Here is a 57,671-nt window from a genome sequence, read left to right as displayed (position 1 = left end):
CTTCGGCGATCGCACTCTTGGCTGCATACCACGCATCAGTTGTTGCTGTCACTTCTTGAATGTAAAGAAGTCCTTTTTCATCCAAACTTGGTAATCTCAAAAAACTACCAGGAGGTAATAATTTATCTGCGGCAGTTCCCCCATAATAAATTGGTAAACACCAAGCAAGCAAAGCATCCCATAGCTTCTCACTCACATACCAATTATTGTCAGCATAATTTTCAATTGCCAAGTTATAATAGTATGGAGCCATACCATACCATTTGTTGCTCAATTCTCCGCCTCCTTGTGCCCATTCTGGTAAGCCACGACCATATAAATCAAACTTCAATTCGCTGTTTCGCAGCAGTTTTAAAAATTCCAAGCGCTGGCGATGATTAACTGTACGACTAATACCAGATGTCACCCAACTACATGGTTTAGTTTTTTCTGGCGGTGGCATATCATTCAACTCACGAAATGAGTTAGAATAATACCAAATAGCAGGCATATAATTCGGCGTGGGGGCAAAATCATCTGGTCCAGAAATATAACCGCAGTGCGCTTGAGCCTGTTGATAAAATTTTTTATTCAATTCAATAACTTCGTCTAAAGGTGGTTCTCGCAACAGATAAATGACTCGCTCTTTAGGAATGTTTATAAGTTTATTTTGTAGCGTTTGCTGTGCCTTTTCGTATTCAAGTTGTGCCTTTGCATTCTTCCAAAACCACAACTGCTTTTGCGGTGGTTCAGGAAAAGACGTGTAGTTATACATTAATAAGAAATCTGATTTGGGGGCTGTAGAATGGATTTGAATATCACCCCAAACACCAAAGGGATGAGGAGTTTGTTGCCATAGCCAATCTGGTTTTTGATCTAAACCAGGATAGCTGCTGATCATGCCGACTGTTTTGATGCTCATTTTTCATTAATTTGTGGTTCAAGAGAATAAGGAGACGCACAGGGGAAACGTATCAATTTGATTCAGCCACTCGTAGCAGAACGGAAAAATGATGCCAATACTTACTAAGTGTACTCCACACTCTCTAATTCAGCATTCAAACAGTGTTCAATCAAGGCTTTGCTTTTATAGACATGACTTACGCAAAATAATGAAAAAATAAACCACATAGACGCGGAGCGGTGAGACAGCGCGAATGACGCTTTCCCGACCTAGGCGACTGCGTAAGCGCAAAGCCCACACGGCTTGGGCGTAAGCGCAAGCGCACGCTAAGAGCGAACGCGCAGCGTCTCCGTAGGAGATACGCGTAGCGTCTGGTGCAGGAGATACCCGAAGGGCTTCCCGCAGGGTAGGACACAAAGAACACAAAAGTAAGAGGGTTTAAAAGGGTTTTTGCGTAAGTCCTAATAGAGTAGTTATGGGAGGGTGTAAGGGGGTAAGGGTGTAGGGGTATAAGGGTTTGAACCCCTATACCCTTGCCCAAACCTTTGATCTCTGGTTTTCATGCGTAAGTCCTAATGAAATCAGGCGATAAGCCGGAGGCTTGACGCTCCGCGTATCGCATCGAAGTTCAAGATGCGGAATGTGGGTTACAACTGGATACTTATTGTAAACACCAGTTTGTATAGCTCGTTCAACCTCAAAGCTTGCAATTTCCTCAATAATCTCGCGGACTGCGACATCGAGCCATATTCCATCTGCTGATTTTGGCGCGTATGCTAAAACATGACCAATGTTTATTCCACAGAACAATTGCAGCGATCGCTAAATTCAAGTTATTGGCTCGGAAAATTTGTATTTAAGTATACTTTAAAACTTAATATTGATCAATTCTTTAGCTAGAAGTTAGATGCAACAGTAGTGGTTATTTTAGTGGAAGCAGCGAGATAAATTCTGCTAGTGGTACTACAGAGTCAGTTTCTTTGCAAATGAGGAAAACAGTGCTTGCTCCAAAGTGCCTCTTTAAATTGCGCAAATCCAGCGACAAAGATACTTGAGTGGATTTTTACCGGATTCATGGAGCTTTCATTCAGTCCCAGTAATGGGATGGGTATTCCGGTACTATTCGCGCTTCCGATACTATTGTATAAGGAAAAATAAATGCTCGGTCACGACATTATTGTTATTGGAGCTTCAGCAGGCGGCGTGGAAGCGCTGAAGACGCTGGTCGCCCCTTTGCCAAAAGATCTAAGCGCTGCAATCTTCATCGTCGTTCACGTTTCACCGCAATTTAAAAGCTTGTTGCCGGATCTCTTGAGCCGTTGTGGTTCCTTGAGCGCGACTCATGCAAAAGACGGTGAGGCTATAGAGCATGGACGGATCTACGTAGCACCGCCGGACTACCACTTGCTAGTTAAACGCGGCTACATCCGCGTGGTGCAGGGTCCTAATGAAAATCACTGTCGTCCGGCGGTCGATCCCCTGTTTCGCACAGCAGCAAAGGCGTACAAAAGCCGAGTGGTTGGTGTGGTGTTGTCGGGCACGCTTGACGACGGGACAGCGGGGCTTATAGACGTGAAAAAACTTGGCGGTGTGGCAGTCGTTCAGAACCCCGATGATGCCCTGTTTTCCGGGATGCCCAACAGCGCCATCGAACACGTAGACGTTGACTATATCCTGCCAGTGGTGTCAATCGCTCCCCTTTTAGTACAGCTAACTTATGAACCAATAGCAACACAAGGAGCTTTGAATATGTCTAACGAGGGCGAACTGGAAATGGAACCCGACATTGTGGAACTCGATGGGGTGGCTTTACGGAACAACGGACCGCTTGGGATAAGTGCGGGCTTTCGCTGTCCAGACTGCGGCGGTAGCCTGTTCCAATTGCAGGAAAGAAATTTTCTCCAGTTCCGGTGTCGCGTGGGCCACGCCTTCTCACAGGCTAGTTTGCAGGCGGCTCAGGCTCAGGTCCAAGAGGAGGCGTTGTGGGCGGCAATTGGTTCTTTAGAAGAGCGAGCGGAGCTGATGTTTAAGATGGCTACTAATGCACGCTCTAGGACGCGCATCAAGTCAGCAAAGCTTTTTGAAGCGCAGGCTATTGAGGCGCAACAACGCTCTGACGTCATCCGGCAAGCACTGTTCATGAACCAATTGCCTGCTACAGCTACTGGAACCGCAAATAACGAAGTACCGAATAACGAGACACAACAAGAACTAACTGCTGACAAAGTGGTGGTGCTGGCAGTAGGTGACGGTGGGATAAGCGCCTTAAGCCAGATCCTAGTTGCCTTACCACTGAACTTTCCGGCAGCCATCATCGTGGTACAGCACTTGGACACCCAATCCAACTCCAGCTCAATGGCATCCGCCCTGAGCGGTTCTATGACTTTGCCTCTCAAGCTTGCACAAGAAGGAGAGCCATTACGACCGTCCATTATCTACTTTGCTCCCCAAAACGAACACCTGCTAGTTACTACAAACGGTACTATTTGCCTTTCGCAAGCCGTATTCGTGGATTTTGCCCGCCCTTCTGCCGACTTGCTGTTGGAGTCAGTGGCAGCTAGTTTCAAACAGCGGGCAATAGCCGTAATCCTCAGTGGTACAGGTAATGATGGCGCTTTGGGAGTGCAGGCGATTCATCAGATGGGCGGTAAGGTTATTACCTCTGATGATAGTACTAGCGAGTTTTTCGATATGCCCGACGCTGCCATTTCCACCGGGACTGTAGATTTCGTCCTCCCAGTCAACGAGATTGCTTCAAGGCTTATAAACCTAGTGACGTCTGAAGCAACCGAATGAGCAAAGCGTGAAGAATCGGTAGCAAAAGTTGTCTGAAATTTACTGCATCTTCCAGACAAAACGGTCTTTGGAAAGTTCTTGGTAAAGAAGTTTAAGTTGTCGCTCGGAATGAATTAGTAGCGGAACATACATCCATTCCAGGATGGCAAGTTTGTTGTCTTCAATGTCGTCTGCCCTCTCCAAAACATCAAAAATCTTTTTGATGCGGTAGTTAGTAAGTATGATTTTCTAGCTAGCTAAAGGAAAGGCAGCAGCTAGTATCCAGCCAAACAATAAAGCACTGCCAAGGGCATAACTCCAAATTTCTTTATACAAGCTGCTGGCATAGGAAAAAATCCCTATAATCAAAGGAAATAATGGTAGCAAAAGAGAAATAAAACTAAGTTCAGGCAATAAGTAAAGCACCAAAATAAAGCCCCCTATCAAAATCACACTTTGCCCTAGCCACCACAAAATTCGTTTTCCAACTCCAACGTCTTGTTGTGCGACTCCAGATGCCAAAAACCAAGGAAAACAAGCGAGTGATATCAGGGGAAATAACTTTAAACGCGCCGGAATAAGCCACCACTGTAGCCACACCACCTGTGCCATTGCACCAAAGGCAATCCACAAGACTACAAATAGTGCTATGCCTAAACCAATAGTTCGTAGTGTAGGACGTGGTAAGCGAAACATGACAGCCAACCAAACCAAACCCGCTACGCCGAACCAAATACTTACTGCACCGCCTACCAGCAAGCCACCCAAACTGTTAATATCGCCACTACGACTCAGTAACACCAGTACACCACTTGCTACAAACGGTGCTATTAGTAAACCTCCCCAGCTTCTCAAACCAGAGAAAAAACGTAGTGACGTTTTAGAAGATGCGGAGAATTTGCCCGTATCCTCTTTCATAGAAGCAACTGCGCCAAGTAAAGCCAGCCACGCTAACAAGTGCAAGAAATACCAAATCATCCGACGATCAACGTAGTCACTATTACGTTGCACTCCAAAAGTGGCATCAAGCCAGTTTTTGGCAGCTTGGTGGCTAGCATTCCTAAACAAAATAGTGATGTGTTCAGCGTTGGGAATGACGACAAGTTCGCGTCCTCTTCCAGCAGCCAAATTTTCATTTTCTCCTCCCGCCGCCTTCAATAACCGCTGTGCATTCCCAACAAAACCTCCTTCCCAAGAACCTGCTTGCAACTGGAGATTACGCGGCGCTTTGGGCGTTACCGCCGCACCCGTGGGCGAAACGGCAACAGTAGCAGCAAAACGGTTTACATTCTGAATACCGGCTGACATGACTGCACCACTCCCCATAGAATGACCGAGCATTGCTAAACGCGACGAATCAACCTCTGGCTGTTCCAAGATTGCTGCATAAGCAACATCTAGATTTTGCTGAAGTGAACCACGTTCCAGTGGTTTGGCGTTAGCCCCATGACTGTTGAAATCCCACAGCATCACGGCGTAACCTGCGTGTGCTAAAACGTGGCCGTAACCCAACATCAACTGCTTAGAACCTGCATAACCGTGCGCTACAAGGACACCTGGTATCTTCTCGGCGTTACGTGGTGCAACGTATAGCATAGGCACTCCTTCACGGTTAAGGTGACGCACCAGTAACCCAGTTTGCGCTGTAATGACACCCCACCAAGAAAAGGCAATCAGCAATAGTGCGGCGACAGCCAATAATACAGCATTGCGATTCATCTAAGTCGTGATTTTCCTGACACTATATAGGATGATAATCAACAGATACAGCATCAAAATTCTACCCAGCAAAGGAGATTTAGCTATGTAGCTTGTAGAAATCAATTGTTTGGCGATACGCATGATTGCGTCTGCCCTGAGTCCTTACGGACACACTGCTTTGTATGCCTACGGCACGCCTTACGGAAGAGCGCATGATTGCGTGCGCTTTGCGCTTACGGGCGATCGCCAAAGCTTGTTTGAAAATAGAAATTGTTAACCCAAAAATCCAACTTTCTGTGATATTGAAATGAGTATCAAATTGAAAAAGCTAATCATCATTCTCTTACTGACATTCATTGTCTTAAATCTGAACTTCATTCCTACAGCATTAGCTACAGATACAGTGAACGCCGAAAAAATATTTAGTGTTCAATGTGCTGGTTGTCATATTAACGGTAGCAACATTGTTAGACGAGGCAAGAATTTAAAATTAAAAGCACTAAAAAAATATCATATGGATTCCATTGAGGCAATTTCCTCCATTGTTACTAATGGTAAAAATAATATGCCAGCCTACGAAGATCGCCTTAGCAAACAAGAAATACAAGATTTATCCGCTTATGTGTTAAAGCAAGCTGAAAAAGGCTGGCGTTAGTTATACCAATTCTCTATGAAGATGCACTTAATGTTTATTAAACTAACCGCCAAGACGCCAAGAACGCCAAGAATAAAAGAGTAAATATTAAGTGCAAGTTTACAGAGAATTGGTATTATAATCAGGACTTACGCAACGAGATCCTTCGTTATGGGAGGGTATAAGGGGGTAAAAGTGTAGGGCGGTGTGCGAGGAAATGTACGCGAGATGGTGCATTTGCCAACATGAAACAGCCAGGGCACTCAGCTATCGATTATACTCTCAAGCAAGACCAAAATTTTTGTTGTTCAATTGTCGTTCAATAGTTGGAGGACGGCACCTTTCCCTGCCATGCTTAATGTATGAAAGGAATTCTGCCGTAATTTGTGATGAATCTACCCACCTCAAGTCGTTTACAATTTACACCTGATTTAAACATTTGTCGGGTTTTAAATGGAATGTGGCAAGTCTCTGGTGCGCATGGACGCATTGATCCAAAAGCCGCTATTCAAAGTATGTTCAAATATGTGGATGCAGGCTTTACAACATGGGATTTAGCAGACCATTATGGACCAGCAGAAGATTTTATTGGTGAGTTTCGCCGTCAATTGATTGCAACTCGTGGTAAAGAAGCTTTATCCAATATTCAAGCCTTTACGAAATGGGTACCTCGTCCTACCAAGATGACCAGAGAATTGGTTGAAGAAAACATCAATGTTTCATTGAGAAGGATGGACGTTGAATCTTTAGATTTGATGCAATTTCACTGGTGGGAATACCGGGATAAAAATTATCTAGATGCCCTCAAATATATGGCAGAACTGCAAACAGAGGGAAAAATTAAACATTTAGCTTTGACTAATTTTGATACGGAACATTTGCAAATTATTACAGATGCTGGCATCAAAATAGTATCTAATCAAGTGCAATTTTCTCTGGTTGATCGTCGTCCAGAAGTGAATATGATTCCGTTTTGTCAACAGCACGACATAAAACTTTTCACATATGGCACAGTTTGCGGTGGTTTGTTATCTGAAAAGTACTTAGGTAAACCGGAACCACGAGGGTTTGACTTAACCACTGCCAGCTTGAGAAAATACAAAAATATGATAGATGGTTGGGGTGGTTGGAGACTTTTTCAAGAATTACTTTCTACCCTAAAAGAAATAGCTGACAAATACAATGTCAGTATCTCCAATGTGGCAGTGCGTTATATTTTGGAGCAGCCAACTGTTGCAGGTGTGATTGTGGGTGCAAGGCTTGGCGCATCTGAACATATACAAGACAATACCAGAGTTTTTAACTTCACACTGGATGCTGAGGATTTCAATCAAATAAATGCTGTATCTAGCAAATCACGGGATTTGTATAAGTTAATTGGTGACTGCGGGGATGAATATCGGCGCTGAGGATTTTCTTGTAAGGCTTCGACAGCTTGACTGAGACTTCGCCGAACGTCCGAACAGTATAGCAGTGTACATGAGGAGAAAAGTAACCGTGAATTACTGTCTTTCCCCTACACCCCTATCCCCCTACACCCCTAATTTGTTGACTCGTTCCCAAGGTGGGGAAACCTCTACCACCTTGATCCCGACTGCGACTTCCATTGATTTGTTAGACTGAACACACAAAGGACTGTTCAGTTAATTCTCTGGTAACGCCAGCTTTTTGAGGCTACTGATGCTTACAAGTACTCTACTTCTGTCCAAACAACTCCCAACCTTACAATACTCCTTCACACCAGAGCGATTTGATGAATCTTGGGAAGCACCCCTGTCTACGCTTTTGGGACTGGGACGTGCTGCTGGTGCTGATTTTATTGAATTCTTTTTAGAACGTGTCAACTATATTAGCTGCTTAGCAGAGGAAGACGCCATCACCAGCATTACACCGCGTCTTTCTACGGGTGCAGGAGTCAGAGTATTTCGTGGCAAAGCTGACTGCTACGTTAGCACGAACGACCTTTCCTTTTCTGGTTTGAAAGCAGCTTTGGAAAAAGGTCTTTCTATTCTAGGATTGCAACTTCCTGCTCCTAATGCTTTCATCCCAGAAATAAATCTGGAACTATTGCGAGATTATGCTAGCAAAAGAGGTAAAGATAGCTGGCTACCTCTGTGCACTTCCATGCGGGACATGGGAGATGTTCTCCTTGAAAGTACTACCCAACTACAGCAAAAAGCAAGTCATGTACAATCGCGCCGCGCCACCTATTTCCGTGATTGGCAAGAAGTGCTAGTCGCCGCTAGTGATGGTACCTTTGCTCGCGATATTCGCCTCACTCAGTCGGTCGCACTTATGCTGTTATGTGCTGACGGTGCTAATCGCGCTTCCCTCGCCGAACGTGGTGGTAACACTAGTGATCCCAATTTCCTGAAAGCTTGGGATCATAAACAAGCGGCAGAGCAAATCGCAGAATCAGCAGGCAAAATGCTCTACGCTGATTATGTAGAATCAGGCACTTACCCCATCATCATGGCAAATCACTTCGGTGGGGTTATCTTCCACGAAGCCTGCGGACACCTGTTGGAAACCACTCAAATTGAACGCAAAACCACTCCCTTTGCTGACAAAAAAGGTGAAAAAATTGCCCACGAAGCTTTGACAGCTTGGGATGAAGGACGAACCGAAAACGCCTTCGGCACAATTGATATGGACGACGAAGGTATGCCAGTTCAAAGAACGCTATTAATTGAAAAAGGCGTTTTAAAGAACTTCTTGGCAGATAGAACAGGTTCAGTACGCACTGGACACCCCAGAACAGGTAGTGGACGCCGCCAGAGTTTTGGTTATGCTGCTGCTAGCCGGATGCGTAACACCTACATTGCTCCTGGCGAATATAGCACTGATGATTTATTTGCTTCTATAGATAAAGGTATTTACTGTAAGAAGATGGGCGGTGGTAGCGTTGGTGCTACAGGGCAATTTAACTTTGGTGTAGATGAAGCTTATTTGATTGAAAATGGCAAAATCACCAAGCCACTCAAAGGAGCTATCTTGATTGGTGAAGCGAAGGAAATTATGAATAAAATTTCCATGTGTTCTCAAGATTTATCCCTTGCTCCTGGTTTTTGTGGTTCTGTTAGTGGCAGTATTTACACAACAGTAGGACAACCACACATCAAGGTTGATTCGATTACCGTAGGTGGACGCTAATTCGTTCCCACCCCCTTAACTCGTTTAACTCGTTCCCAGGTTCTACCTGGGAATGCCCTTGTATGTGGCTCCGCCACACGATACCAGGAGGCAGAGCCTCCTGTAATACACTCCCAGGTAGAACCTGGAAGCGAGAGAGCGAGAGAGTGAGAAAACACGTGAATTTAAAATTGACGAACTATGCCAAACATCAGTGAAATTGCAAATTATGCCAAGGAAAGTGCTGGTAAACTTGGCATCAAAAAATTCGATATCTATGGCTCAACAGCAGATGGAACAAGTGTGCAAGTGGATCAAGGTGAGCCGAAACAAGTAAAAGCTTCTAATCTTTCTGGTGTCACCGTTCGTGTTTGGAATGAAGACAACACGATGGGTGTCACAAGCACAACCGATGTAGATCCCAAAGGACTTGAATTAGCTTTAAAAACAGCTTACGAAGCAAGTTTTTTTGGTGTAAAAGAAAACGTCCCTGATTTTAGCCCAGAGTCTACGGTTCCCCTGGATAATTCATCACACGACAAAGCACCCCAAGCACCTGTTTCTGATCTGATAGAAAGTTTGTTAGCTGCTGAAAAAGAAGTCCTCGCCGCTCATTCTGCGATCATTGGAGTCCCTTATAATAGTTTGTCGCAAAGAGATTTTGACAGATTTTATCTCAACAGCGATGGTGCGATGAGAACTGAATCTGGCTCAACATCGTCGATTTTTCTTTATAGCAAAACTGAGGAAGATGGAAAGAAACCTCGCAGTGGTGGCGCTTTTAGAATTAGCAAAGGTTTAGATCATCTAGATATCAATGGTTGCATCAAAGAAACTGCAGAGAAAACTATCAGCCACTTGAATTATGAAAAAATCAAGACTGGGAAATATCGAGTTGTTTTCTCTCCAGATGCTTTCTTGAGTTTATTGGGTGCTTTTTCTAACTTGTTTAATGCTCAAAGTATTCTGGACAAGCAAAGTTTATCTACCCCTGATGATTTAGGAAAGGAAATTGCTGTTCCGCTGCTTTCAGTGTACGATGACGCATTACATCCAGCAAACATCGGTGCAGAAACTTTTGATGGTGAAGGAACTCCCACCCGCAAAGTTTCGTTAATTGAAAATGGCGTTTTAACAGGCTTTCTCCACAGTGCAGGTACTGCAAAAAGGATGAACGCTCAGCCGACAGGTAACGCTAATATTGGTGCAAAAGTCTCTGTCAGTCCGAATTTCTATCATGTTTTTGCAGCCGCACCTGGTGAGGTGGAATTGAGTTTGGAAACAGCAGAAAATGTCGTTTTTATTGATGAGCTACAAGCTCTGCACGCAGGTGTGAAAGCTTTACAAGGTTCCTTTTCTCTACCATTTGATGGCTGGCTTGTCAACAAAGGTGTTAAGACAAGCATTGAGTCTGCAACAGTTGCTGGAGATTTTCTCGAAGTCCTCAAATCAATTACTTTTATCGAAAAAGAACCAGAGTTGACTCCTGGAGGTGTATGTCCCAAAATCTGGGTTGATGAACTCTCGATTACTGGAGACTAAGATATCGCAAGAGTTTTAGGATTGTTGCTTAAATATAGCTTGATCCTAATACTGTTCAGTTAAGAACAATTGTACGTTGGGTTTCGTATTTGTGGAATCCAACGAATTCTCATTTAAACACAAATCAAAAGTTGGAAGTTAGAAGTGGCAAGTCTCAAATCTTGCACCCAGAAAAATTGATGGTATTTAGTCACTCAGTATTAAATCAAAAGTTCTTTATTTAGGGACAAAACCTAAGAAAAATTATCTAACTTTCCCTTGCATCTTTTTAGGTTGTACGGTTTTCTACAAATATCTGCAAGATATGAGCCTCCAACTAGGGGTTAAGAGCGCTAGCAACATAATTCGCGAAACTAAATCCCCCTTCTTAAAACAGTTATCAGTTATCAGTTATCAGTGAGCCAGCGCTATGCAGGAGGGTCTCCCGACCTAGGCGACTGCGTAAGCGCAAGCGCACGAATCGAGCGTTGCAAGAGCGTCTGTGCAGGAGATACGCGTAAGCGTGTCCCTTTGGGACTTACAAAGTAGCGTCTTTGCAGGAGATACCCGAAGGGTTATCAAGTTAAGGGGAGTCAAGAAATCGCTGACTCTGTTCACTGTTCACTGTTCACTGTTAAGCGTTCCCCTATATTGGATACGTGTTTGAGACAAGACGGGAGTCAGCAATATCACGGATTAGTGGAGTTCTAGAGCCAATATAATCATATAATGCACAGACTTCCTCGCCAGTCAGCAGCATTTTTGCGGCAATTTGTTTTAGGAGCAGCCTGATTAACGCTGTATCTGTAAGGTTAAGCAGCTCGGTGCTTGAGGTATTCTCAATTACAGACCAAGTCAAATACAGCATTGAAGAGTTGACAAACATTGCCCTGTACCCCTGTGCGAAAAATTTTATATTTTATTTATATTGTTTCATCCGGATTGCTCTGTCTCGATCTTTTTGTAAAATAATTTAATACTTTTTTTAGATTTGCTTAATGCTTTGATTGATCAGTCAAGCTAAGAGCGCGTCTAAAATCACTACTACCCATTACCGCGAGGTTTTATGAATCATTATCTTGAACCCATTCATTTTTCTGGTTCAATTCAGCCTCATGGTATTCTTTTGGTGCTCAGTGAGCCTGAGCTTACAGTTGTTTGCGTGAGCGCTAATATCCAGGAGCAGTTTGGCATTTCTGAAGATTTGCTTAATCAATCCTTAAGTACGCTGCTTGATGTCCAAGTTGTTGATGCAATTAGACAGAGTTTGCACTTAATTGACAGTGCTAGTCCCATAAAACTTCAAGAATCCATCTTGGTAAGTGAGCGTTCTTTTAACGGTTTAGTTCATCGAACAGAGAATTTCATCATCCTTGAGTTAGAACCAACATTACCGTTAGGTTTATTTAGTGTACCTGCTTTCGTGCGAAGAGCGTTCACCCCTGTGGGGTGCGTCCGAAGGACGATCGCCAAACTACGACAAGTATCGACCAGTCACGAATTTCTTCACTTGTTAACTCAAGAAATTCGTAGAATCACTGAATTTGACCGAGTCATGGTCTATCAATTTGACCAACACGAAGCAGGTACTGTGATGGCGGAGGCAAAGCGGGATGACTTACCCTCCTATCTGGGGTTGCACTATCCTGCGACAGATATTCCAGAGCAAGTTCGGGCGTTATATGCACGCGGTTTGCTGCGATTTATTCCTGATTTAACAGCACAGTCGATTTCGTTAGTAGCGGCTTCTCATCCGTTGATGCAACAACCCGTTGATCTTAGCCTTGCAATTCTTCGGGGCGTTGATTCCTGCTGCGTTGAATATCATCAAAACATGGGCGTAGCAGCTATTTTAGTTATCGCGTTGATTCACAATCAAAAGCTTTGGGGATTAATTTCTTGTCATCATCAAACACCCAAGTATCTTTCTTACGAAACCCGCGAAGCCTGCGAGTTGTTGGGGGAATTTGTGTCGTTGGAATTAGCCAAGAAAGTCAATTCTGAAGAACTCGACTACATTATCAAACTTAGATCCTTGCAATCGGAGTTTGTTGAATCTATTTCTCAAGTCGATAATCTTAAAGAAGCTCTTGTCAATCCCGCCCCTCGACTTTTAGATTTAGTAAATGCCACAGGAGCTGCTATCTGTTTGGAAGATGAAATTACGCTGGTTGGAGTAACGCCAACGATTGAGCAGGTTAGCGTTCTGATTCAATGGGCAGATACTCAAGTCAAGGATGCCCTGTTTCATACCGATTCGCTCCCAAAGCTTTATCCAGAAGCTGTTGTGTTCAAAGATGTTGCCAGTGGCTTAGTGCTGCTGCAAATTTCTAAAGTCCGACGGTATTACATCCTCTGGTTTCGCCCGGAAGTTCTGCAAACAGTAAACTGGGCAGGTGATCCGAATGCATCTATAACGGTTAAGGAAGATGGCAGTATAACTTTATCTCCCCGCCAATCGTTTGAAAAATGGCAAGAAACCGTTCGATTAACTTCCTTACCCTGGAAAGCGTGTGAATTGGATCAGGCGCTGGATCTTAGGAGTGCGATCGTTGGTATTGTTCTTAATAAAGCAGATGAGTTAGCCCGAATTAACCAGGAATTAGAGCGCACCAACCAGGAGCTAGATTCTTTTAGCTATGCTGCCTCTCATGATCTCAAGGAACCCTTGCGAGGTATTCATAATTACTCGATGCTGTTGTTGAAAGGTTATGAGTCGGTGCTGGATGAGGTGGGTAAAAACCGCTTACAAACCTTAATCCGTCTGACTCGTCGCATGGAGTCGCTGATCGATGTTCTGCTCAAGTTCTCGCGACTCGGACAAGCGGAACTCCATCTTGTACCTACAGATCTTAACCAATTAGTCAACCAAGTGCTTGAGGATTTAGGCGTCAGCCATCAAGACATTCAACCTGATATTCGCATTCCCCGACTGTTGCCTACGGTTGTGTGTGATCCTGTCCTGATCAACGAAGTGTTCATGAACCTGCTCAGCAACGCCTTTAAGTATAACGATAAACCAGAACAATGGATTTCGATTGGTTATTTGGACAAAGAAGGAACACGCGATTGGGAACAACACGAAAGAGGGAGAATTTTCCCTCACTCTCCCACTCCCTCACTCTCTGACTCCCGAATCACTTTCTACGTACAGGATAACGGCATTGGTATTCGAGCACGACATCTCGAAACCATCTTCCGATTGTTTAAACGGCTGCACGAGCAAAATCTGTATGGTGGCGGTACAGGGGCAGGATTGACAATTACCAAAAAGATTATCGAGCGTCACGGTGGACAAATTTGGGTGGAGTCTACCGTAGGTATGGGATCTACATTTTATTTTATTTTGTGATCATTTCTCTTTTATAATTTTTGTTAATTTATGTAAACAAAAATAACATCAAGTTTTAATGACACGAATGATGACAAAGCAGTGCTGCCCTTTACTAATCGCTGAAGATAGTGATGAGGATTTTGAGGTGCTGCAAGTGCTCATGGAGCAAATGGATGTTCAAAATCCGATATACCGGTGTACAAACGGAGATAAAGTTTTAGATTTCCTTTATAAAGAAGGCGACTATGATAATCTAGATGTTGCACCACGTCCCTCCGTCATCCTGCTCGACTTAAATTTACCAGGCACCGATGGTCGCGATGTGCTAGAGCAACTTAAGCAAGACCAGAATTTTAAGGAAATCCCAATTATTGTGTTTACGACATCCTCAAACCCGAGAGATGTTGAATTCTGTTATGAAAAAGGGGCAAATGGCTATCTCATCAAACCAATAGACTCTAGTGAACTGGAGAAAACAGTTCAGGCATTTGTGAACTACTGGTTGCAAGTCAACACACCACCAACTTCAAAATCGGCACGTGCGAAGAAACACGCTTAACGCTTAACGCTTAACGCTTAACAGGGAATGGTGTTTCTTCATATATTGCTAGAGATTAAGAGCGCTAGTTAGCAAAACCCCTAAGCCTTTATAAACAAGAAATTTCACGTTTCTCGTTGAGAGGATTTGATATGATTAGGACTATTAAAAGAAAATTTTCCACTCTTTGTTTTAGATTTTCTTTATAATTGAAAACTTGTGGCTTTCACACCAGGCAAAGAGATTGCTTTGTTTTCCTCTTATGTCAGACGTCTGGACACTCCTAATCACCGATGACTGTATGGAGGATCGAGAAGTTTATCGTGAATATCTTTTAAGCGATCCTCACCATTCCTACCAGATTTTAGAAGCATCCTCGGCAGAGTCAGGGCTTGCGCTTTGCCAGAAAAAACATTGCGATGCGATTCTGCTCGACTTTTGCCTTCCTGATATGAGCGGGCTAGAGTTTTTGGATGAACTCAAGCTGCAACGATTAGATTCCCCGCTCCCTGTGATTATGTTAACTGGACAAGGTGATGAACGCGTTGCTGTACAAGCGATGAAGCGGGGTGCTCAGGATTACCTGGTGAAGAAAGATATAGAACCAGATGTCCTGCAAATGACTGTTCGCAATGTGATTCAACACTCACAGCAGCAAAACCAGCTCAGTAAAAGACACCAACCTCAGCAATTAACAGCAGCGGTGATAAGCCCAAGGCTAGACGCTACACGTATCGCCCTGCGGATTCGTCAGTCACTAAACCTGGAGCAAATCTTGCAGACGACTGTCACACAAGTGCAACAACTGCTGTTATGCGACAGTGTGACAATATACCAGGTTAGCCCAAATTCAGACACTCACGAAATAACGGAATCCGCAAAGCCCTATCTGACAAAGCTTTGTGAGGCTGGGGTAAGTAGCTTATCCGCAGAACCCATTCAGCAATTTACCGCTTTGCTTCTCAAAAATAACCAATCCAATCTTTGGGAAATAGGAAAAGCAACCACAAAAGCGCAAGGTGAAGCGTCAATCATCGTTTCGCACAATCGGAAAAAGGCGACTCAGGCATATTTGCTCGTTCCCATTTTAGTGAAAGAGCAAGACGAATTATCTGCCAGAGTTTGGGGATTATTAGTTGCTTGTCAAGATTCTAAAGTACGACAATGGCAGACGGATGAAGTAGAGATTTTCAATCAATTGGCTGGAGATTTGGCGATCGCCATTCAACAAGCCCAACAGCTAACCCAGGCTTTGGTGGCTCTAGAGAACGAAAAGCAACTCAATGCCTTTAAATCCCAATTTGTCGCTACAGTTTCTCACGAATATCGAAATCCCTTAGCCTCCATCCTTCTGGCTGCGTCAACACTCTTGCAACATAGCAATCAGCTGCATCAGACTAAACACCAGCAGTTCTTGCAATTGATTGAAGATAAGGCAAGACAAATGACTAAACTGGTAGACGACTTGCTGATGATTTCCACATTTGAATTCGGCAAAGCAAGGTTTACGCCATATCCATTTGAACTGCTGCAATTTTGCTCAGACATCATTGAAGAACAGCGACAGATCATTAGCGATGATCGCCATCAATTAACGTTCAAAATCACAGGTAACACTAGGGGTTTTTGGGGCGATCAAAAACTTTTGCGGGCAATTCTGGTTAACTTACTGTCGAACGCGATCAAGTACTCGCCAGATGGTGGCAATATTGAAGTTCACCTCATGGGGAATGATTCACACGCCATTTTTGATGTCAAAGATCAAGGAATTGGCATACCTATTGAGGATCAACAACACTTGTTTGAATCATTCAGTCGAGGAAGTAACGTTGGCGCAATTCCCGGAACCGGCTTAGGATTAGCTATTGTCAAAGCTTGCATCGAGTTGCATGGCGGCGAAATTAGAGTAGAAAGCCAACAAGGGCAAGGAACAAAAGTAACTGTCAGTTTACCGAAGAATTGTACAAAGGGAGGGAACAGTGAACAGTGAACAGTGAACAGAGCAATTTTTGTAGGGGAGCCAGTGCGTTGGAGAGCCAGCGCTGCAGAGAGAAGTGCCTTGCGCGGGTTCCCCGCGTTGTGGCAACTTCGGAGAGGGTCTCCCTCCGTAGGCGTCTGGCGTCCGGGTTTCCCGGCTTGGAGCATCTGGTGAGACCAGCGCTGCAGGAGGGTTTCCCTCCGTAGGCGACTGGCGAACCCGAAGGGCGTTGGGCACTGTTTAGCGTTCGCTCAAACCCTTATTTTGACGTTGTGGACAGTGCCCACCTTGAATCATTTAGGATTGCTATATGATCTTTTTATAAATTATGGTATCCACTCTATTTATATGACAAACTTAAAAAAATGGAAGCTTTTACACTCCAAAATGGTTTTGGATAATTACTGGTGCAAAGTCAGGCAAGATGAAATAGAATTGCCTAATGGTCAAATTATAGATGATTATTTCGTCAATGTCAGACCAGAAATTACTCTAATTTTACCTATCACTAGTACCAAAGAAATTGTTTTTGTGCGGCAATATAGGCATGCAGTGGGTGAATTTTTGTTAGAACTCCCTGCTGGCTTATTCAACCCAACACAAGAAAGTGCTGAAGCCGCAGCCATCAGAGAAATGCAAGAGGAAACTGGCTATATTGCACAAAAAGTCACAAAAATAGCAACACTATATGATAACCCTAGTAAAGATACAAATAATATACATTTATTTTTAGCAGAAAATGTGATAAAGTCCGGAGAAAAAAAGTTAGATATTACAGAAGAAATAGAAGTTGTTCTGATTCCAGTAGAATCAGTTAGAGAGAAAATCATTCAAGGTGAAATTTCTGTTTCTGGAACTGTTGCGGCGATTTCCTTGGGGCTAAATTTTCTAGATTGATTTTGAGGGTTATTTTCATCCACTAAACACCAGCTAATCGCCTGTGTCAAGAAAGCATTACGAACAGTCCGATTAATAAAACTTAAGTAATCGTCAATTTCTTCGTAAAGGTCGAGTTCGTGTTCTTCATCCGAAGTCAGTGGAGAACTTTGTTGTTTTGTCAAGAGTTCTTCAATGCGATTTTGTACAGTACTAGAAGCTCGAAAGATAGGAATTCCCTCAACTAATTCGATGCGAACTGCACCTTCAATTGGGAGACTATGGAGCAAGTTTTGTAATTTTGGTGGGAGTAACATTGTCGTAGTTTTCGTCTTTATAATAGCGATCGCTCTTGTTTATAGTCATATCTCAACCCAATCCCAAATGCAATTTCAATTACGCCTAGCCTGTCTTTTAGGCATTAATGCAAAGCACCTGCTTCTCTGGGGCATCGCCTGAATATATTGACAAGTAAACTAATTAATGCATAAGACAATCGCTAAGGCTTTGCTGATATTTTGCATTTGCTCATCTGACACAATTCCTAGTTGACGAACTAATCTTTGCTGCGAGATGGAACGTACTTGAAATGTATCCGCAGCAGAAGGCTTACTTAAACCATTTTCAGCATTAGGTTCTAATCGAACCATCCACAAGACTCCAGTAAAAGCATCATTCCATCCAGTAATTGGTACAACAACTTTCAGCCGTAATGTGCCAATTTCATCATTGTTAACAATAATTGCGGGGCGGGTTTTGCCAATTTCGTCTCCAACAGTGGGGTCAGAATTAAAAAGCCAAATTTGACCTCTACGCATAATCTTCATATTCATAGAAGTCTTCTGTATCCCGATCAGCGAAAATCACTAACTCACTTCCTTGTTCGTAAAAAGAACGCATGACAACAGCCGCTTCAGCTAAACTCAGTTCTTTTTGAAGAGGAACTTTCGATTTTGTAGTGATTTCTTGACGAATTAACTTTGATGCGATTTCAATGACTTCCAAACGTTCTTCAGTCGTCATGTTTTTCAGGGCTGCCAAGACTTCTGCTTTGGTCATAACTAATATTTTTCTTAGATGCTAGCACGCTCGTCATGGCGCGTTAAGTGAACCACAGCGAATGCGATGCCCCATAGGGGTACGTGCGCTTTGGGTTCAGTACACATCATCATGAGAACCCAAAGTTAACAACAAAATTTCTTCTTCTCCTGAATCTGAGTTATTAACAAACTGAAATAAAATACGATTGCTATAGTCAATAGAACACGACCATATACCATCTAAATCACCTTTAAGTTTGTGACTGTGTAAACTGGGAGAAAAAGGATCTTCAGATAGTTTTTGTAGTGTTTCCTCTACTTGAGAACGTAATTGTGGATTTTGACGTACTAAACGTTTAAACGCACGAACAAATGCAGAACTCCAAACTAAAATTTTCAATCTTCTAACTCCCCCATCAAATCTTCAACAGAACCTCGCCGCACGTTTCCCTGTTCATAATCATGTTGTGCTTGTGCAACTTCCTTTAACAACTCATTTCGTCTCTGTTGATTGAGGCGCTTGGTAATAATATCTATCAGCAAAATTTGAGCATCTATATCTAATGCTTCTACTGCTTCAATGACTTTTTGCAATGTAGATGTTTTTTCTATCATACTCGTAATGAATTGGGGAATAAGTCTAATTTAACAGAGTCACTCACTGCACAAGGAGCGATTGCCTACGGCAGAGCTACGCTTAACGCCAAAAATGATTGCTCCACGCGATCGCCCTTCGGGGGCTACCTTTGCAAGCGATCGCCTTTGGTAATATCATGTCCAGCTAGTTAGTTACGATATGTCATTGCGAGTGGAACGAAGACAAGCGTTGCAATCCCAAACCCCTGCGATCGCCAAAAATGATTCCTGTGCTCCCTGCTCCCTGCTCCCTGCTCCCTGCTCCCTGCTCCCTTCTCCCTGCTCCCTTCCCCCTTCCCCCTCCTCCTATTTCTTCACCCGACACACCCACAACCTCTCCCGCGCCTCTGGATCGGAAGCAAAATAATCCTGTAGCCAGTCGCAACCCCGCGCCAGCAAATCATCCAACCCGCCAACCCGCCACACCTTGGCTGTGTTGTCAAATGATGCAGTGACAATGCGTTGACCATCCGGGCTAAATCCTGCAAGATGGACATAGCTCCGATGCCCTTTGAGGGTAGCAAGCAGCTTACCATTTGTATCCCACACCTTGGCTGTGTTGTCAAATGATGCAGTGACAATGCGTTGACCATCCCGGCTAAATCCTGCACTTGTAACCTCTTTCTGATGCCCTTTGAGTTCAGCAAGCAACTTGCCATTTGTATCCCACACCTTGGCGGTGCCGTCAACTGATGCAGTGACAATGTGTTGACGATCCGGGCTAAATTCTGCACTGATGACCGAGTCCTGATGCCCTTTGAGTTCAGCAAGCAGCTGACCATTTGTATCCCACACCTTGGCTGTCTTGTCAGCAGATGCAGTGACAATGCGTTGACCATCCGGGCTAAATTCTGCACTGGTGACCGAGTCCTGATGCCCTTTGAGGGTAGCAAGCTGGTTACCATTTGTATCCCACACCTTGACTGTCTTGTCAGCAGATGCAGTGACAATGCGTTGACCATCCCGGCTAAATCCTGCACTGGTGACCGAGTCCTGATGCCCTTTGAGGTTAGCAACTAGCTTACCATTTGTATTCCACACCTTGGCTGTCTTGTCAGTTGATGCAGTGACAATGCGTTGACCATCCCGGCTAAATCCTGCACTGATGATCGAGTCCTGATGCCCTTTGAGGTTAGCAACCACCTTACCATTTGTATCCCACACCCTGGCTGTGCGGTCACGTGATGCAGTGACAATCCATTGACCATCCCGGCTAAATCCTGCACTGATGATCGAGTCCTGATGCCCTTTGAGTTCAGCAAGCTCTTTACCATTTGTATACCACACCTTGGCTGTCTTGTCAGCTGATGCAGTGACAATGCGTTGACCATCCCGGCTAAATCCTGCACTTATGATCGAGTCCTGATGCCCTTTGAGATCAGCAAGCTCTTTACCATTTGTGTCCCACACCTTGGCTGTGCCGTCAAATGATGCAGTGACAATGCGTTGACCATCCGGGCTAAATTCTGCACTGTTGACCGTGTCCTGATGCCCTTTGAGGTTAGCAACCAGGTTACCATTTGTATCCCACACCTTGGCTGTCTTGTCCCATGATGCAGTGACAATCCATTGACCATCCGGGCTAAATTCTGCACTGTTAACCGTGTCCGGATGCCCTATGAGTTCAGCAAGCTCTTTACCATTTGTAGTCCACACCCTGGCTGTCTTGTCACGTGATGCAGTGACAATGCGTTGACCATCCGGGCTAAATTCTGCACTGTTAACCGAGTCCTGATGCCCTTTAAGGTCAGCAAGCAGCTTACCATTTGTATTCCACACCTTGGCTGTGCCGTCAAATGATGCAGTGACAATGCGTTGACCATCCGGGCTAAATCCTGCGCTGATGACCCAGGACTGATGCCCTTTGAGTTCAGCAAGCAGCCTACCATAATTCCACACCTTAGCTGTCTTGTCAGCTGATGCAGTGACAATGCGTTGACCATCCGGGCTAAATCCTGCGCTGATGACCCTGGACTGATGCCCTTTGAGTTCAGCAATCAGGTTACCATTTGTATCCCACACCTTGGCTGTGCCGTCAAATGATGCAGTGACAATGCGTTGACCATCCGGGCTAAATCCTGCACTCCTGACCTCGTTCTGATGCCCTTTGAGGTCAGCAAGCTGCTTACCATTTGTATCCCACACCTTGGCTGTGTTGTCAACTGATGCAGTGACAATGCGTTGACCATCCGGGCTAAATCCTGCACTTATGACCTTGTTCTGATGCCCTTTGAGTTGCGTCCGTTCGTGGATATTGTCAACAATTGTTTGTAAAGCGAGGATGGGACTAGCAGCAGGATATTTTTCTAAAGGGCGTCCATCCTTCACCAGTTCTTTCAACTTTTGTCCGGCATCCATCGCCGCTAGTAGTGCTTCTATTTCTTGATATTCAAACTGTCTTAAAGCTGCAACCCCTGCTCTTTCTAACTCCGTGCCTTCTTGTGCGACTTTGGCTTCTATCAATGCCTGCGCCCTTTCTTGTTGTGCTTGCTTCAGGTTAATTTGCGCCTGCGCGAATTCATACTGTAGACTAGCAGAGATAAATTGATAATCTTGATTGCTTAAACTTCTACCTTCAGCCCATGCCAAAGCATCGTGTAAGTCTTGCCCGTGTAATAAATGTGCAGAATCTTGGTTAGAATTCAACCAAGCATCAAAAACCGTAGCATAGAATTCTGGACGGAGATTTCTTAGCTTTTGATTAACCCAATTGGAATTAAAAATTGACTCGTAAATGCGGTTATAAACTTTTAAATGTCCCTGCTGTTCTACTACCAGCCCAGACAACCGTAAGTCTATTTGTTCTGGAGTATCAGCCGCACTGATTCCCCCAAACCCTCCTTGATAAGGTGAGGTCAAAATTTGCTGATAGATTGCCAACAACCTACCTGTCCTCTGTCCGCCTCCTCGTAAAATTCGGTCACGAATCGTTTTTAAATGCTCAGGTTCATCCTGAGATTCCCAATTAGAAATGACTCTAGTTTGCACCAACTCCTCTACCCACTCAGCAACCCTATCCTTTGGAATAGCAGTATCAGCATCAAGAATCATCTGGCAAAGTTTTTGAGTCAGAAAAGGTTGCCCTCCTGTCCAATCCAAAATTGCTGCCATCGCTGTTTTTGGATTATTCGTTTTCACCGCCAAACCGCCCGCTAACGGTTTAGCTTCCTGTAACTGAAAACCAGTGAGTTGAATCGCTCTACCAATATTAAAAGGTGTGCGGCGTTTATCTTGAATCAAATCACTGGGAGTGGCAACTCCAAGCAGCGCAAAAGTGAGTCGTTGATAATTTGGTTTTGTCGCTCGATTGTTATAGCATTCTCGAATCAGAGCGAAAAAATCATCTCTTTCAAATTTCAAACTCAAAACACTGTCAATTTCATCAACAAAAATTACAATATTTTTAGAAACCAACTGCAATAACACAGTTTCAATAAACTTGCTTAATCGGTTCACTGGAGACAGCAAACCTTCATTTGACCACCAAGTATTTAAATCAAAGTTTTCGTAGAGTTCCAGACTATTGATAATAGCATTAATTATCCCCGCATACCATTGTTCAGAAGTGAGTTCCGCAGTGCCAATGCTTGTAATATCAATATCAACACAGGCAAAACCCTCCGCCTGCAACCTTCGCATCGTTCGTATCTTCAGGCTAGACTTGCCCATTTGTCGGGAGTTGAGGACATAGCAGAATTCTCCTGCCTTCAACGCTGTGTAGAAGTCAACATCTGCCTGTCGCTGCACATAAGTGGGAGCATCATTTGGCAGACTGCCCCCAACTTGATATTTATATGATTGGTGAAATTGTTGATTCATTTGGATGTCTTTTTTTAAATTTTTTATAGATTAGTTAGATACTGATTCTCTTAAGAGAATCCTAGAGAAATTGGAGAAGATTTCTAGCAAAAACCTCACCCTCGCTTGAATCGGCGCTAAAATCTTTCCCTCTCCTTAATAAGGAGAGCCAGTGCGTTGCGGAGCCAGTGCTGCAGGAGGGTTTCCCTCCGTAGGCATCTGGCGTTGGGGTTCCCCCCGTTGTAGCATCTGGCGTGAGGGATGCCCGACAGGGCAGGGTGAGGTGTAAGTCATGAATGCAACACGCATATTAATTTTCTTTTCCTTGTTCTCAGTCTCTGAGAACGAGAAAAGCTTAAAGAGCTAACCAACAATATCTTCTTTTTCATAGGGATCAGACTCATCAAATTATGCACTTAGGGGACTATATGGAAAAAATGGCACTTTTATCGCTTACAGATTTGATGTCTCTGCCGCTAGAGGAGGCAGAGCCTCCCGATAGTGCATTCCCAGCCAGAGACTGGGAACGAGAAAAAATCTTTCCCTCTTTTTCCCTCTCCTTCATAAGGAGAGGGATGCCCGAAGGGCAGGGTGAGGTATAAATCATGAATGCAAAGGATGGGTAGGGTGCTAAACTCATAAATTCCCCCCCAAATGTTCCCGAAAATATAACCGATATAAATCACATAAAGGCATAACATCATTACCTTGAAACTTGACTAACCCCATACTGCGTAACTTAAACGCCAAACCCGTCTCTACCCGTACTGGATGAGTCGCAGCAACAACTTGTTTGATAGCAGCAACTAACTTCCTATCCTCTTGTAAATTCCTCAAATGCCTACGCAAATGATCATTGTAAAAACCTTCTTCCGTAGGAGCAATTTTTAATAATTGCGACAAGCTAATTCTGCCACGAGCAATTTCATGAAGTGCTTTCCTAACTAAATAAGGATGTCCTCCTAACATTGCCATGAGTTGGTTGATTTCTTCTTGCGTCCAAGTCAACTTGTGTCGTTGCACCAAATCCTGCACTTGTGAGGAATTGAACTCTGGTAATTCAATTGGCAATCCCACATTAAACGGTGACTGATTAATGTTCAAAGGAATATAAACTTCCTTGGAATGCACAATCACCAAGCGTAGTTTTTTCCAAGTTTCTTTATTCTTAGATGTTTCATGCCAAGCGCGTAGTAAGCCAAAAAATTCTGAGGCGACTTGCGGATATTGAAAAACTTGATCCACCTCATCCAAACCCAATACGATTGGATTATGAATTTCTGAAAGCAAGTATCTTTGAAAGTAGTTTGTACACTTATCCTTGCTACCCAAAACACCTTGCCAATATTCAGTGAGCTTATTTTCAAGATTCAACTCCTGAGCAATGCTGCCACAAAACCACTGCAAGAACTTATCCAGACTGGTGAAAAATTCTGCATCTGCTGATTGAAAGTTCAAGTATGCAGTTTGACAACCATGCTGCTTCCCATCAGCAAGAACACGTGTCAAAAGTGAAGTCTTACCCATTTGCCGGGGTGCTTTAATCCGAATCAGCGCCCCTGGTTGTAAAATTGTTTCGTAACAATCAGCCTCAGTGGGTGGACGTTCTACATAAAAAGCAGATTGCAAGCTAACTTGTCCTTCTGGTTGTTCAAAACTCCCAAAAGTAGAAGGTGGTTTGGGAGTAATAATATTTGGTGCTTGAGGATTGTTAGGTGTACTTTCACCAAACAACTGCCGAAAGAATTGCCAAATCTTTTGGACAATTGGAGTTTCAGCATCTGGCTTAGGAGAAATTGGGGTAACTTTTGGTGGTAGTGGTTGAACAAGTGTTGACGTTTGAGAGATATTTAAGTATTGCTGCAAGGCTTGCAAAGCAAGAGTCGCATTTTGATAACGCTGACGATAGTCGTTGCGCACCATCGTATCTAAAATTTGCGCAAAACTGGGGCTAATATTAATCTTGTCTGGAAACAAAGCACAATACAATTCACCATTATTGGCATCTCGTGGTAACTGTTTAGGGTGTAACCCAGTCAATGCACCAAAACCAATCATTCCCACCGCGTAGATATCGCTACTGAACTGGGGACGAGAATAGTGTTGTTCGATAGGCACATAGCCAGGAGTACCAATTGGTACTGTCAGGCTACTTTCACCTTGAGGGTTGACTTTCAAAGCACTGATTTCCTTAACTGCCCCAAAGTCAATCAACACTATTTTTCCATCTTTGCTCCGCCGCATTAAATTCTGTGGCTTAATATCTCGGTGGATGACGTTTTGTTGATGAACAAATGCCAAAACTTCCAAGATATCCTTCAAAAGTTTAAAGACGACTTGCTCATCCTTGGATTTGCCCAGAATAATTTCTTTTGTCAAGTCATGCCCATCAATGAATTCCTGAACTAAGTAAAATTCCCCCTTTTCTTCAAAGTGGGCGAACAATCTGGGAATTTGGCTGTGTGCATTGCCTAACCGATATAGAGTTTGTGCTTCTGTCTCGAATAACCTTTTGGCGATCGCCAAAACAGCAGAACTTGAGTCTTTTGGTTTAAGATGTTTGACGACACACTGAGGTTGTCCTGGTAAATCTAAATCACCAGCCAAGTAAGTATCACCAAAACCCCCACCCCCCAGACATTGGAATATTTTGTATCGATTACGGAGTGTTACGCCAATTAGATGACTCATTTCGTATCTCCTATCTCCTATCTTTTTGACTGGGTAAGTGGTTAAAAATTCAACGTGCCCACTGCTGCAAAATATAAGTGTAAAAAGCTTCTTTATCTACTTGAACCATAGCAAAAATCTTACGCCCTCCTGGCACTATTTGGGTACGTCCTTGACTCAAACCAGTGGTGATAATTTCTGTTTCCCACTCTCGCAATTCATAGAATTCTGGATGAGCAAGATAAGCCGTCGCCAGCACATCCCAGAAATAATAGTCTTGGGGAATAACCAGTGCATAACATTGTCCCGCTAAATCAGATATGGGATGGTGGCGTTGTTTTCCCATTTTGTAAACAATTTCTGATGTCACAGGTACAGTGTTAGTCAAATCCAAAGGACACATGATAATTTCAATTTGGGTTTGCCATATCCGCGCTGCGGAAATTGGATCCCAATACACGTTCCATTCTGCGGAACCATCTTGTCCTGGTTCCCAATTTTTTTCCACATTACCACCAACATTCAAAGCACCTCCCATCCAAACAATTCTTTGAATTTTCGCTTCAATATCCGGTGCTTTGTCGAGTGCAGTTGCTACTGTTGTTAACGGACCAGTCACCATTAACGTAACAGGTTCTGGTGCCTCTTGTAACACCTTTATCATAAAATCTTGACCAGGTTCTGCAAGCAGTGGTGTGCGAATTGTTTCGCTTTGATTGAGAATAGGAAGATGATCAACAACAAATGAATCACGGCGATAGAGTTGAGGGAAAGGATTAATACCCCGTACAGTACTTTGAGCAACTCTGATATCAGAACGCCCCATTAAGTCTAGAATTTTACGTGTAGCACTTACGGCTGGTTCGGCATAGCAATCTGCTGGAGTGACGACAATACCTAGTGGTTGTATGTGATCCATAGTCATCAGCAGCATAGTTGCTAGATAATCATCTACACCACCATCGTGATCCATCAAGACAAGTTGTTTAGACATGGAGAATAAAAAAATGAATGAAAAAATGGATGAGTTTATGCAAGCTGCGATCGCACAAGCAAAACAAGGCAGACAAGAAGGCGGAATTCCCATCGGTTCCATTCTCGTCAAGGATGACAAGATTCTCGGCAAAGGACACAACAAGCGTGTGCAAGACGGCGATCCAGTCACCCACGCCGAAATCGATTGCCTCCGCAATGCCGGTAGAATCGGCAGTTATAGGGGTACAACACTCTATTCAACCTTAATGCCATGTTATCTGTGCGCTGGGGCGGTTGTACAATTTGGCATTAAAAAAGTTATTGCTGGAGAATCAAAAACTTTTCCAGGTGCTAAAGAATTCATGGTATCCCACGGTGTGGAAGTGATTGACCTCAATCTTGATGAATGCGAACAAATGATGAGCGAATTTATTGAAGAGAAACCTGAGTTATGGAACGAGGATATTGGCAAGTAGATAGCGGATTTTGGATTCTTTCACGCAAGGCCTTTTTGACGCAAAAACGCATCAAACGTCATCCTATCTGCAAGCGAAGGTTGCGCCCCTAGTTTAGTTGCAGCCAAAGCACCAGCGGCTGCACCCCAAACCACCGCTTGACGCAAAGAAAGTCCCTCACAAAGCGCTGCAGCCAAACCGCCATTAAAGGCATCTCCCGCAGCAGTTGTGTCAACCGTATCAACTGGAAAAGCAGGTATAAAAAATTTATCTTCTGGAGTGGAACAAACAACGCCTTTGGCACCAAGTTTCACAATGGCATTTTTCACACCCCGTTGCCGTAAAACTTCCCCTGCCTTAATTGCCGACTCTTCTCCATCCACAGAAAAACCTACCAGTCCTCCTGCTTCCACCTCATTTGGTGTGATAATGTCTACCAAAGAGTAAAGTTCATCTGGTATATCCTTCTGCGCTGGTGCTGGGTCGAGAATAACTGTCACTCCAGCTTTTCGTCCAGCTTTGGCAGCTGCGACTACCGCAGGCATAGGAATTTCTAATTGTAAAAGCAGTACCCTAGCTGTTGGTAATAAATGTGATAATCTTTCCACATCTTCCTGATTAACGCGTCCATTCGCACCAGGAATGACAATAATTTGATTTTCACCCTTGACATCTACAGTGATCATAGCAACACCAGAACTCACAGTTTCATCTACAAACACATCATCTGTTTGGACACCCGATGCTTGGAGACTGTTGACAAGTTCTGTACCAAAACTGTCTGCACCTATGCGTCCTACTATGTGAGTAGGAATTCCTAGTCGTGCTGATGCGACTGCTTGATTGGCACCTTTACCACCTGGTACTTTGAAAAAATCGTGTCCCAGCAACGTTTCACCTGCAACTAGTAAGCGGGGTACTGTTGCAACCAGATCTATGTTGATACTGCCAAAGACGATAATGCTCATAAACTGACAAAGTGGTGCTGCACTATATTATCTCGCGTTCAGGGGTCAACTCAATTTATGAAAACCCACATAAATAAAAAAACACTGGAGAATTAGGATACTCCAGTGCTTGAAGGCAACAACTCTTACTCAGAGTTAGAATGCCCAGCACAGTATACAGCGGTTTTCTGTAAGGTGGGCATTGCTCACTAATATCTCAAATGTCTATCACATCTGCTTTTCTAAGCAATGCCCAACGCCAGATGCTATCTCCCAAGGGGAGACGCCAAAGGCGAACAAGCCGGGAAACCCGGACGCCAGACGCCTACGGAGGGAGACCCTCCTGCAGCGCTGGCTCTCCAACGCACTGGCTCCCCTACGATTTGTGGTCTATTCATATGAAAACTGCTGTAAATGAAATTAAAGAAATAACAAAAAAGCACTGGGTACGGATAAACCCCAGTGCTTGAGCACGACTTACTATCAATCCAGAATTAGAATACCCATACAATCGGTGTAAAAGTATTTGCAAATAAGTGATTACCAGCTGTTAGGTCTTGCGTGCCTGTGTGGTTTGAGTTTCTTTAGTCCCAACACAGCAGTAGTAGCACTTAGTGTCACCAAACTCCATGTATAAGATGATTCAGGAACAGGTTTAGCTTGACTAATCACGCTCACGTTTGGATCTAGAGCATCACCTGTGGAATACACATAATCAAAAGCAGTTTTGTCATCAAGAATACTGGCACGCAAAAAGAGTCCACTCCAACGGGCAACAGTTTCCACTGCTACACCTTGAGGGATAGTTGGTGTGTTAGGATCTGGTATTGGACCAGTAGGGTTATTAGTATTGGTGATGCCATAGTGGTTAGCACCCAAAATACTAATCAACGCTTTGGGGGGGTTCTGGATCTGCTCGTAAGTTTTTTCAGCGTTAATTGGAAGAGCTCTGCTATCACGAGTTCCCTCCAATAAGGCAACAGGAATTCCTGAATTATTAATAGGAAAGAACACTCCATTTTGATCACGGAGGTTTGTACCAAAAAACGCTCCTGCTAGAAGTTCATTTGGTCGGTTGAAGGAACCTTCACATTGAACAGGGGAAAGGCAGAGATTTGCAATAGCAAATAACCCGACTACACCTCCTGCGGAGTGACCGAGTAAGCCTAGTTTTTGTGTATTAACAACACCAGCAACAGGCGAAACAGAATTGGAATTTTCTGTTTTCATCTGTACAAGAACAGCGTCAATTTGTGAAGTTTCTGGTAGCAGTCCCGTGAATCCGTACTGGGGAAGAGATCTTGGGTGATTGGGTACAACCACTACAAATCCGTAGCGAGCTACTATACTGGCATATTCTGAGTAATCTGATTTATCGACATTTGCACCTTGCAATAACAGTGCAACAGGAAAGGAGTAGTTGCCAGTTTTCAGGTTCGATGGGTTGGGATAGTATATATCAGCTATGTCATTATTAGCGGAGATTGTCGTACTGTAGCGAGCCACATCATTAAAGGTTGCAGCCGCTGCTACTTTCGCTGTACCGCAGAATATCAATGCTGCACCAGCAGTCACTGACAAAGCTTTGATGGTAACCAAAAAAACTACTCCTTCTCTAAATACACTTATACATATTAGTTGTCATAATATCTGATAGCGCAGTTAGAAACAATTGTTATTTAAGAGATTACAAGTGTCGAATGACTCTACAGGGATTGCCAACTGCAACAACATTTGCAGGTATATCTTTGACAACAACACTACCAGCACCAATAGTAGTATTGTCGCCAATTGTCACACCAGGACAAATAATTGCACCGCCACCAATCCAGACATTATTACCAATTGTTATTGGCGCAGCGAGTTCTTTACCAGAAAGGCGAATTTCTGGATCTGTTGGGTGATATGCCGTGTAAATTTGAACATAGGGAGCACACAAAACGTTGTCCCCAATATGAACTGTGTTACAGTCTAGAATCACACAGCCAAAATTCATATAGAATTGATCGCCTGCATAAATATTTTTACCATAGTCACACTGAAATGGTGGCATGATATTAATATTTTGTCCTACTTGACCAAATAATTCTTGTAAAATTTGCGTTCGCAAAGCGTGCGCTCCGCGCAATCGCTCCTCCAATTGTTCTTCGGTTGTAGAGTTATACTTTCTCAGTAGACTAAGTGCAAAGTTTCTTCCAGCAATCAATTCTGAATCGGAAGCAAGATACAATTCGCCTGCCAGCATTTTCTGTTTTTCTGTTTTTTCCATAACAGAATTTCTTATTTTTGATTATGATACGACAAACATCGCCCCAATCTATCAAATTGTCAATATTAACTAAAAATAGATCATATTCCTATTTTTACAAATACCAAGATTGATTTTTTCTATCACTGCATAATCACGAGCAGTTACATATTCGTACTAATTATTTTTTGCGTCTATTCATCTGGTATAAGTTCTGAGAATTAAATACAACATAACGAGCTTTTCCCTGTTGCTTTGCATCGTACATTGCCATATCAGCATCCCGTAGTAAGCTTTCTGGCTGTTCATAATTAGAACAGCTTAGAGCAATACCAATGCTAGCTGAAATTGAGATTTTATATTCTTCTATGTAAATTGGTAATTTTAAAGCTTCTTGAATACGCTGAGCAACATTTATTGTATCAGAAAGATCTTTAATATCTTCGATGAGAATAGCAAACTCATCACCACCAAATCGCGCTACAGTATCGGCACTACGTAAGCATGATTCTAAACGTCGAGCAATCTCTATCAAGAAATTATCACCCGCACTATGCCCAAAAGTATCGTTAATTCCCTTAAAGCCATCCACATCTAAAAACAAGACAGCATAGTTCTCATTGTTCCGTCTTTTTCGACGCTCAAATACTTGGCTTAGTCTTTCCAAAAATAAAACTCTATTCGGTAGTCCTGTTAACGCATCATAAAAAGCATTCCGTACAAGTTGTGCTTCTGTTTGTTTGCGTTGAGTTATGTCTTGAAAAACGACAACTGCACCAATAAGACTACCATCATCATCGCGGATGGGTGCAATATTTCCCCCAATTTGGATTTCGGTATGATCTTTAGCAATCAATGTTAAAGTTTCTGGTAAATTCAAAACCACACCCGTCTGTATAACTTGTGTAGCTAAATCCTTGCGCAAAATACCTGTATCTTTATCAACTAAACTTAATATTTCTGCTAAATTTTTAGTCACCGCTTCTTCTTGTGTCCATCCTGTTAGTTCTTCTGCTATTGGGTTCATTAGATGAATACAACCACAAGTATCTGTGAGCATGACTGCACAACCCATACTTTTAAGAATTGCCATAAAGTTTTGCTGTTGTTCCTGAAATTGTTTTTTCGTTTGATGCTTGTCAACTGCCATTTCTATAGCAATCTGTAGGTCTTGTTCGGCTACTGGTTCATTAATATAGTTCAAAGATTCTGTTAGTTTTCTTTCTATTTTTTTTATTATCGAATATCTTTCGGTTAAATATAAAACTGGAACTTGATAATCATTCATAATAACATCAGCCAATTTAACGTCGTCTTTTTTTCCGGATAAAGAAATATTAAATAATACTAAATTTGGATTAATTTCTTCCATTTTTTTTACTGCACCCTCTTCATCTTCAGTTATTTCGGAAACAAAGTGACCTAAGTTTTGCAATAATTTTTTTATATCTAATGCCTTTTTTTTTTCATACTCGACCACTAAGATTTTCAAACGACACATATAAAAAAGACCTCTAGCTAAAGTTATATTTTACGCTGTAGTCACTTAATTGAAAGAAAGTTATTCTATCATAATAAGTTTTTCAAAATATGTAATGAATGTTTTCAAAAAATATCGCTTTTGTCAATCATGATTATGCTGAGAGAAAAGTAAAAAAAGTATCCAAACCATCTTTGTACTTAGTCTTAATACTCCGAACAAATAATGAGTACAAACATTACTAAATCTATCTACGTAATCAAAAATAGTAAAATACTCGGCAATTTTATACATTTCAAGAAGACAAACTGTTGAGCTACACAGTAGAATACTCAAGTTTTGTAGAGAATCTTCAAAACACGTAAATTTTTCCTGATATGCTTAGTAACTGCTTATTTGGAAACTCAAATATTGTTCAAATAAAGTTTTTTTGACAAGAAAGCTAATTGCATAATTTTGTACATTTAATATCAAGTTATTATCGCATTCAATATCAAATTAATAGATTTGTATTTGGATAGCTGCAAAGATAGCGGTTGTCAAAGCAATGTTTTGTAAAGATAGAGTAGTTTATTGAAACTTTTCAGATTTTATAAGTATATAAAAACGCACATAGCGAGTTAAGTAACACATATTCTTGTATAAATTTCAGCAAGTTAATAAGTCAAATGTTATACTATGTATAGCAGCTATATCTAAAGGGAACTGCCAGAATGCCAAAATAAGAACAATTGCACTACTCCTTAACTGAGGACAACAAATACTGGGTTTTGTTCCTACTCAAGTTAAGAGTTATAGAAGCAGGAGTTCTTAAGAGCAACTTTGAGAATCCCTCAACAGACCGTGAAGTTGATGAGAGAAGGTGTCAAGGAAATTAACAAGATTTTCTTTTGTGCTGGCAAATATGGAAAGTAAAAATCAAGTTTTAGGTATTATTGAGATGAAGTCTCAACTATTAATTTCATTTAGTTCTAGTTAATTCAATGCTGATTGTGCCGCCAAAGTCTGGAATGGGTGCAGCAGGTTTTTTTTAAATAACTTGAACTTGTATCAGGCGATCGCTTGAGGCCAATTCATTTAGTTCTAGTTAATTCAATGCTGATTGTACCGCCAAAGTCTGGAATGGGTGCAGCAGGTTTTTTCAAAATAACTTGAACTTGTACCAGGCGATCGCTTGATGCCAAAATAGAATCTGCAATAGCGCCTGCAAGACGTTCTATCAGAAGAAACTTTGATGTCTTGACCAGATTTTGCACCAAACTGATAGTACTACGGTAATCGATAGTATTTTCTATCGCGTCAGTTTCAGCAGCTTGTGAAAGATCTACCCATAATCTGACATCTACCTCAAACCATTGTCCTAACACCTGTTCCTCTTGCAGGTACCCAGTGTAGCCATAGGAGCGAATTCCCGTCAAATGAATGCAGTCCATAAAAATAGTCCTAAGTTAGTACTTTGAGTGTTCAACAGCTTATTGGCCTTCCTGATTCATCTACGATAGGAAGGTTGGTTGAAATATACCAGAAAATTAGGATGATCAGATAACTCACTAGACAATCAGTTTAAAATGACACGCTCTTGTTGACATATCTGTTTGAACTAAAAACTCAGGACATTTGGACTTTCAAGGTTGATGGTAATTGATTTTAGAAACATTAATACTGTATGGGCGTCGATTGCTGCCCAGACATTAAAGCGCCTAGGATTAACTTGTGTTGTGATTTGTCCGGGTTCGCGTTCCACATCTCTAGCAGTCGCCTTTGCCCAACAATCACCTGATATTGAGGCAATTTCTATTCTTGATGAACGATCTGCAGCTTTTTTTGCCTTGGGTCAAGCAAAAGCAACCGGACGCCCCACAGTCGTTATTTGTACCTCTGGGACAGCAGGAGCGAATTTTTACCCGGCGGTGATTGAAGCAAAAGAAAGTCGTGTACCTTTATTGCTGTTTACCACAGATAGACCACCTGAGTTACGAGATTGCCATTCTGGTCAAACTATAAATCAGCTGAAATTATACGGCAATTACCCAAACTGGCAGACAGAGTTAGCAATTCCCTCTGTGGATATGGGAATGCTTGCTTATTTGCGACAAACGATGATTCATGCGTGGGAACGTTCACAAACTCCTGTACCCGGACCTGTGCACCTCAATTTTCCCTTTCGCGACCCCCTCGCACCCATCCCCGATGTAGAAATGTTGCATACAACATCTTTACAATTGTTACAGTCCGAATTTGATACAGAAGACTTTTTTTCTGGGATAACGACGATCTCTCCATCTGTTTATCTTCCCAATTCTTTAAATCTTCCTTTCCAACAGTGGTTAAAAACTCAACGAGGAATTATTATCGCGGGTGTTGCCCAACCGCGAAAACCTCAGGAGTATTGTCGTGCGATCGCCCAACTCTGTGAAACCTTAAAATTCCCAGTTTTGGCAGAGGGACTCTCTCCAGTCAGAAACTATGCTGACCAAAATCCTTATATTATTTCCACCTATGACCTGATTTTGCGCAATCAGGAATTGGCAAAACAGCTAGCACCAGAAGTGGTGATTCAAATTGGTGAAATACCCACCAGTAAAGATTTACGTAACTGGTTAACTTCTACCCAAGCACAACGCTGGATTATTGACCCTAGCGACCAAAACCTCGACCCTCTTCATGGTAAGACAATTCACTTACGGATAAGCGTAGAAGAATTGGGGAGATTGGGAGCAGGGAAAGAAATAACTCCCTCATCTTCTTGTGAGTATCTTCAACTATGGTCTACAGCAGAAGCAAAAGTCAGGGCGAGTGTTGACGAAACTTTGACAACAATAGAGGAGTTATTTGAAGGCAAAGCAGCTTGGTTACTTTCTCAGACATTACCACCAAGAACACCTATTTTTATTGCCAACAGTATGCCAGTGCGGGATGTCGAATTCTTTTGGAAACCGACTCACTCACAAGTGCAACCCTTTTTCAACAGAGGTGCGAATGGCATTGATGGCACATTATCCACAGCTTTGGGAATTGCCCATCGCCAACAAAGTAGTGTCATGTTGACAGGTGATTTAGCCTTATTGCACGATACAAATGGTTTTTTAATCAGAAATAAATTTGTTGGACATCTCACCATTGTGTTAATTAACAACAATGGTGGTGGAATTTTTGAAATGTTATCCATTTCCAAATTTGAGCCACCCTTTGAAGAATTTTTTGCAACTCCGCAAGATATTGATTTTGCTCAACTCTCTGCTACTTATGGTGTTGAGCACGAATTGATAACTTCTTGGAAACAGTTACTCTCAAGATTAAACTCACTGCCCAGCAAGGGAATTCGGGTTTTAGAATTGCGGACAAATCGCAAAGCAGATGCTAAGTGGCGCAAGGAGAATTTAGGGCAATTTGCAGCAGATTTGGCTTAGATTTTGACCAGAACTAGGGGATAGGGGAGTGGGGGTGGAGACCCAGTGCCTCACCACCGCACTGGCTCACTTTTTACCTCAGATCTTGCACCATTATTTTCGCCCGCCAAGAAATAAATTTCTTGGCTCAAAGTTCAAGTCCGTTAAAACGGACTCTTGTTAGTCTTTGAGTCCGTTTTAACGGACTTAAGCTATTAGCCTTGAACTTCAGTTCAAGGTGTGCTCAGGTGGAGATGCAAGATCTGAGTTACTTGGTTCTTTTTACTTGTCTGACACCCTTACACCCTTACACCCCTACACCCCTAGTCCCGCTAATTACGCCGCACCCTGTGCAAGAGCCATTGCTCTCCTAACAGCAGCATCGGCATTCACAAACCCGTAACCGTACTCTGTATCATAGCCAGATGCACCCAAGTCGTAAGCAGTTTGTGACAGAATCGTCTTGATTTGAGTAGCAGTGAGATTTGAATTCACACTCCACACTAATGAAGCAACTCCTACCACATTTGGCACTGCTGCTGAAGTGCCATTGAAACGTTGATCATAGTCGAACGTAAAACCATTAGAAGACTTGGTAGCATTGGTTGTGAGGTACTCAGATGGTGCCATGACACTCAGACCATTTCCTTTATTGGAACCCCATCCTCCTTGATAGGAAATCCGTGTTCCAGGTGTTGTGGGATTGCCATTCCAGTCTTTAACTCCCCAAGAACCACCGACTGCTAGAACATTGAGATAGTTATTCGCTAAGTCGGCAGGACTTTCAAGACTATTGGCGTTAGTATTTCCAGCTGCAACCACAAACAAGGCTGTATTTTGGTTATTAGCAATCAGTTGCTCAAATTGTGTTGAACTACCACCAGTCAAGCTGAGGTTCACTACCAGACGCTGACCTTTACTATTTGCTTGATTAATCAGCGTTTGTGTCGCACTCACCAAATCGTAATCCCCAGGATCACCACCCATAACATCGATATGGAAAATATCAGAATTCCAGTTGATACCACTCATCCCGATGCCATTATTGCTCGCCGCCCCAATCACTCCTTCAACTTTTGTACCGTGGGCAATGGAGTTAGTCATTTCGTCCAAGTAGTTATTACTTATTACATTGGGGGAACGTAAATCAGGGTGAAGAACACCATTATTGGCAGCCAAACCCGTATCTTCAATTCCAATAAGTACTTTGTCCGAACCTTTGGTCAAACGCCACGCATCTTGAACACCCATCATATGTAGGTTCCATTGTTGCCCAAACAAAGGGTCATTAGGTGTTACTGATAAGTTGATTGTTTTGTCTGCAAATTTAATCGCTTCAATGCCCTCAAATAAAATTTGTTTACCGTTGCTTAATGTTATGTCATCAAATAAGCGAGTACCATTGCCTGGGTTATACATGACACCCCCTGTGGACTCGACTAACTTGATTGTGGCACTTGTAGAAGAAAATGTAGATAAATCCAATAAGTCTCGCCCACCACTGCCATAGTCAACGTTGCCATTTCCAGAGTATATTGTCCGATTGTACGTAGACTGGTAAGTAAAGGTATCTGATCGAAGAGTTCCCTTGACATATTGCGTGTTGCTATCAGGGAATACAGATGTAATTACAGAAGCAGCTAGTTGTTGTACACCGTTGGAAATGGAAGATAATGTGCCACTATCAGTGGGAGTGGGTATTGTTTCATCACCAGATACACCGGTTGCTGACAAAGTTAGGTTGTAGAAACTTTCACCATGTTCGTACGAGTTGACGCGTACATAATATGTTCCTGGGTTTAAAGTACGATTTATTGATTGATTTGTGATACCAACGTTAAGGGAGTTTGCAAGTGTATTGCCATTACCATCTAGCAGTTGCACCTGTGCATCATCACTCAAGCCACTAAGTCCTAATTTGAAATCACTCTTGGTATTGAGTGCAAATTTGTAGTAATCATTTGTATCTGATATACCTACCCAATCACTGTAGTTTTTTGCTTTGGAATGAAGAGTAATTTGACGTGCATTTTGTAAAGAATCTCCAGCATAATCAATGGGCGTTGCCGAAACAGCCAATTTGTAATCAGTTTCTAAACCTTCATCGATAGAGACTTTGACATAATACAAACCTGCATCTAAGGTTTGGTTAATCGATTCAGCCTTCGCGCCACCGAAAACAGAACTACTTATGACTTCACCGTCATCTACAACAGCATTTCCATTTGAATCTCGAATCAAATCTACCTGTGCATTTGCGCTTGAGTCTTCTAATTCAAGGTTAAAACTACTACGACCTTTCAGATTAAAGCTGTAGAAATTGCTGTGAGCGGAATTTAATGTATCGCTAAATATTTGAGGATTGACGCCTGTATTTAAGTTTTTAGCAGTCTCTAGAGAGCTTTCAGAAAAAGTCGTTGACATAGGTGAATCAGTTTACTATCTGTATATATTAGGTCAATTCTAATATCGTATTATTTCATGGCAAAAATTATACTTATGTAGATATTTACTGAAAAAATAGAAAATTTTTACTGATTCTTCATAGAATTGATAAATTCTAAGAGTGTTTTCTCTGAAAAATTAACAAAATCTGTGTTGTAAACAGTTGTAATATAAAATACGTAATCAAACCGGATTCCTAGAGTGTATTTTCCGTGACTAAGGATTTTTAAGTGGTAATCAAACTTGTTCTAAATTAGTTATTCTATTGGTACTTTGGCAAAATACTTCTAAAAAAGCTGAGTTGATACAATGTTTGATTCGATAAACTCTCTAAATCCTTGGCTGGTTGGAGTCGGCTTGAACTCTGTGCTATTACTTGTAGTTTGGATTGCCCCCAAAAAGTTGCTTACTCCATCTGGAGTGTTTCACGCTTGGCTACTTGGTGTGCTGATTTGGGCAACACTGGGGTGGGAAGGATATGTAGTCGTGATGTTTTACTTTCTTGTTGGTTCTTTGATTACGCGCGTAGGTATGGCGCAGAAGGAAGCACAAGGTATTGCAGAAAAGCGTTCTGGCGCAAGAGGCCCCGAAAATGTCTGGGGTTCTGCTTTAACTGCGGCTTTGTGTGCGTTAGGAGTATGGGCGACAAGTTCGGGAATTATTCCTACACCTCAAAATTTACATCCCACGCCAACTACTCTATTGTTGCTGGGTTATGTGGCGAGTTTTTGTACAAAGCTTTCTGACACCTGTGCAAGTGAAGTGGGTAAGGCTTATGGTAAAAGCACTTTTCTGATTACCACGCTACAACCAGTCGCACGCGGAACCGAAGGCGCGGTTAGTTTGGAGGGAACTTTAGCTGGTGCGATCGCCTCACTCGCCCAAGCACTACTCGGTTGGGGAGTCGGTTTGATAGATTTCTTCGGTGTTTTTTGGTGTGTTGTAGCAGCGTTTGTAGCTACGAATTTAGAAAGTGTGATTGGTGCAACACTGCAATCTCGCTTTAATTGGCTTACTAATGAAGTGGTGAATATTTTAAACACATTGATCGGCGCAACTACTGCAATTTTGCTTGCCTGGATATGGGCACATTTCATTGCCTAACATTTTTATAAAAATCTTGAGTTTTTTTTAGCAATCTCCTGGTGAATTATCACTCTTGATGAAAACTAGTTATAATTGCAACACTATTTTTTCTATAAAATTGTCAATTCAAATGCAATTTTATAGAAAAAATAGTTGTATGTTGTTTTTTTGTCGTTTTTTCTATTCATTATTTATTTAACTTCATGGAATTTTTGACTGTAGATGAAAAACCGATTTCCTATGTACAAGCAGTAAAATATTTGCAATCATCCGGAAAATTGGGGCAATTTATTGGAGACATTCTTCGCCAGTACATAATCGAACAAGAACTACAAAAACGAGAAGATATACTCATTAGTTCTGCTTTGACAGAACAGACTATAATTGACTTCCGACTAAAAAATAAATTGACAGAACCTCATAAATTTCAAGAATGGTTACAAAGTAATGGGACAAATTATGATACCTTTCACTCATCAGTTGCTTATGGTTTTAAGGTAGAAAAACTGAAAGCGAGCGTCACAGAATCCAAGCTACAAGAATACTACATTGAACGTAAAATTTATTTAGATAGGGTGGTAGTTTCGCGAATTGTTGTTGAGACTCAGGAGTTAGCGGAAGAACTACAAACCCAAATCGAAGAAGGAGCAAACTTTGAGCAACTTGCTAGAGAATATTCCCTCTCAGATGAAAAAATTGTCAACGGTATGATGGGGCCTGTAAGTCGGGGAACGATGCCAGATAAACTCAGGGCATGTGTTGATATTGCCAGTCCCGGACAATTAATAGGACCAATAGAACTGGAAGGACGCTATGGATTGTTTCGTGTGGAACAATTTCTGAGCGCGTCGTTAGAAGATACTCAACTAAGGCAAGCACTACAAAATGAGTTATTTGAGAAATGGCTAGCAGAGAAAATTCAAAAACTAACGGTAAAATTGCAGGTGAATTAAAACTTTTAGATAACGAATCTTCAGAAAATAGCGTGCTAGCATCTCAATCTTGGAATCAACCACCACTGTGCTGGCTAACAGCTGAACAACAAAACCGACTGCAACAGGTGTCAGAAACTCTTCGCTACAAATTGGGAGAAAAAATCTGGCCACAAGAAGCAGCAGGTTTCCAATTCTTGATTATTTCTGGAAACATCCGCTTGCGGGACGGAAGCGTCGGTAAGACTTTGACAGTACTACAACCAGGAGATTGGTTCGGCGACTTAAACAACTTTTCTGTGGAGTGCAAGGCTGTTGCTGCTAGTAAAGAAGTCGTCGTACTACGCCAGACGACAGCAGTATGGGCAGAACTTTCAACGCCACAAATTGAAGGGTTTTGGTTAGGAAATCAACAAGACACCGCGACAACAGAACAAATCAATTCCAAATCACCTAAGATTGGAGTCTCCTCCAAAGACGCGCAAGGGACGGAGGAAACCTGCGTTTCAACTTCTCTCCAAATTCCAAATTCCAAATTAGAAGACTCTGCCTCATCTGCCTCAGTTTCTCACTCCTCCACTCCTTCATCTCCTCCTTCTTCCCCTCCCCTCTCCCCGTCCTCGACTTCTGTATCAACATATCCATTCGTCTCTAGCTGGAACACAGGTGCGGCGTGTTTAACAATGGTGGCGCAACAGCTAGACAATCCCTTACAACTCGAATGGGTACAACGTCAACTGCGAGGACAACAACCAAAACATCTTGTGGAAGCAGCAGAAAAGTTAGGATTTGTGCTGCGACGGCTGCAAGTCAGTTGGAGTGAGTTACAACAGTTATCATTTCCAGCTTTGTTACGGTGGAAAACATCAGGAAAAACAGAGGAAGGTTGGATAGTCGCGTATGCCCTCAAGGGCGATCGCCTAACTATCGCAAATCCCCTAAATCCCAATAACACTTGTGAAACCATACCACGCTCAGTGGTTGAAGAAACTTGGGATGGGCAATTATGGCAAGTAGAAGTCATCCAAAAGCAAGAAAAATTTAACCTCAATTGGTTTACTCCAGCAGTTTGGCGGTACCGAGGATTGCTAGGAGAAGTGCTGCTGGCGTCTTTTACATTGCAGCTTTTGGGGTTAACAACACCACTCATTACTCAAGTTGTTATTGATAAGGTGATGGTGCAGGAGAGTTTGCCAACTCTTGATGTGATGGCGATCGCACTCCTCTTCACCTCAACATTCGAGGCAGTTCTTGGAATCCTGCGACTGTTTATTTTTACCCATACCGCCCGTCGTCTAGATTTAAGTTTATCAGCACAGCTGTTTCGCCACCTCATGCGGTTACCCTTGGCTTATTTTGAGTCTCGGCGCGTAGGAGATACAGTCGCAAGAGTTCAAGAACTCGAACAAATCCGCCAGTTTCTCACAGGTACGGCGTTAACTGTGGTTTTGGATAGCATCTTTGCTGTGGTGTATTTGGGGTTAATGTTTTACTACAATATCCCCCTGACATTTGTGGCGTTAGCAGTCTTACCGTTGTTTGCCACTTTAACAGTGGTAGCAACGCCAATTCTTCGCAACTGGCTAAACGAAACCTTTAACCGCAGTGCTGATAGTCAATCATTTCTTGTCGAAACAATTACCGGAATTCACTCAGTTAAAGCACACGCAGCAGAACCAGCAGCGCGCGATCGCTGGGAAGGTTTATTTGCTCGCTTCGTCCGCACAGGTTTCAAAGCTTCTACCACCTCTAACATTAGTAGCAATATTGGTGACTTCCTGACCAATTTTTCCAACTTGCTTATTCTTTGGTTTGGAGCCAAGCTTGTTATTGATCATAAATTAACAGTCGGTCAACTCGTCGCATTTCAAATGCTTTCTGGTAGAGTCACAGCACCACTTTTACGCCTCGTACAGCTGTGGCAAACCTTCCAACAAGTGCTGCTTTCTGTTGACCGGATTGGTGATATTCTTAACGTAGCCCCAGAAGCGGAACCAGGCACTGGTTTAGTGTTACCATCCCTCAAAGGTCAAGTTAACTTTGAGCAAGTTTTCTTCCGTTACCGACAAAGTGCTGAACCCGTCTTGAGAGGAATCTCCTTTTCTGTAGAACCAGGACAGTTTGTTGGTGTTGTTGGACGCAGTGGTTCTGGGAAAAGTACTCTTTCTAAAGTGTTGCAACGCCTTTATCAAATTGAATCAGGACGCATCCTCATTGATGGTTTTGATATTAAAAGCGCTGATTTAGCTTCCCTGCGCCAACAAATTGGTGTAGTTCTGCAAGAAGACTTTTTATTCAACGGTTCTATCTTAGACAATATAACTCTCGGTAATCCTGACATCACCTCAGAACAAGTTGTAGAAGCTGCAAGATATGCCGTTGCTCATGACTTTATCAGTGAATTAGCCCACGGCTACGAAACAAATGTTGGAGAACGGGGTACAGCTTTATCTGGGGGACAACGTCAACGCATAGCCTTGGCACGATTATTTCTCTCGCAAGCACCGATTTTAATTTTGGACGAAGCAACTAGTGCTTTAGATAGTGAAACTGAACAGCAAGTCCTGGAAAACTTACAAAAAGTTTCCGCTAACCGCACCGTGTTTCTCATCGCCCACCGTTTCGCCCCCCTCAAGCGTGCTGATTTGATTTTGGTACTGGAGAAGGGAGTTCTCGCTGAACGCGGAAACCATTTGGATCTGTTGCGACAAAAAGGTTTGTACTGGTCACTTTATCAAAGACAGCAGGCAAATATCTGAGATGAATAAGCAGTTCTCATCCGGATGAAGTACAAGTTCATCTCTTGTTTATTTGCACGGCAGTTTGCACGCACGAAGGGAACCCTCTAGAGTTGCACGCCACTTGCTACAATGGAGGCTACGCCGAACGGACACGCACTCGCGTTCGGGAATAGGGCAGGCGAAGCCATCACAGCCCGTGTCGCCGGGGTATTAGGTAATGGCAATGCACATAGTCAACTTTTTGTCAATGCGTAAGTGCTAGATTGTTTGGAAATAGTTTGTTTTTTACAAACTGCTCAAACGTCGTTGGTGTAACAGCTTCAGGTGTTCGTACTGTCGCATAAACTCCGTCAGGATTGCCAAGGGCACGATACAGATTGCCCAACTCTCGTTGTACATCAGGTGTTGCGCCCGTCAATGCAAGGCGCTGCTGGATCGATTCAATAGTCACCTGGACATATTTGATCGGGCGATTGAGCACTTGTGAAAGGACAGCAGTTGTTTCAAACAGCGTTAAATTTTCGGATCCCATTAAATTCCGAGTCCAATGACCTGCCCAACCATCATTGAGTAGATATTTTGCTGCCTCATCGCCGATATCGTCAGTACTAATCCAAGGAATATCATGATCGCTGGCATAGGGGAAGTATACGGTATCGTCTCGCCGAATGAATTCAACTTGATCTAGAAAATTCTCCATGAAATAGCCGGGACGCAAATGCAGCACATTTGCTGTAGTTTGGTTGAAGATCGATTCGACGTTTCCACCAAATGAGACTGTACCCAAGTTTGATGCTGAACCCGCACCAATGCCAGAAATGTTGACGACTCGCTTGACACCGTTTTCACGCACTGCTTTAGCTGCAGCCATTGCCGTCTGGATGCACCAGTCGCGTAAGCTTGGTGCATCAAGTTTCGGTGGAGTCAGCCAAAACAAAGCATCTGCATTTTGGGTTGCCTCGATCAACCCTTGAGTATCATCGCTGCTGATTGGCTTCACCGTGGCACCTTGAGTCACTAAATCAGCCAACTTCTCTGGATGTCGTGCCAGAAGAATAGTTTCAGCACCAGCCTGGATGATTTTCTCTGCGGTGCGTCGTCCAATATTGCCTGATGCGGCTGCAATCACAATTTTCATATCTATCCTCTCCTCTGCATTACTGTGCATTAAAAGATTGACGCAAATTTTGTGTGCTACCGAACGCATCAAGAACGGGGACAGGGTTCCAGTATTCACGGTAGTGGATGATCTTGCCATCCTTGGTTTCCAGTCGCATCACATAATCTTGCTGATAGTGACGACCTGTAGCGACAATTATGGCTTTCCCATGCACCTCAGCAAATAGAACATTAGGGTTTGACGTTGGGTAGGCACGAATGTTCGTGAATACCAAATTTTGCATCTGTGCTAACGCGTCTTTCATGTAGTTGTAGATGGCAGGTTTGCCTTCTAATCGTTGTGGTGAACCGAGAGCAGAAGCATACGGAAATTCAACGACTGCATTTTCGGCAAACAGCTCTACCCAGGCTTGAATATCCTTTGTAATCAGTGCGAGACTGTCAGCAAAAACCTCAGCAGCCGTAGATTGTTCTTTTGTTTCACCTAAAAATTGCATTGCTAAAAACCTCTTAATGAAGGGTTGAAGAAAAGGCCAAGGAAGCTACAGTGGTTTCTTCCTGAGATGTCTAAAAATGTCCTACAGACCGGCGGTGTGATCAGTATCGATATGGGTAATGAGAACCAGATCGATCTCGTGGGGTGCATAGCTGCCTTTAACGACACTTGTAGCTTGCCACCTAAATAAACACGAATTTCGGAAATCAGTTGGTCACTTAAGTGCTGCTGTTGCCTCAATTTCAACCAATGTTTCTGGAGAGGCAAGTGAGGAAACACCGATGCCAGTAAGAGCGGGGCGCGATTCTGCTAGAAATTGCCCGATAATTGGTGCGATAGTCCCCATAAATTCTCCAAGTTCACCACGAACATAGATGCGAAGGCTAAGCAGATTCTCTACGGAGCTTCCCGATGCATCTAGGACGACCTTTAGGTTCGTTAGCACGTTCGAGAGTTGCCCCTCGACGGTATGGCATGAGACTTGATGGTTCACATCCCAGTCAACTTGACCAGAAATGTAAACGGTAGCCGATGCGGTATCGATAACAGCATGGGACATTCCGTGTGGTCTTCCATCATAGAGTTGTGGCGGATTAATAAGTTGCTTTCTCATTGTGTCTAAGTCCTTACTGCGGTTATAACAGCTAAAATTAGTTTAAAAAACATGGCGGATGTATTCCATAACCTTGTTATGAACAGTTGAAGGAATGGGCAAGGAAGCTACAGTGGTTTATTCCTCAGGTAGTCTAAAAATGTCCTATCTTTTGGCGACACAACCTTATTGTTCACGCCAGCGATAGTCCACAGGCACCCAGGCATAGCCTTTACCTTCCGCGCGAATATGCCCAACTCCTGGGAAGGGTAAATGTGCGCCTGCAACTAAGCGGCGTGATATCTGTGCGTCAGCGAACTGTTTCGCACGTTGCACCGCTGCGGCATTGGGATCGACGTCATAGACAATCGTGATCTCGGGCTTCGGAAATTGAACCGAGGCGACGTGAAGAATATCGCCCCAGAACTCGATGCTCTCGCCACCGCTTTGAACAAGGAAGAAGCTGTGTCCCGGCGTATGTCCCGGCGTGGGGCGTGCGGTAATCCCCGGCAGAATAACCGTCTTGCCGGAAAACGGCTTAAGCTTGCCTGCATCGAGATAGGGTTTGACCGTTTTGACTGCTTCATCAAAATATTTGCGGTCGAGCTGCGATCGCTCTGCATTGGCAGGATTAAGCCAAAAATCGACATCAGGCTTGCCAACGTAAACTGTAGCGGTGGGAAACATTAGTTGATCGCCTTTGACCAGACCACCGCTGTGATCACTATGGATATGGGTAAGGAGAACCGTATCGATCTCGTCGGGTGCATAGCCCGCCGCCTTTAACGACACTTGTAGCTTGCCACCTAGCTTTGGTCCGAATAATTCCCCTGAACCTGTATCCACCAACACCTGTTTATCCCCGGTATCGATAAGAAATGCATTGATCGAGGCTTCAACAGGGTTCGTAAGAAAGCTGCTATGGAGAAGGCGATCAATTTCTGCCGGGTTCGTATTGGTTAGGAGCTTAGGGAGATCCTGCGGTAGTGTACCGTCGCTGAGCGCCGTAATCGTGAAATCGCCTAACATGAAAGAGTAGACACCTGGTACTTGAGTTTTCGCAGTTTTGCCTATGGCAATCCCCGAAAAAAAATACGAGGTTGTAATAATCAGCACTGCGGTTATAATAGCCAAAATTGGTCTAAAAAACATGGCGGATGTATCCCAAAATCTTCTAATGAAGAGTTGAAGGAACGGGCAAAGAAGCTACAGTGGTTTATTCCTGAAGTGTCTAACAATGCCCTATCTATCCCAAGTGTAGTGAGTTCCAATGCTCGACTTCTTTCAGATTCTTACAACGCTTTATCAGATTCTTATGGTTTTAGCGAACTTGTTTCGGTGTCATTCTAGTGAGGCGTTTAAAGTGTTGAGTCAGATGGCTTTGACTGGAAAACCCCACTTGTAATGCAATGTCGGCGATCGCCAAATCTGTTGTCAACAGCATCAGCTTTGCCTGCTCCACCCGCTGTTTAATCACATACTGATGAGGAGAAATACCTGTGGTGCTTTTGAACAAACTGGCAAAGTAAGTGGGGCTGATATTAATGACTCCTGCAATTTCAACCAGTGACAAATCTCGGTCAAGGTGAGTGTGAATATAGTCGATCGCTCGCTGCAATTGAGCGTTCGTTAAGCTTCTGTTCTGGGACGTAATTGTCTGCGTGAAGGTGGAATAATGTCGCAGAAGATGAATGACTAGCACCTGAGTCAATGATTCGACATATAATTGACCCATCATCCCACCTGACTTTAACTCAGCCAAGAGCAGCATAGCGATATGCTGAAGGTGTAAATCCTGCTTACAGAAACAGTTCACGAGGTTGATCTGCTCCCGATCAAACTCAGATGTTTCAGCAACTTGCGTGATCAACTCCGGTTTCAAGTGGATGTGCAGCGTTGGCTGGTAGGTTTCACTTCCCTGGCAGCGCCAGTAGCTCGGTTGTCCGGCAGGAACAAAGATGGTGTCACCCTTTTGAACGATTGATTCATGCAGGCGATCATCACGCTTCTGGGTCAAATGGACGGGGTGTCCCAGGGGTAAGTTGAGCAAATGATCTGACAGGGCAGGAAGTTCAGTTTCACTTGGAGTCGGAGAATTCTGATACTGTTCAACCAAGATCCCTTTCCAGCCAATTTGCCGACTGGATAACATCAGGGATTTATTCAACCGTTGATTGAGTTTGATCGGACTGACAAAGTTGGTTGTCACAGGTTTTGTTTTCAGCATTTGACTTATCCATTTGACCCAACACCACTCCTAGATTAGCAAAATGGCGATCTGATAAGTGATGTTAAAACCCACACACAAGCTGTCTTTAGGGAAAGCCAAATGGGTTCTAAATAACTGGAATTTGCTGACATGAGTCTTATTCACATTTTGGCTTATTTGTCAACTATTTTTACTGAACCGGCGCTCTAAGGGTTGCAATTGTTTCGTCAGAAAGTTGGTGATCAACAAAGCAATGGTTTCACCGTCTTCCTCAAGAGCAAAATGCCCTGTATTAAGCAAATGGAATTCAATATTTTTCAAATCCCGTAGGTAAGGATAAGCACCATCGGCAGGAAAAATCTGGTCATTCTTGCCCCAAACAACTAATGTTGGAGGTTGATACTTGCGGAAGTACTCCTGCCATTGGGGATACAACGGTGGATTAGAACCGTAGCTATAGAACAGCGCTAACTGAATGTTACTATTACCAGGTCGGTCAAGTAACGGTTGGTCGATATTCCAGTTATCAGGACTAATCGATTTAGGATTGCGGACTCCGTGAGTATATTGCCACTTGGTTGCATCCAAGGTGAAAAATTGCCTCAAGTTGTCAGCATTTTCAGGTGTACGCTCTTTCCAATAAGCCTTAAGGGGTTCCCAGAACTCGCGAAGTCCTTCTTCATACGCATTCCCATTTTGAACAATCAGTGATTCAACTCGCTCTGGATGCTTAGCTGCAATTCTATATCCGATTGGGGCACCGTAATCCATTACATAAAGGCTATACTTCTTCAATCCAATTGCCTCAATAAATTTCTCCATCACCTCAGCCAAATGGTCAAAGGTGTATTCAAACTCATCTACCGTTGGCATTGAACTGTTACCAAAACCGGGATAATCAGGTGCAACCACATGAAACTTGTCGCCTAGTGCACCCATCAAATTACGAAACATATGCGATGAAGTTGGAAAGCCGTGAAGCAAAAGGATTGTTGGAGATAAGGGCGAACCTGCTTCACGATAGGAAATATGGAGACTATCAATCTCAATTGTGCGGTATGCGGACATAGCTCTCAAATTCTCCTGACTTCAAATCACTTGAATAGAACGTTCGGTACAATAAAAGGACATACAACAACAAGCATTGCTTGGAAATAAATGTTTTTCACAATACGCTTGATATCTTTATATTTTTGCACCGAACATTCAGTACAAGATAACTGTACCGAAAAATCGGTACAATGTCAACAGGTTAAACAGAAAATTCAATGGACAAAATTGAAGCGTCTCGGCGATTAGTCAACGTGTTTCGTCAGTATGGTTACGAAGGAGCAACCCTGTCTCGAATTTCCCAAGCAACTGGCTTAGGTAAAGCAAGCCTATACCATCACTTCCCCAATGGAAAACAGGAGATGGCAGAGGCGGTGCTGGAACATGTGAGTCAGTGGTTTGGAGTAGCAATCCTCGAACCGTTACACCGTTCGGGTGAACCAAGAAAGCGCATTCACACTATGAATGAAAGTCTCAAACAGTTTTACAACTGCGGCAGAGATGCGTGTCTGTTAGCGCTATTTAGTCTTGGCGATTCCAACGATTTGTTTCACGAGCAAGTCAATCAAATGCTTAATGCTTGGATTGATGGTTTAGCGCAGGTGTTAGAAGAGGTAGGTTTGTCTAAAACACAGGCACGTCAACGAGCAGAGGATGCGGTGATCCAAGTTCAAGGTGCGCTCGTTTTAACGCGGGGACTCAATAACAGTGCGCCATTTGAAAGGGTTTTGGAGCAACTTCCAGATCAGCTTTTGCACAACGAATAGAACTTGCATTTTGCACAAACCAAAATACATCAGATGAGCTTACCCTGCAAAACTCCCCCTTGCTTGTTCTATCTGCCTCTGGCAGTTTGCAAAAACTCCACATATTTTGAAGCTGCCTCATCTGCATTTTCTATCAGCACTAGATGTCCTGCTTTGGGCAACTGGATCACTCTTGCACCAGCAATACATTCTTGCAGTCGATTAGCCCCACTAATGTCGTAAATCTTGTCCTCCTCGCCCCAAATAGTGAATGTGGGAAGTTGAGTTGGTACACCCTGACAGAGAATGTCATCATAGAGATTTACAATATCCCAAACCTGCTGGTAATGTTGGTTGCGAGTAATGTAATCGTTGACTTTCTCTGCTATGACAGAATCAGGAATCGTGGGAGGAGTGAAGAAAAGCAGGCTGATTTCCAAAGCAAACTGTTCTTTGGTAATTGGAATAAAAGGATTAATGCCTTGGAAGATTGCTTCTTTAAAACTGCTTGCCCAATCAACAATGCCCAATGGTGAACCGATAAAGGCGAGGGTACGCACCTGGTTTGGGTAACGTTGAGCATACAGGTGAGCGATCGCTCCCCCCATCGAGCTACCCGCTAGATCAAAAGACTTAATCCTCAATTTCTCCATCAACTCATGTAGGAGTGTTGTTTGGTTCTCCAGAGCATAGTCACTCAAAGTAAAACCGTTACTGTTGCCATAGCCTGGTAGATCTGGGGCGATCGCCCGATAGCCCATCTCAGACAGCCGACACATCATGGTGTTCCACTGCTCCTTGTCGGCAAATAAACCATGCAACAGTAGAATCGAGCGCCCGTTCCCCACTTGACTGTAGGACAATGTACCGTTGCCAACCTGTGTAGTAAGGCTTGCGATCGTGCAGCTTGAGGCAGGCGTTGCGCGATTCACAAACACATAGCCTATTGACCCGCTTAATACTAGAATGACAATTAATAGTTGAATGATCAACTTTCTCATGGGTTGATGCTCTAAAATAGCTGGTGTCAGGGAGTTTAGCACAACTTCCATCTGGTAAAACTTGAGGGAGTCTTACCCATACAAGCAATGAACCAAACGTTATTCCATCTTGCCTTTCCCGTCACAGACATTGCCCAGACAAAAGCATATTATGTAGATGGTTTAGGCTGCACTCCAGGACGGGAAAACCGCAACGCCCTAATTCTCAATCTCTACGGTCATCAACTAGTAGCTCATGTCACAAAAGAACCACTCACACCCCAACGCGGGATATACCCAAGACACTTTGGGCTAATTTTTACTTTAGAACATGATTGGGAGGATTTACTCGCAAGGGCGCAACAGCGACAACTCCTTTTTAAAGAAGAAGCTAAACATCGCTTTGTTGGTTCTGCCCTAGAACATCGCACTTTCTTTTTAGAAGACCCTTTTTATAACTTAATGGAGTTGAAGTATTACCGTTATCCTGAAGCAATTTTTGGGAGTGCTGAGTATACGCAAATTGGCGATGCTCCAGCAGGGAGCCTTCTGGTGGGCGATTGCCTACGGCAGAGCTACGCTTAACGCCTTTAAACTGTAATGCATTTTTATTCCATCTTGTCAATAGACAGAAGACTTTTCAGTATTGGGTTGTGTCTTTTGAATGTTGTTAGCGCACTGGGAGGGAGTCCATGTTGAATTTTGAATTGTCAACGCCTCCGCCACCGCCGCCAGACTTCCGGAATCGCTCAGCATCCAGGAGTGATTTAAAACTGGTACTATCACTTCACGTCCCACAGGCATTTGCGAACTACTCGCAGGGACAATCATCAAATCATAAGGTGTCCAGATAGAGGTAAAATCGATCTGTCTTAACATCTCAACATCCTGATTTAAATCTTGCAACAGAACACTATCAGGACGCATTTGAATGCAACCAACACCTTGACGACAGTAGGCAATCCAAGTGCCATGATGAGGTGATGAGATGGTAACAAACCGCTGCACACGGTTGATTCCTCCCAGTCGTTGGACGTAATAGCGGCTAACGATACCTCCCATGCTAAAGCCGACTAAATCCAAGGGTTGTTCTGGTTCAAAAGTCGCATCAATATAATCAGCCACTTGCTGAGCTAAGGTGTCAAGACCAATGTTGCCATTATTTGGTACTAAATCTAGGTCATACACCGTCCAACCTCTCTGGTTCAAGTACGGAATCATATTATCGAAAACTCGACCTGTATCAAAAATACCGTGTACCAATAGGACTGGGTTTCGCTGTTTTTTGACGTTCTTCATTTACTAAATAATATTAAGTTCTATCTTTTTCTAATTTAGTCGAGTAGAATCACCGTTTGCCAAAAAGCTATGACAGTCTCCGTATTGGTTTGAAGCGAACAGGGAACAAAACAATTCAAAGGAGGGCTACGCCCCGCTGCGCTAACAAAATTCAAAGTATGCCCTGCGGGCACGCTAGGCTATCAATTCAAAATTCTTAATGAGCGAATTTTGAATTGATAATTTTGAATGTTTGAGCAGCGAGTGGGAACGCTTAACGCTTAATGGGTGCTTTCAAGAGTCGATACGCATATCTGAAAGTATAAGTTAACTTTTTTTAAGTAGACTCTCGAAATATTGCTTCAAGTTACAGTAAAATTTAATAATAAAACCTAACTGTTTAAAGGTGGCAAGTGCCTGAAAGTAAAGAGTAAAAAGCACTAGCCCTGTTTAGTCATAGCCACTTTATGAAAGCTGTCACCGTAACTGGTTGTATACGCAAATGGGTGGGTCAAGAATATCTTGATAAAAATTAAACATATTCCGTGATTTTCTAAGGATTACGGTCACATTCCAGGTATAAGAGGCAGGAGAATTTCTAATGAACGGTTTCAAAAATTTAATCACTGGGGTTCCGAATTTCTTTACTGGGCTTTTGGGTAAAAAGAAGAACGGCTACTACCTAGAGCTCGATGAAGCCGCTGAAGCAACCAAAGAAGCAGCCAAGCAAGCAGTATCCAAAGCTCAAGAAGCCGTTGGCTCAGTAGTCTCGAAAGCTCAAGAAGCAGTTGAACCAGTCACATCCAAAGCTCAAGAAGCCGTTGGCTCAGTAGTAGCTAAGGCTCAAGAAGCGGTTGAACCAGTCACATCCAAAGCTCAAGAAGCCGTTGGCTCAGTCACATCTAAAGCTCAAGAAGCCGCACAACCAGCCGCATCCAAAGCTCAAGAAGCCGCAAAACCAGCCGCATCCAAGGCTAAGAAAACGGCTAAGTCTGCCCCAAAACAAGCAGACACAAACAATGGAACAAAAGATGCTGCTGCTGAGGGAAAACCTAATGTTCAGTTAACACAGGGTGCAGTTGGTGCTAAGCCTGAGCCTGTGAACTCACAAAAAGCCAAAGCAATAATTCAAAAGGAGCCAACTGAAACGACTTTTGCACCAAAATATCTCGCTGTACCTAATACTAGCAATGGTCGTCGTCGTCCCGGTGCGAACATGAGTTCTTTCTTAGACATGGCAAATCAAGTCAAAACCTCTAAGTAGCCTTTGGATTTTGTTTAGGGTGGGCGTTGCTCACCCTACTGTTAATTGATAAGATTTATAAAAAAGTAACTACTTATATATAAAAGTATTTAGTATTATATCTAAAGCTGTCCCCGCAATCATGTATACTGTTTTTAGCTTGCGCCATTGAATGCCACCGATTCTAACTGTGCTGCCACAACAGATAAGGCAACAATTGGGGCTGTGACTGCTCGCAAGATGCGACGCCCGAGGGAAACAGGTTGAAATCCAGCCTCAATAGCGTGCTTCAATTCTTTATCTGTCCATCCTCCCTCTGGTCCAGTAGCAATGATAATCTCAGATGTTGTAGAAACTTGATTGATTGCCTCTGTTAAATGAGGATAACTGCCACGAGCCTCACAAATGTAACGGTGAGACAGCGCGAATGACGGCTTTCCAACGCCAGATACCTGCGGAGGGAAAACGCCAGGTCCTACAACGGGGGGAACCCCCGCAACGGACTGGCTCCCCTCCCGCAGTACTGGCTTCTCCGTAGGCGACTGCGTTAGCGCAGCGGAACCGGAGGTTCTCCCCGAAGGGAAATTTGCTGTCTGTGTGGCAAGACTAGTTATAAAAGAAACGGGTTCTAATATTGTAGGCACAAAAGAACGCTCTGATTGCTCAGCAGCTTCTTGTGCAATGCGCAGCCAGCGTTGGAGTTTTTGAGGACTAGGATCAAGTAAAGTGCGATCGCTCACAACCGGAACAATAACCGCGACTCCCAACTCAGTACAACACCGCACCACATCATCAAATCCATTTCCTTTGGGCAAAGCTACCATCAACGTTATGGATACAGGTAACTCCGTTTCCACCGTTAGCGACTCTAAAATTTGTGCTTTTTCTCCTTCCAACTGCGCCAACCACCATTTACCCTTGCCATTTATTGCAATAAAGCGATCGCCACCGCGCAAGCGCAAAACACGTTCCAGATAATGTTGTTGTTCTTTCGTCAGCAATATTTGTTCTTGTTGAAGTTGGGATGGTGCTATTGCGATTCGTTGCAGTTGTGACATGATATCAACAGTTATCAGTGAACAGTGAACAGTAAACAGTGAACAATTATCAAGGTTTCAGACGACAACAAGTACTGATAACTGATAACTGATAACTGATAACTGATAATCACCCAAGCTTATCAAACACCTTAAACATAGGCAGGTACATAGAGAGTAAAATTGTACCAATCATCCCCCCCAAAACGACAATCATAATCGGTTCCAAAATGCTGGTTAGTGCTTTGACTGTTTGTTCCACTTCATCTTCGTAGAAATCAGCAATTTTCATCAACATAACATCTAATTCACCAGTTTCTTCTCCGATACTAATCATCTGAATTGCCATTGGAGGAAAAACTTTCTCTTTTTGCAAGGCAATGCTAATCATACCTCCTTGTTGAATTTCTACACGCGCAGTATCAATAGCCTTAGCAACTACCTGGTTTCCTGAGGTATCCCGCACAATTTCCAACGAAGTCAGAATTGGTACTCCTGAACGAGTCAAAGAACCAAAGGTACGGCTAAAACGGGCAACTGATGATTTTTGGACTAACTCACCAAACAACGGTATCTTCAGCAAAAGACGGTCTATGGTTTCACGTCCAACCTGACTTTTGTAGTACAGTCGATAGGCGATACCTGCTGTGATAACGCCGATAATCACCAAAAGCCAACAACTTCTTAACACTTCACTTAGCTGCAGCATAAATTGCGTCAAAGCAGGTAACTCAGTACCCAATTCTTTATAAATATTGGCAAAAATAGGGATGATAAAAATCGTCATAGCAAGAAAGATGGCGATCGCCAAAAATCCCACAACAACAGGATAAGCCAATGCTGACTTAATTTGGTTTTGTAATCGAGCAATATCCTCCAACAACTTGGCTAAACGATTTAGCACTTCATCCAAAACACCACCAACTTCCCCAGCCTCAACCATACTGACATATAAACCATCAAAGCAATCAGGATATTTCCGCATCGCCTCAGAAAGATTCATACCACTTTGTACATCAATATTAATACCCAAAATCGCTTGTTTCAGTTTAGGATTGCTACACTGCTGGGCTAACACACTCAGACTTCTCACAATTGCCACTCCTGCATTCACCAAAGCAGCAAATTGACGAGAAAATACGGCTTTATCCTTCACGGAAACATACATAAATTTGGTTTGAAGTTGTTTGAAGTCAAAGCCTTGAGATTCTTTTTTGATATCTTGTACAATATAACCCTGTTGCCTAAGAGAAATACGAGCTTGAGCCAAAGAATTAGCCACAACTTTTTCTCTTTTCGATTTTCCTCGCGAGTCCTTAAAACGAGCAACGAATGTTGGCATATAAAGCAATTCAATATTCCAAATTTAAAACTTAAGATTTAAAATTCAAAAATAACAAACTCACAGCCCCCAACCAGGACTGCTTGTTGATTGAAAGTGCCCCTTGTAACCAGTTATCAGTTATCAGTTATCAGTCTTTTACTGTTTACTGTTCACTGTTCACTGTTAAGAGAACCCTGTGTTTTAATGTGCTTTGACTGCTACTCCTGCTCTTGTTCCAGCGAGTAGTGCTGCACTACCGATAAGACGCTTAATCTCATCCGGCTTAGAAGTTTTAGAGATTGCATCTTCCAAAGAGATAACTCCTGCCTTATATAAATCTGCTAAAACCTTTTCTAAAGTCTGCATCCCCATTTTTCCACCAATTTGAATAGCAGAATAGATTTGAGATGTTTTTCCTTCACGAATTAAATTAGAAATCGCAGGAGTCACAACCATAATTTCTTGAGCCATCACTTGACCAAATTCACCTGGTTTCGGATTTTTTCGAGGAACCAAAGTTTGACTAAATACCGCCACCAGTGAATTTGATAACTGCACTCGCACTTGAGTTTGTTTTTCGGAGGGGAAAACATCAATAATTCTATCTACAGTTTGTGCGGCTGAACTCGTGTGCAAAGTTCCAAAAACCAAGTGTCCCGTTTCCGCAGCAGAAATCGCCAAAGAAATTGTTTCCAAATCGCGCATCTCACCCACCAAAATGATATCTGGATCTTCCCGCAAAGCTGCTCTTAAAGCATTAGCAAAGCTTTTCGTATCCTCACCAAGTTGCCTTTGATGAATTACACTTTTCATCGGTTCATACACAAATTCAATCGGGTCTTCTACTGTCAAAATATGCTCTGAGCGAGTGCGATTAATCAAGTCAATGACTGCAGCCAGGGTAGTTGTTTTACCAGAACCTGTGGGACCTGTTACCAAAATTAATCCCCTTGGTTTTTCTGACATTTCTCGTACAACATCTGGCAAACCTAACTTTTCAAAGTTTGGAGTTTTGGAACTTAACGCCCGCAAACAAGCGGCATAAGCACCACGTTCTTTGTAAACATTAACCCGAAAACGAGCCAATCCCCTAATACCATAAGAACAATCTAACTCCCAATTTTCCTCTAATATTCGACGCTGGGAATTATTGAGCATACTAAAAATCAACCATTGACACTCATCTGCCGACAATGGCTGATTGCCAATAGGAGTCAGTTTACCACTGAGGCGAAAGTAGGGAGGCAAACCTGCAGATAAATGTATATCCGAACCACCCATTTCTATCAACTTCTGCATCAAATCTTCAATCATCATTTCCATTTTTCTAACTTCCTTTCTTCAAAACTAATAACTAATAATGACTTCCTTAAGTAGTCTCAAATTACCTATCTTCTTCTTTTTCTTCTTCCTTTGCGTCCTTCGCGTCTTTGCGGTTCGTTTAAGTATTTTTTTTGGCGGGAAAAAAGCAACTACTCTTAAAACCGTGATGTCATACAGTACGGACAATCCAGCCATTCAGCTTCCAGTCCAGCATGACAAGTCCGACAAGTCAGACTCCTCTTACGCTTAGCTTTCAACTCTGCTTCCAAACCCGTATCAGTAAACGTGACTCGTTCAACCTCTTCCAAAGTCGTATAACCTTGACACACTAAATCCAAACTGTAAGCCAGTAGAGTTTTCATCCCTTCTTCCACCGCTACTTCTTTGATGCGTTCCGTTGGTGCGTCTTGGGTAATCAGCCCTTGCAAACGTTCTGTAATTCGCATAACTTCATAAACACCACAACGTCCCTTGTAGCCAACACCATGACATTCTGGGCAAAGCTGATGATTTGCCTTCGCTTGGTGAATTTGCTCTAAAGTTAAGGTATTTGCCTTATAAAAGGTAACACCCGCTTGTTGGCTTGCTGATAAACCGTAGCGAGCGAGTTCTGTTGTGGTAGGAGTGTAGGGAATGCAACAACTGGGACACACGCGCCGTACTAAGCGCTGTGCTAATACACCAATGAGAGAACCGGAAACCATGAAAGACTCAATGCCCATTTCTGCCAAACGAGCGATCGCCCCCGGCGCGTCATTAGTATGCAAAGTTGTCAAGACCAAATGACCGGTCAATGCTGCCTCAATTGCCGTTTTTGCCGTTTCCTTGTCTCGCGTCTCACCCACCAGAAGCACATCGGGATCTTGTCGCAAAAAAGCCCGTAAAGTTGTCGCAAAATCCAGACCTTTTTCCCGAATCACCTGCACTTGAGTGATTCCAGGTAAACTGTACTCAATTGGGTCTTCCACCGTACAAATATTGATGCCTGAAGAGTTCAGTTCCGAAAGTGCCGAATACAAGGTTGTTGTTTTACCAGAACCAGTCGGTCCTGTCACCAAAATCAAGCCAAAGGGACGACTGACCATATCCTTGACAATTTGCAAAGTTTCTGCATCAGCAATCAGTTGATCCAATCCCAATTGGGTTGCAGAGTTATCCAAAATTCGTAGTACGATTTTTTCCCCATAGCGACTGGGCAAGGTACTAACGCGGAAGTCCAGCTTTCGTCCCTCAAACACTCTTGTGATGCGTCCATCTTGAGGTAAACGCCGTTCAGCAATATCGAGGTTGGCAATAATTTTGAAACGAGTTGTGACAGCAGGAATGATTTTTTTGGGCAGAGGATCGAAAACCTGACGCAGCACACCATCCTTACGAAAACGAATGAGTAAATTTTCTTCCTGCGGTTCTACGTGAATATCAGAAACCATCTCATGTAGTGCTTTCGCGAGGATTCTGTTAACTAAATTGATAATCGGGGCATCCTCAGCACTCTTCATCGCTGCACCTAAGTCAGCTTCCTTATCTTCAGGTACATCCTCTAAATTGAGATTGTCTAGATTTTCTAAATCCTGATTAATGTCTGTAAACTTTTCCTGTTCGAGGTGCTTTTGTCGAACAGTCACCTCATCCAAATATTGGTTAATAAGTTGCTGATAATCCTCTTGAGTAATCACCATCCGCTGCAAAGTCCATCCCTGCGGACGTAAGATGCGGTTCAAATCATCCGAAGCTTCTAAATTATCCGGATCTACCATCGCCACCATAACCGAGGGTGGGTTTACCTCAGCATTCTTTGCTAGTGGTATTAAGTGATGACGACGACAGATATCTACTGGAATGAGGGTATCAATCAGTTGACTCATTCTTGTTGTGCCAACCTGACTCACCTCTAAATCAAGAGATTCAACACCGTATAATATTTTTAGTTCAAATAGCTGCTGCTTTTTATGTAACCTATACAGTTCTGGTGACAACTGTCGTCCGGAAATAGATTCCAGCACTTGTGTCAGAGATCTGCCAGACTTACGACTTTCAATCAGTGCTTGTCTCATCTGTTC

47 protein-coding genes (2 of these 47 running past the window's edge) are annotated in these 57,671 nt (G+C 43.0%); 18 read left to right on the top strand and 29 right to left on the bottom strand.

Features of this window, described 5'->3' with window-relative positions:
* A protein-coding gene (locus tag DP114_RS23390) for a glycosyltransferase family 10 domain-containing protein (RefSeq protein WP_171977258.1) crosses the window boundary here: on the bottom strand, nt 1–901 show its 5' portion. The gene continues 71 nt to the left of window position 1, outside the view; the window shows 901 of its 972 coding nt (coding positions 1–901); the start codon lies at nt 899–901; its stop codon lies beyond the left edge, outside the window.
* A gap of 1,140 nt (nt 902–2,041) precedes the next feature.
* Here DP114_RS23390 and DP114_RS35275 point away from each other — a divergent pair.
* Entirely contained in the window at nt 2,042–3,679 is a 1,638-nt protein-coding gene (locus DP114_RS35275; protein WP_171977257.1) for a chemotaxis protein CheB, read from the top strand.
* 228 nt (nt 3,680–3,907) lie between these two features.
* On the opposite strand, the gene DP114_RS23380 is transcribed toward DP114_RS35275, so the two are convergent.
* Nucleotides 3,908–5,377, bottom strand: coding sequence for a serine aminopeptidase domain-containing protein (locus DP114_RS23380; RefSeq protein ID WP_171977256.1), 1,470 nt, complete (start codon nt 5,375–5,377; stop codon nt 3,908–3,910).
* 164 nt (nt 5,378–5,541) lie between these two features.
* Between DP114_RS23380 and DP114_RS35815 the strand changes: the two genes are divergently transcribed.
* The 9 genes from DP114_RS35815 (at nt 5,542) to DP114_RS23340 (ending at nt 17,393) form a co-directional block, all read left to right on the top strand.
* Nucleotides 5,542–5,670, top strand: coding sequence for a hypothetical protein (locus tag DP114_RS35815; protein ID WP_256379277.1), 129 nt, complete (start codon nt 5,542–5,544; stop codon nt 5,668–5,670).
* Complete coding sequence (petJ, locus tag DP114_RS23375) at nt 5,667–6,014, top strand: cytochrome c6 PetJ (protein ID WP_171977255.1); 348 nt, start codon at nt 5,667–5,669, stop codon at nt 6,012–6,014. Before DP114_RS35815 ends, petJ begins: the two co-directional genes overlap by 4 nt.
* 368 nt (nt 6,015–6,382) lie before the next feature.
* Nucleotides 6,383–7,402, top strand: coding sequence for an aldo/keto reductase (locus tag DP114_RS23370; RefSeq protein ID WP_171977254.1), 1,020 nt, complete (start codon nt 6,383–6,385; stop codon nt 7,400–7,402).
* 271 nt (nt 7,403–7,673) lie between these two features.
* A complete protein-coding gene (locus DP114_RS23365; protein ID WP_171977253.1) occupies nt 7,674–9,146 on the top strand; it encodes a TldD/PmbA family protein in 1,473 nt (490 codons plus the stop codon).
* 180 nt (nt 9,147–9,326) lie between these two features.
* On the top strand, nt 9,327–10,667 hold the full coding sequence (locus DP114_RS23360; RefSeq protein ID WP_171977252.1) for a TldD/PmbA family protein: 1,341 nt from the start codon (nt 9,327–9,329) through the stop codon (nt 10,665–10,667).
* 1,045 nt (nt 10,668–11,712) lie between these two features.
* Nucleotides 11,713–13,998, top strand: coding sequence for an ATP-binding protein (locus DP114_RS23355; protein WP_171977251.1), 2,286 nt, complete (start codon nt 11,713–11,715; stop codon nt 13,996–13,998).
* A gap of 67 nt (nt 13,999–14,065) precedes the next feature.
* Nucleotides 14,066–14,539 carry a response regulator gene (locus tag DP114_RS23350; RefSeq protein ID WP_171977250.1) on the top strand — a complete coding sequence of 158 codons (474 nt, stop codon included), beginning with the start codon at nt 14,066–14,068 and terminating at the stop codon, nt 14,537–14,539.
* 241 nt (nt 14,540–14,780) lie between these two features.
* On the top strand, nt 14,781–16,508 hold the full coding sequence (locus DP114_RS23345) for a hybrid sensor histidine kinase/response regulator (RefSeq protein WP_171977249.1): 1,728 nt from the start codon (nt 14,781–14,783) through the stop codon (nt 16,506–16,508).
* A gap of 336 nt (nt 16,509–16,844) precedes the next feature.
* Complete coding sequence (locus DP114_RS23340; protein WP_171978279.1) at nt 16,845–17,393, top strand: NUDIX hydrolase; 549 nt, start codon at nt 16,845–16,847, stop codon at nt 17,391–17,393.
* Here the strand turns inward: DP114_RS23340 and DP114_RS23335 are convergent.
* The 9 genes from DP114_RS23335 to DP114_RS23295 form a co-directional block, all read right to left on the bottom strand.
* Nucleotides 17,327–17,689: a hypothetical protein gene (locus tag DP114_RS23335; protein ID WP_370469276.1), complete on the bottom strand. Its 363-nt coding sequence runs from the start codon at nt 17,687–17,689 to the stop codon at nt 17,327–17,329. The genes DP114_RS23340 and DP114_RS23335 overlap by 67 nt on opposite strands.
* 159 nt (nt 17,690–17,848) lie before the next feature.
* The gene (locus tag DP114_RS23330) at nt 17,849–18,205 is read right to left on the bottom strand and encodes a type II toxin-antitoxin system PemK/MazF family toxin (protein ID WP_246162696.1); all 357 of its coding nucleotides are present in this window, start codon (nt 18,203–18,205) and stop codon (nt 17,849–17,851) included.
* Nucleotides 18,183–18,431 carry a hypothetical protein gene (locus DP114_RS23325; RefSeq protein WP_171977248.1) on the bottom strand — a complete coding sequence of 83 codons (249 nt, stop codon included), beginning with the start codon at nt 18,429–18,431 and terminating at the stop codon, nt 18,183–18,185. The genes DP114_RS23330 and DP114_RS23325 overlap by 23 nt, the downstream gene beginning before the upstream one ends.
* Before the next feature lie 96 nt (nt 18,432–18,527).
* The gene (locus DP114_RS23320; protein WP_169268946.1) at nt 18,528–18,812 is read right to left on the bottom strand and encodes a type II toxin-antitoxin system RelE/ParE family toxin; all 285 of its coding nucleotides are present in this window, start codon (nt 18,810–18,812) and stop codon (nt 18,528–18,530) included.
* A complete protein-coding gene (locus tag DP114_RS23315) occupies nt 18,809–19,027 on the bottom strand; it encodes a hypothetical protein (protein ID WP_169268947.1) in 219 nt (72 codons plus the stop codon). Before DP114_RS23315 ends, DP114_RS23320 begins: the two co-directional genes overlap by 4 nt.
* A 327-nt stretch (nt 19,028–19,354) precedes the next feature.
* Nucleotides 19,355–22,867: an AAA-like domain-containing protein gene (locus tag DP114_RS23310; RefSeq protein ID WP_172195269.1), complete on the bottom strand. Its 3,513-nt coding sequence runs from the start codon at nt 22,865–22,867 to the stop codon at nt 19,355–19,357.
* 135 nt (nt 22,868–23,002) lie between these two features.
* A complete protein-coding gene (locus tag DP114_RS23305) occupies nt 23,003–23,155 on the bottom strand; it encodes a hypothetical protein (RefSeq protein WP_169264733.1) in 153 nt (50 codons plus the stop codon).
* Nucleotides 23,156–23,482: 327 nt separating this feature from the next.
* Nucleotides 23,483–25,537, bottom strand: a complete 2,055-nt coding sequence (locus DP114_RS35270) for an AAA-like domain-containing protein (protein WP_171977247.1) — start codon at nt 25,535–25,537, stop codon at nt 23,483–23,485.
* 49 nt (nt 25,538–25,586) lie between these two features.
* The gene (locus tag DP114_RS23295) at nt 25,587–26,510 is read right to left on the bottom strand and encodes a nucleoside hydrolase (RefSeq protein WP_169264731.1); all 924 of its coding nucleotides are present in this window, start codon (nt 26,508–26,510) and stop codon (nt 25,587–25,589) included.
* Nucleotides 26,511–26,535: 25 nt separating this feature from the next.
* Between DP114_RS23295 and DP114_RS23290 the strand changes: the two genes are divergently transcribed.
* Nucleotides 26,536–26,967: a nucleoside deaminase gene (locus DP114_RS23290; RefSeq protein WP_169264741.1), complete on the top strand. Its 432-nt coding sequence runs from the start codon at nt 26,536–26,538 to the stop codon at nt 26,965–26,967.
* Between the two features lie 20 nt (nt 26,968–26,987).
* Here the strand turns inward: DP114_RS23290 and rbsK are convergent, their stop codons facing one another.
* From rbsK to folB, 5 genes are all read right to left on the bottom strand, one after another.
* On the bottom strand, nt 26,988–27,914 hold the full coding sequence (rbsK, locus tag DP114_RS23285; RefSeq protein WP_171977246.1) for a ribokinase: 927 nt from the start codon (nt 27,912–27,914) through the stop codon (nt 26,988–26,990).
* 519 nt (nt 27,915–28,433) lie between these two features.
* Complete coding sequence (locus DP114_RS23280) at nt 28,434–29,492, bottom strand: alpha/beta hydrolase family protein (RefSeq protein ID WP_171977245.1); 1,059 nt, start codon at nt 29,490–29,492, stop codon at nt 28,434–28,436.
* 88 nt (nt 29,493–29,580) lie between these two features.
* Nucleotides 29,581–30,162 (bottom strand): sugar O-acetyltransferase, encoded by a 582-nt coding sequence (locus DP114_RS23275; RefSeq protein ID WP_171977244.1) that lies wholly within the window; start codon nt 30,160–30,162, stop codon nt 29,581–29,583.
* A gap of 160 nt (nt 30,163–30,322) precedes the next feature.
* Complete coding sequence (locus tag DP114_RS23270) at nt 30,323–31,642, bottom strand: diguanylate cyclase domain-containing protein (protein ID WP_171977243.1); 1,320 nt, start codon at nt 31,640–31,642, stop codon at nt 30,323–30,325.
* Nucleotides 31,643–32,694: 1,052 nt separating this feature from the next.
* On the bottom strand, nt 32,695–33,054 hold the full coding sequence (folB, locus tag DP114_RS23265) for a dihydroneopterin aldolase (RefSeq protein ID WP_169264726.1): 360 nt from the start codon (nt 33,052–33,054) through the stop codon (nt 32,695–32,697).
* A gap of 201 nt (nt 33,055–33,255) precedes the next feature.
* Between folB and menD the strand changes: the two genes are divergently transcribed.
* Nucleotides 33,256–35,031, top strand: coding sequence for a 2-succinyl-5-enolpyruvyl-6-hydroxy-3-cyclohexene-1-carboxylic-acid synthase (gene menD, locus DP114_RS23260; protein WP_171977242.1), 1,776 nt, complete (start codon nt 33,256–33,258; stop codon nt 35,029–35,031).
* A 315-nt stretch (nt 35,032–35,346) separates the two neighbouring features.
* On the opposite strand, the gene DP114_RS23255 is transcribed toward menD, so the two are convergent.
* Nucleotides 35,347–37,434, bottom strand: a complete 2,088-nt coding sequence (locus tag DP114_RS23255) for a S8 family serine peptidase (RefSeq protein ID WP_171977241.1) — start codon at nt 37,432–37,434, stop codon at nt 35,347–35,349.
* A gap of 330 nt (nt 37,435–37,764) precedes the next feature.
* Between DP114_RS23255 and DP114_RS23250 the strand changes: the two genes are divergently transcribed.
* The 3 genes from DP114_RS23250 to DP114_RS23240 all read left to right on the top strand — a co-directional run bounded on the left by DP114_RS23250 (nt 37,765) and on the right by DP114_RS23240 (nt 42,232).
* Nucleotides 37,765–38,559: a TIGR00297 family protein gene (locus DP114_RS23250; RefSeq protein WP_169264723.1), complete on the top strand. Its 795-nt coding sequence runs from the start codon at nt 37,765–37,767 to the stop codon at nt 38,557–38,559.
* 185 nt (nt 38,560–38,744) lie between these two features.
* A complete protein-coding gene (locus DP114_RS23245; protein WP_171977240.1) occupies nt 38,745–39,494 on the top strand; it encodes a foldase protein PrsA in 750 nt (249 codons plus the stop codon).
* Nucleotides 39,443–42,232, top strand: coding sequence for a type I secretion system permease/ATPase (locus tag DP114_RS23240; RefSeq protein WP_171977239.1), 2,790 nt, complete (start codon nt 39,443–39,445; stop codon nt 42,230–42,232). Before DP114_RS23245 ends, DP114_RS23240 begins: the two co-directional genes overlap by 52 nt.
* 226 nt (nt 42,233–42,458) lie before the next feature.
* On the opposite strand, the gene DP114_RS23235 is transcribed toward DP114_RS23240, so the two are convergent.
* From DP114_RS23235 to DP114_RS23210, 6 genes are all read right to left on the bottom strand, one after another.
* The gene (locus DP114_RS23235) at nt 42,459–43,352 is read right to left on the bottom strand and encodes an NmrA family NAD(P)-binding protein (protein WP_171977238.1); all 894 of its coding nucleotides are present in this window, start codon (nt 43,350–43,352) and stop codon (nt 42,459–42,461) included.
* 19 nt (nt 43,353–43,371) lie between these two features.
* On the bottom strand, nt 43,372–43,830 hold the full coding sequence (locus DP114_RS23230) for a nuclear transport factor 2 family protein (protein WP_171977237.1): 459 nt from the start codon (nt 43,828–43,830) through the stop codon (nt 43,372–43,374).
* Nucleotides 43,831–44,043: 213 nt separating this feature from the next.
* Nucleotides 44,044–44,442: a RidA family protein gene (locus DP114_RS23225; protein ID WP_169264718.1), complete on the bottom strand. Its 399-nt coding sequence runs from the start codon at nt 44,440–44,442 to the stop codon at nt 44,044–44,046.
* Nucleotides 44,443–44,607: 165 nt separating this feature from the next.
* A complete protein-coding gene (locus DP114_RS23220) occupies nt 44,608–45,573 on the bottom strand; it encodes an MBL fold metallo-hydrolase (RefSeq protein ID WP_169264717.1) in 966 nt (321 codons plus the stop codon).
* A gap of 169 nt (nt 45,574–45,742) precedes the next feature.
* Nucleotides 45,743–46,648 carry a helix-turn-helix domain-containing protein gene (locus tag DP114_RS23215; RefSeq protein WP_246162688.1) on the bottom strand — a complete coding sequence of 302 codons (906 nt, stop codon included), beginning with the start codon at nt 46,646–46,648 and terminating at the stop codon, nt 45,743–45,745.
* A 162-nt stretch (nt 46,649–46,810) separates the two neighbouring features.
* Complete coding sequence (locus tag DP114_RS23210; protein ID WP_169264716.1) at nt 46,811–47,698, bottom strand: alpha/beta fold hydrolase; 888 nt, start codon at nt 47,696–47,698, stop codon at nt 46,811–46,813.
* Nucleotides 47,699–47,898: 200 nt separating this feature from the next.
* Between DP114_RS23210 and DP114_RS23205 the strand changes: the two genes are divergently transcribed.
* Nucleotides 47,899–48,447, top strand: a complete 549-nt coding sequence (locus DP114_RS23205; RefSeq protein WP_169264715.1) for a TetR/AcrR family transcriptional regulator — start codon at nt 47,899–47,901, stop codon at nt 48,445–48,447.
* Nucleotides 48,448–48,515: 68 nt separating this feature from the next.
* Here the strand turns inward: DP114_RS23205 and DP114_RS23200 are convergent, their stop codons facing one another.
* The gene (locus tag DP114_RS23200) at nt 48,516–49,478 is read right to left on the bottom strand and encodes an alpha/beta fold hydrolase (RefSeq protein ID WP_246162686.1); all 963 of its coding nucleotides are present in this window, start codon (nt 49,476–49,478) and stop codon (nt 48,516–48,518) included.
* 36 nt (nt 49,479–49,514) lie between these two features.
* Here DP114_RS23200 and DP114_RS23195 point away from each other — a divergent pair, with 36 nt between their 5' ends.
* Nucleotides 49,515–49,991: a VOC family protein gene (locus tag DP114_RS23195; protein WP_169264714.1), complete on the top strand. Its 477-nt coding sequence runs from the start codon at nt 49,515–49,517 to the stop codon at nt 49,989–49,991.
* 36 nt (nt 49,992–50,027) lie between these two features.
* Here the strand turns inward: DP114_RS23195 and DP114_RS23190 are convergent, their stop codons facing one another.
* A complete protein-coding gene (locus tag DP114_RS23190) occupies nt 50,028–50,705 on the bottom strand; it encodes an esterase/lipase family protein (protein WP_169264713.1) in 678 nt (225 codons plus the stop codon).
* A 580-nt stretch (nt 50,706–51,285) separates the two neighbouring features.
* Here DP114_RS23190 and DP114_RS23185 point away from each other — a divergent pair.
* On the top strand, nt 51,286–51,948 hold the full coding sequence (locus tag DP114_RS23185) for a hypothetical protein (RefSeq protein ID WP_169264712.1): 663 nt from the start codon (nt 51,286–51,288) through the stop codon (nt 51,946–51,948).
* Between the two features lie 134 nt (nt 51,949–52,082).
* Here DP114_RS23185 and DP114_RS35260 read toward each other — a convergent pair whose 3' ends face one another.
* The 4 genes from DP114_RS35260 to DP114_RS23160 form a co-directional block, all read right to left on the bottom strand.
* Complete coding sequence (locus DP114_RS35260) at nt 52,083–52,985, bottom strand: RsmE family RNA methyltransferase (protein ID WP_246162684.1); 903 nt, start codon at nt 52,983–52,985, stop codon at nt 52,083–52,085.
* A 109-nt stretch (nt 52,986–53,094) separates the two neighbouring features.
* Nucleotides 53,095–54,306 carry a type II secretion system F family protein gene (locus tag DP114_RS23170; RefSeq protein ID WP_169264738.1) on the bottom strand — a complete coding sequence of 404 codons (1,212 nt, stop codon included), beginning with the start codon at nt 54,304–54,306 and terminating at the stop codon, nt 53,095–53,097.
* A gap of 183 nt (nt 54,307–54,489) precedes the next feature.
* A complete protein-coding gene (locus DP114_RS23165; protein WP_171977235.1) occupies nt 54,490–55,611 on the bottom strand; it encodes a type IV pilus twitching motility protein PilT in 1,122 nt (373 codons plus the stop codon).
* 155 nt (nt 55,612–55,766) lie between these two features.
* On the bottom strand, nt 55,767–57,671 hold the 3' portion of the coding sequence (locus DP114_RS23160; RefSeq protein WP_171977234.1) for a GspE/PulE family protein. Its footprint extends 102 nt past the window's final position; the window shows 1,905 of its 2,007 coding nt (coding positions 103–2,007); the start codon falls outside the window, past its right edge — the gene reads right to left on this strand; its stop codon occupies nt 55,767–55,769.

Origin of the sequence: Brasilonema sennae CENA114 (genome assembly GCF_006968745.1) — a bacterium.
Lineage (GTDB): Bacteria > Cyanobacteriota > Cyanobacteriia > Cyanobacteriales > Nostocaceae > Brasilonema > Brasilonema sennae.
This window is presented reverse-complemented; position numbering and strand designations above follow the sequence as displayed.

Excerpts from the sequence above, each read along its gene's own strand:
- DP114_RS35275 (WP_171977257.1), top strand. The coding sequence starts at position 2,042 with ATGCTCGGTCACGACATTATTGTTATTGGAGCTTCAGCAGGCGGCGTG.
- DP114_RS23380 (WP_171977256.1), bottom strand. The coding sequence starts at position 5,377 with ATGAATCGCAATGCTGTATTATTGGCTGTCGCCGCACTATTGCTGATT.
- DP114_RS35815 (WP_256379277.1), top strand. The coding sequence starts at position 5,542 with ATGCCTACGGCACGCCTTACGGAAGAGCGCATGATTGCGTGCGCTTTG.
- petJ (WP_171977255.1), top strand. The coding sequence starts at position 5,667 with ATGAGTATCAAATTGAAAAAGCTAATCATCATTCTCTTACTGACATTC.
- DP114_RS23370 (WP_171977254.1), top strand. The coding sequence starts at position 6,383 with ATGAATCTACCCACCTCAAGTCGTTTACAATTTACACCTGATTTAAAC.
- DP114_RS23365 (WP_171977253.1), top strand. The coding sequence starts at position 7,674 with ATGCTTACAAGTACTCTACTTCTGTCCAAACAACTCCCAACCTTACAA.
- DP114_RS23360 (WP_171977252.1), top strand. The coding sequence starts at position 9,327 with ATGCCAAACATCAGTGAAATTGCAAATTATGCCAAGGAAAGTGCTGGT.
- DP114_RS23355 (WP_171977251.1), top strand. The coding sequence starts at position 11,713 with ATGAATCATTATCTTGAACCCATTCATTTTTCTGGTTCAATTCAGCCT.
- DP114_RS23350 (WP_171977250.1), top strand. The coding sequence starts at position 14,066 with ATGATGACAAAGCAGTGCTGCCCTTTACTAATCGCTGAAGATAGTGAT.
- DP114_RS23345 (WP_171977249.1), top strand. The coding sequence starts at position 14,781 with ATGTCAGACGTCTGGACACTCCTAATCACCGATGACTGTATGGAGGAT.
- DP114_RS23340 (WP_171978279.1), top strand. The coding sequence starts at position 16,845 with ATGACAAACTTAAAAAAATGGAAGCTTTTACACTCCAAAATGGTTTTG.
- DP114_RS23335 (WP_370469276.1), bottom strand. The coding sequence starts at position 17,689 with ATGTTACTCCCACCAAAATTACAAAACTTGCTCCATAGTCTCCCAATT.
- DP114_RS23330 (WP_246162696.1), bottom strand. The coding sequence starts at position 18,205 with ATGAATATGAAGATTATGCGTAGAGGTCAAATTTGGCTTTTTAATTCT.
- DP114_RS23325 (WP_171977248.1), bottom strand. The coding sequence starts at position 18,431 with ATGACCAAAGCAGAAGTCTTGGCAGCCCTGAAAAACATGACGACTGAA.
- DP114_RS23315 (WP_169268947.1), bottom strand. The coding sequence starts at position 19,027 with ATGATAGAAAAAACATCTACATTGCAAAAAGTCATTGAAGCAGTAGAA.
- DP114_RS23310 (WP_172195269.1), bottom strand. The coding sequence starts at position 22,867 with ATGAATCAACAATTTCACCAATCATATAAATATCAAGTTGGGGGCAGT.
- DP114_RS23305 (WP_169264733.1), bottom strand. The coding sequence starts at position 23,155 with ATGCGTGTTGCATTCATGACTTACACCTCACCCTGCCCTGTCGGGCAT.
- DP114_RS35270 (WP_171977247.1), bottom strand. The coding sequence starts at position 25,537 with ATGAGTCATCTAATTGGCGTAACACTCCGTAATCGATACAAAATATTC.
- DP114_RS23295 (WP_169264731.1), bottom strand. The coding sequence starts at position 26,510 with ATGTCTAAACAACTTGTCTTGATGGATCACGATGGTGGTGTAGATGAT.
- DP114_RS23290 (WP_169264741.1), top strand. The coding sequence starts at position 26,536 with ATGGATGAGTTTATGCAAGCTGCGATCGCACAAGCAAAACAAGGCAGA.
- rbsK (WP_171977246.1), bottom strand. The coding sequence starts at position 27,914 with ATGAGCATTATCGTCTTTGGCAGTATCAACATAGATCTGGTTGCAACA.
- DP114_RS23275 (WP_171977244.1), bottom strand. The coding sequence starts at position 30,162 with ATGGAAAAAACAGAAAAACAGAAAATGCTGGCAGGCGAATTGTATCTT.
- DP114_RS23270 (WP_171977243.1), bottom strand. The coding sequence starts at position 31,642 with ATGTGTCGTTTGAAAATCTTAGTGGTCGAGTATGAAAAAAAAAAGGCA.
- folB (WP_169264726.1), bottom strand. The coding sequence starts at position 33,054 with ATGGACTGCATTCATTTGACGGGAATTCGCTCCTATGGCTACACTGGG.
- menD (WP_171977242.1), top strand. The coding sequence starts at position 33,256 with ATGGTAATTGATTTTAGAAACATTAATACTGTATGGGCGTCGATTGCT.
- DP114_RS23255 (WP_171977241.1), bottom strand. The coding sequence starts at position 37,434 with ATGTCAACGACTTTTTCTGAAAGCTCTCTAGAGACTGCTAAAAACTTA.
- DP114_RS23250 (WP_169264723.1), top strand. The coding sequence starts at position 37,765 with ATGTTTGATTCGATAAACTCTCTAAATCCTTGGCTGGTTGGAGTCGGC.
- DP114_RS23245 (WP_171977240.1), top strand. The coding sequence starts at position 38,745 with ATGGAATTTTTGACTGTAGATGAAAAACCGATTTCCTATGTACAAGCA.
- DP114_RS23240 (WP_171977239.1), top strand. The coding sequence starts at position 39,443 with ATGGCTAGCAGAGAAAATTCAAAAACTAACGGTAAAATTGCAGGTGAA.
- DP114_RS23235 (WP_171977238.1), bottom strand. The coding sequence starts at position 43,352 with ATGAAAATTGTGATTGCAGCCGCATCAGGCAATATTGGACGACGCACC.
- DP114_RS23230 (WP_171977237.1), bottom strand. The coding sequence starts at position 43,830 with ATGCAATTTTTAGGTGAAACAAAAGAACAATCTACGGCTGCTGAGGTT.
- DP114_RS23225 (WP_169264718.1), bottom strand. The coding sequence starts at position 44,442 with ATGAGAAAGCAACTTATTAATCCGCCACAACTCTATGATGGAAGACCA.
- DP114_RS23220 (WP_169264717.1), bottom strand. The coding sequence starts at position 45,573 with ATGTTTTTTAGACCAATTTTGGCTATTATAACCGCAGTGCTGATTATT.
- DP114_RS23215 (WP_246162688.1), bottom strand. The coding sequence starts at position 46,648 with ATGCTGAAAACAAAACCTGTGACAACCAACTTTGTCAGTCCGATCAAA.
- DP114_RS23210 (WP_169264716.1), bottom strand. The coding sequence starts at position 47,698 with ATGTCCGCATACCGCACAATTGAGATTGATAGTCTCCATATTTCCTAT.
- DP114_RS23205 (WP_169264715.1), top strand. The coding sequence starts at position 47,899 with ATGGACAAAATTGAAGCGTCTCGGCGATTAGTCAACGTGTTTCGTCAG.
- DP114_RS23200 (WP_246162686.1), bottom strand. The coding sequence starts at position 49,478 with ATGGAAGTTGTGCTAAACTCCCTGACACCAGCTATTTTAGAGCATCAA.
- DP114_RS23195 (WP_169264714.1), top strand. The coding sequence starts at position 49,515 with ATGAACCAAACGTTATTCCATCTTGCCTTTCCCGTCACAGACATTGCC.
- DP114_RS23190 (WP_169264713.1), bottom strand. The coding sequence starts at position 50,705 with ATGAAGAACGTCAAAAAACAGCGAAACCCAGTCCTATTGGTACACGGT.
- DP114_RS23185 (WP_169264712.1), top strand. The coding sequence starts at position 51,286 with ATGAACGGTTTCAAAAATTTAATCACTGGGGTTCCGAATTTCTTTACT.
- DP114_RS35260 (WP_246162684.1), bottom strand. The coding sequence starts at position 52,985 with ATGTCACAACTGCAACGAATCGCAATAGCACCATCCCAACTTCAACAA.
- DP114_RS23170 (WP_169264738.1), bottom strand. The coding sequence starts at position 54,306 with ATGCCAACATTCGTTGCTCGTTTTAAGGACTCGCGAGGAAAATCGAAA.
- DP114_RS23165 (WP_171977235.1), bottom strand. The coding sequence starts at position 55,611 with ATGGAAATGATGATTGAAGATTTGATGCAGAAGTTGATAGAAATGGGT.